Annotated in this window: 56 protein-coding genes and 1 tRNA gene; 37 read left to right on the forward strand and 20 right to left on the reverse strand. The window is 61.7% G+C overall.

Features of this window, described 5'->3' with window-relative positions:
* Nucleotides 1-317 precede the first annotated feature (317 nt).
* Nucleotides 318-1,058, reverse strand: a complete 741-nt coding sequence (locus MJ639_RS16055; RefSeq protein WP_243374946.1) for a cation efflux transmembrane domain-containing protein — start codon at nt 1,056-1,058, stop codon at nt 318-320.
* Between the two features lie 70 nt (nt 1,059-1,128).
* On the opposite strand from MJ639_RS16055, the gene MJ639_RS16060 reads away from it, so the two are divergent.
* From MJ639_RS16060 to MJ639_RS16125, 14 genes are all read left to right on the forward strand, one after another.
* Nucleotides 1,129-1,545 carry a MerR family transcriptional regulator gene (locus MJ639_RS16060; protein ID WP_243374948.1) on the forward strand — a complete coding sequence of 139 codons (417 nt, stop codon included), beginning with the start codon at nt 1,129-1,131 and terminating at the stop codon, nt 1,543-1,545.
* A gap of 88 nt (nt 1,546-1,633) precedes the next feature.
* The gene (locus tag MJ639_RS16065) at nt 1,634-1,987 is read left to right on the forward strand and encodes a hypothetical protein (protein WP_243374949.1); all 354 of its coding nucleotides are present in this window, start codon (nt 1,634-1,636) and stop codon (nt 1,985-1,987) included.
* Between the two features lie 71 nt (nt 1,988-2,058).
* Nucleotides 2,059-2,967 (forward strand): methylated-DNA--[protein]-cysteine S-methyltransferase, encoded by a 909-nt coding sequence (locus tag MJ639_RS16070; RefSeq protein ID WP_243374951.1) that lies wholly within the window; start codon nt 2,059-2,061, stop codon nt 2,965-2,967.
* A gap of 281 nt (nt 2,968-3,248) precedes the next feature.
* Nucleotides 3,249-5,165, forward strand: coding sequence for a molecular chaperone DnaK (gene dnaK, locus MJ639_RS16075; RefSeq protein WP_243374953.1), 1,917 nt, complete (start codon nt 3,249-3,251; stop codon nt 5,163-5,165).
* A 177-nt stretch (nt 5,166-5,342) separates the two neighbouring features.
* Entirely contained in the window at nt 5,343-6,488 is a 1,146-nt protein-coding gene (gene dnaJ, locus MJ639_RS16080; protein ID WP_243374955.1) for a molecular chaperone DnaJ, read from the forward strand.
* A 66-nt stretch (nt 6,489-6,554) separates the two neighbouring features.
* The gene (locus MJ639_RS16085) at nt 6,555-7,178 is read left to right on the forward strand and encodes a class I SAM-dependent methyltransferase (protein WP_243374957.1); all 624 of its coding nucleotides are present in this window, start codon (nt 6,555-6,557) and stop codon (nt 7,176-7,178) included.
* Nucleotides 7,175-7,909, forward strand: coding sequence for an orotidine-5'-phosphate decarboxylase (gene pyrF / locus MJ639_RS16090; RefSeq protein WP_243374959.1), 735 nt, complete (start codon nt 7,175-7,177; stop codon nt 7,907-7,909). The genes MJ639_RS16085 and pyrF overlap by 4 nt, the downstream gene beginning before the upstream one ends.
* 184 nt (nt 7,910-8,093) lie before the next feature.
* Nucleotides 8,094-8,891 carry a class D beta-lactamase gene (gene blaOXA, locus MJ639_RS16095; protein ID WP_243374961.1) on the forward strand — a complete coding sequence of 266 codons (798 nt, stop codon included), beginning with the start codon at nt 8,094-8,096 and terminating at the stop codon, nt 8,889-8,891.
* A 72-nt stretch (nt 8,892-8,963) separates the two neighbouring features.
* Nucleotides 8,964-9,254 carry a DUF1330 domain-containing protein gene (locus tag MJ639_RS16100; RefSeq protein ID WP_239351600.1) on the forward strand — a complete coding sequence of 97 codons (291 nt, stop codon included), beginning with the start codon at nt 8,964-8,966 and terminating at the stop codon, nt 9,252-9,254.
* On the forward strand, nt 9,254-9,559 hold the full coding sequence (locus tag MJ639_RS16105; RefSeq protein WP_243374963.1) for a DUF1330 domain-containing protein: 306 nt from the start codon (nt 9,254-9,256) through the stop codon (nt 9,557-9,559). Before MJ639_RS16100 ends, MJ639_RS16105 begins: the two co-directional genes overlap by 1 nt.
* 76 nt (nt 9,560-9,635) lie before the next feature.
* Nucleotides 9,636-10,442 (forward strand): 4-hydroxy-tetrahydrodipicolinate reductase, encoded by an 807-nt coding sequence (gene dapB / locus MJ639_RS16110; RefSeq protein ID WP_243375141.1) that lies wholly within the window; start codon nt 9,636-9,638, stop codon nt 10,440-10,442.
* Between the two features lie 33 nt (nt 10,443-10,475).
* Nucleotides 10,476-11,093 (forward strand): 2,3-bisphosphoglycerate-dependent phosphoglycerate mutase, encoded by a 618-nt coding sequence (locus MJ639_RS16115; RefSeq protein WP_243374965.1) that lies wholly within the window; start codon nt 10,476-10,478, stop codon nt 11,091-11,093.
* A gap of 1 nt (nt 11,094) precedes the next feature.
* Nucleotides 11,095-11,715 (forward strand): alpha-ketoglutarate-dependent dioxygenase AlkB family protein, encoded by a 621-nt coding sequence (locus MJ639_RS16120; protein ID WP_243374966.1) that lies wholly within the window; start codon nt 11,095-11,097, stop codon nt 11,713-11,715.
* Between the two features lie 35 nt (nt 11,716-11,750).
* Nucleotides 11,751-12,689 carry a hypothetical protein gene (locus MJ639_RS16125; RefSeq protein WP_243374968.1) on the forward strand — a complete coding sequence of 313 codons (939 nt, stop codon included), beginning with the start codon at nt 11,751-11,753 and terminating at the stop codon, nt 12,687-12,689.
* A gap of 3 nt (nt 12,690-12,692) precedes the next feature.
* Here the strand turns inward: MJ639_RS16125 and MJ639_RS16130 are convergent, their stop codons facing one another.
* The 3 genes from MJ639_RS16130 to MJ639_RS16140 all read right to left on the reverse strand — a co-directional run bounded on the left by MJ639_RS16130 (nt 12,693) and on the right by MJ639_RS16140 (nt 16,924).
* Nucleotides 12,693-13,322, reverse strand: coding sequence for a trimeric intracellular cation channel family protein (locus MJ639_RS16130; RefSeq protein WP_423790811.1), 630 nt, complete (start codon nt 13,320-13,322; stop codon nt 12,693-12,695).
* Nucleotides 13,323-13,497: 175 nt separating this feature from the next.
* Nucleotides 13,498-14,112 (reverse strand): nucleotide exchange factor GrpE, encoded by a 615-nt coding sequence (gene grpE / locus MJ639_RS16135; protein WP_243374970.1) that lies wholly within the window; start codon nt 14,110-14,112, stop codon nt 13,498-13,500.
* A 61-nt stretch (nt 14,113-14,173) separates the two neighbouring features.
* The gene (locus tag MJ639_RS16140) at nt 14,174-16,924 is read right to left on the reverse strand and encodes a [protein-PII] uridylyltransferase (protein ID WP_243374971.1); all 2,751 of its coding nucleotides are present in this window, start codon (nt 16,922-16,924) and stop codon (nt 14,174-14,176) included.
* A 263-nt stretch (nt 16,925-17,187) separates the two neighbouring features.
* On the opposite strand from MJ639_RS16140, the gene MJ639_RS16145 reads away from it, so the two are divergent.
* From MJ639_RS16145 to MJ639_RS16160, 4 genes are read left to right on the forward strand one after another with little or no spacing between them, the layout of a single operon-like run.
* Nucleotides 17,188-18,159 carry an aliphatic sulfonate ABC transporter substrate-binding protein gene (locus tag MJ639_RS16145; RefSeq protein WP_243374972.1) on the forward strand — a complete coding sequence of 324 codons (972 nt, stop codon included), beginning with the start codon at nt 17,188-17,190 and terminating at the stop codon, nt 18,157-18,159.
* Nucleotides 18,160-18,182: 23 nt separating this feature from the next.
* A complete protein-coding gene (locus MJ639_RS16150; protein WP_243374973.1) occupies nt 18,183-19,037 on the forward strand; it encodes an ABC transporter permease in 855 nt (284 codons plus the stop codon).
* Nucleotides 19,037-19,825, forward strand: coding sequence for an ABC transporter ATP-binding protein (locus tag MJ639_RS16155; protein ID WP_243374975.1), 789 nt, complete (start codon nt 19,037-19,039; stop codon nt 19,823-19,825). The genes MJ639_RS16150 and MJ639_RS16155 overlap by 1 nt, the downstream gene beginning before the upstream one ends.
* 17 nt (nt 19,826-19,842) lie before the next feature.
* Entirely contained in the window at nt 19,843-20,355 is a 513-nt protein-coding gene (locus tag MJ639_RS16160) for an OsmC family protein (protein WP_243374976.1), read from the forward strand.
* Nucleotides 20,356-20,494: 139 nt separating this feature from the next.
* Here the strand turns inward: MJ639_RS16160 and MJ639_RS16165 are convergent, their stop codons facing one another.
* Nucleotides 20,495-21,805, reverse strand: coding sequence for a penicillin-binding protein activator (locus MJ639_RS16165; RefSeq protein WP_243374977.1), 1,311 nt, complete (start codon nt 21,803-21,805; stop codon nt 20,495-20,497).
* Between the two features lie 161 nt (nt 21,806-21,966).
* Here MJ639_RS16165 and rsmI point away from each other — a divergent pair, with 161 nt between their 5' ends.
* Entirely contained in the window at nt 21,967-22,902 is a 936-nt protein-coding gene (gene rsmI, locus MJ639_RS16170) for a 16S rRNA (cytidine(1402)-2'-O)-methyltransferase (protein ID WP_243374979.1), read from the forward strand.
* Nucleotides 22,902-23,279, forward strand: coding sequence for a YraN family protein (locus MJ639_RS16175; protein WP_243374981.1), 378 nt, complete (start codon nt 22,902-22,904; stop codon nt 23,277-23,279). Before rsmI ends, MJ639_RS16175 begins: the two co-directional genes overlap by 1 nt.
* Here MJ639_RS16175 and MJ639_RS16180 read toward each other — a convergent pair.
* Nucleotides 23,276-24,148, reverse strand: a complete 873-nt coding sequence (locus tag MJ639_RS16180) for a LysR family transcriptional regulator (protein ID WP_243374983.1) — start codon at nt 24,146-24,148, stop codon at nt 23,276-23,278. The genes MJ639_RS16175 and MJ639_RS16180 overlap by 4 nt on opposite strands.
* 217 nt (nt 24,149-24,365) lie before the next feature.
* On the opposite strand from MJ639_RS16180, the gene MJ639_RS17910 reads away from it, so the two are divergent.
* Entirely contained in the window at nt 24,366-24,461 is a 96-nt protein-coding gene (locus MJ639_RS17910) for a YjiS-like domain-containing protein (protein WP_423790812.1), read from the forward strand.
* Between the two features lie 147 nt (nt 24,462-24,608).
* On the opposite strand, the gene MJ639_RS16185 is transcribed toward MJ639_RS17910, so the two are convergent.
* The gene (locus MJ639_RS16185; RefSeq protein WP_243374985.1) at nt 24,609-25,478 is read right to left on the reverse strand and encodes a lipid kinase; all 870 of its coding nucleotides are present in this window, start codon (nt 25,476-25,478) and stop codon (nt 24,609-24,611) included.
* Nucleotides 25,479-25,733: 255 nt separating this feature from the next.
* Here MJ639_RS16185 and gshB point away from each other — a divergent pair, with 255 nt between their 5' ends.
* Nucleotides 25,734-26,678, forward strand: coding sequence for a glutathione synthase (gshB, locus tag MJ639_RS16190; protein WP_243374987.1), 945 nt, complete (start codon nt 25,734-25,736; stop codon nt 26,676-26,678).
* Between the two features lie 275 nt (nt 26,679-26,953).
* Here the strand turns inward: gshB and hemW are convergent, their stop codons facing one another.
* Complete coding sequence (hemW, locus tag MJ639_RS16195; RefSeq protein WP_243374989.1) at nt 26,954-28,114, reverse strand: radical SAM family heme chaperone HemW; 1,161 nt, start codon at nt 28,112-28,114, stop codon at nt 26,954-26,956.
* A gap of 300 nt (nt 28,115-28,414) precedes the next feature.
* Between hemW and MJ639_RS16200 the strand changes: the two genes are divergently transcribed.
* Together MJ639_RS16200 and MJ639_RS16205 are read left to right on the forward strand one after the other, a co-directional pair.
* Complete coding sequence (locus MJ639_RS16200) at nt 28,415-29,098, forward strand: TetR/AcrR family transcriptional regulator (protein ID WP_243374991.1); 684 nt, start codon at nt 28,415-28,417, stop codon at nt 29,096-29,098.
* Nucleotides 29,099-29,236: 138 nt separating this feature from the next.
* Complete coding sequence (locus tag MJ639_RS16205) at nt 29,237-29,713, forward strand: DUF2852 domain-containing protein (RefSeq protein ID WP_243374993.1); 477 nt, start codon at nt 29,237-29,239, stop codon at nt 29,711-29,713.
* 82 nt (nt 29,714-29,795) lie between these two features.
* Here MJ639_RS16205 and rdgB read toward each other — a convergent pair whose 3' ends face one another.
* Together rdgB and rph are read right to left on the reverse strand one after the other, a co-directional pair.
* Complete coding sequence (gene rdgB / locus MJ639_RS16210; protein ID WP_243375143.1) at nt 29,796-30,437, reverse strand: RdgB/HAM1 family non-canonical purine NTP pyrophosphatase; 642 nt, start codon at nt 30,435-30,437, stop codon at nt 29,796-29,798.
* Nucleotides 30,434-31,147 (reverse strand): ribonuclease PH, encoded by a 714-nt coding sequence (rph, locus tag MJ639_RS16215; protein ID WP_243374995.1) that lies wholly within the window; start codon nt 31,145-31,147, stop codon nt 30,434-30,436. Before rph ends, rdgB begins: the two co-directional genes overlap by 4 nt.
* A gap of 143 nt (nt 31,148-31,290) precedes the next feature.
* Between rph and hrcA the strand changes: the two genes are divergently transcribed.
* From hrcA to MJ639_RS16235, 4 genes are all read left to right on the forward strand, one after another.
* Nucleotides 31,291-32,382 (forward strand): heat-inducible transcriptional repressor HrcA, encoded by a 1,092-nt coding sequence (gene hrcA / locus MJ639_RS16220; RefSeq protein WP_243374997.1) that lies wholly within the window; start codon nt 31,291-31,293, stop codon nt 32,380-32,382.
* A gap of 119 nt (nt 32,383-32,501) precedes the next feature.
* A complete protein-coding gene (locus MJ639_RS16225; RefSeq protein WP_243374999.1) occupies nt 32,502-32,930 on the forward strand; it encodes a hypothetical protein in 429 nt (142 codons plus the stop codon).
* Nucleotides 32,931-33,205: 275 nt separating this feature from the next.
* Nucleotides 33,206-35,011, forward strand: coding sequence for a translation elongation factor 4 (lepA, locus tag MJ639_RS16230; protein ID WP_243375001.1), 1,806 nt, complete (start codon nt 33,206-33,208; stop codon nt 35,009-35,011).
* A gap of 247 nt (nt 35,012-35,258) precedes the next feature.
* Complete coding sequence (locus tag MJ639_RS16235) at nt 35,259-36,494, forward strand: MFS transporter (RefSeq protein WP_243375003.1); 1,236 nt, start codon at nt 35,259-35,261, stop codon at nt 36,492-36,494.
* Here the strand turns inward: MJ639_RS16235 and arsC are convergent.
* From arsC to MJ639_RS16250, 3 genes are all read right to left on the reverse strand, one after another.
* Nucleotides 36,491-36,916, reverse strand: a complete 426-nt coding sequence (gene arsC, locus MJ639_RS16240; protein ID WP_243375005.1) for an arsenate reductase (glutaredoxin) — start codon at nt 36,914-36,916, stop codon at nt 36,491-36,493. The genes MJ639_RS16235 and arsC overlap by 4 nt on opposite strands.
* A gap of 14 nt (nt 36,917-36,930) precedes the next feature.
* Nucleotides 36,931-38,247 (reverse strand): HWE histidine kinase domain-containing protein, encoded by a 1,317-nt coding sequence (locus MJ639_RS16245; protein WP_243375007.1) that lies wholly within the window; start codon nt 38,245-38,247, stop codon nt 36,931-36,933.
* A gap of 110 nt (nt 38,248-38,357) precedes the next feature.
* A complete protein-coding gene (locus MJ639_RS16250; protein WP_243375009.1) occupies nt 38,358-38,993 on the reverse strand; it encodes a hypothetical protein in 636 nt (211 codons plus the stop codon).
* 138 nt (nt 38,994-39,131) lie between these two features.
* Between MJ639_RS16250 and MJ639_RS16255 the strand changes: the two genes are divergently transcribed.
* Nucleotides 39,132-39,965: a lytic murein transglycosylase gene (locus MJ639_RS16255; RefSeq protein WP_243375012.1), complete on the forward strand. Its 834-nt coding sequence runs from the start codon at nt 39,132-39,134 to the stop codon at nt 39,963-39,965.
* A 60-nt stretch (nt 39,966-40,025) separates the two neighbouring features.
* Here MJ639_RS16255 and MJ639_RS16260 read toward each other — a convergent pair whose 3' ends face one another.
* The 4 genes from MJ639_RS16260 to MJ639_RS16275 all read right to left on the reverse strand — a co-directional run bounded on the left by MJ639_RS16260 (nt 40,026) and on the right by MJ639_RS16275 (nt 43,527).
* Complete coding sequence (locus tag MJ639_RS16260; RefSeq protein WP_243375015.1) at nt 40,026-41,114, reverse strand: TRAP transporter substrate-binding protein; 1,089 nt, start codon at nt 41,112-41,114, stop codon at nt 40,026-40,028.
* Nucleotides 41,115-41,302: 188 nt separating this feature from the next.
* A complete protein-coding gene (locus MJ639_RS16265; protein WP_243375018.1) occupies nt 41,303-41,476 on the reverse strand; it encodes a DUF1328 domain-containing protein in 174 nt (57 codons plus the stop codon).
* A gap of 96 nt (nt 41,477-41,572) precedes the next feature.
* Complete coding sequence (locus MJ639_RS16270; RefSeq protein WP_243375020.1) at nt 41,573-42,664, reverse strand: ATP-dependent DNA helicase; 1,092 nt, start codon at nt 42,662-42,664, stop codon at nt 41,573-41,575.
* Complete coding sequence (locus MJ639_RS16275) at nt 42,661-43,527, reverse strand: DMT family transporter (RefSeq protein ID WP_243375022.1); 867 nt, start codon at nt 43,525-43,527, stop codon at nt 42,661-42,663. The genes MJ639_RS16270 and MJ639_RS16275 overlap by 4 nt, the downstream gene beginning before the upstream one ends.
* A 644-nt stretch (nt 43,528-44,171) precedes the next feature.
* On the opposite strand from MJ639_RS16275, the gene MJ639_RS16280 reads away from it, so the two are divergent.
* Nucleotides 44,172-44,756: a histone H1 protein gene (locus MJ639_RS16280; protein ID WP_243375025.1), complete on the forward strand. Its 585-nt coding sequence runs from the start codon at nt 44,172-44,174 to the stop codon at nt 44,754-44,756.
* 111 nt (nt 44,757-44,867) lie between these two features.
* On the opposite strand, the gene MJ639_RS16285 is transcribed toward MJ639_RS16280, so the two are convergent.
* Nucleotides 44,868-45,278 carry a PRC-barrel domain-containing protein gene (locus tag MJ639_RS16285; protein WP_243375027.1) on the reverse strand — a complete coding sequence of 137 codons (411 nt, stop codon included), beginning with the start codon at nt 45,276-45,278 and terminating at the stop codon, nt 44,868-44,870.
* Between the two features lie 199 nt (nt 45,279-45,477).
* On the opposite strand from MJ639_RS16285, the gene MJ639_RS16290 reads away from it, so the two are divergent.
* Together MJ639_RS16290 and mepA are read left to right on the forward strand one after the other, a co-directional pair.
* Nucleotides 45,478-46,641: an SDR family oxidoreductase gene (locus MJ639_RS16290; protein WP_243375031.1), complete on the forward strand. Its 1,164-nt coding sequence runs from the start codon at nt 45,478-45,480 to the stop codon at nt 46,639-46,641.
* Nucleotides 46,642-46,746: 105 nt separating this feature from the next.
* Nucleotides 46,747-47,658 (forward strand): penicillin-insensitive murein endopeptidase, encoded by a 912-nt coding sequence (gene mepA / locus MJ639_RS16295; RefSeq protein ID WP_243375034.1) that lies wholly within the window; start codon nt 46,747-46,749, stop codon nt 47,656-47,658.
* Between the two features lie 37 nt (nt 47,659-47,695).
* Here the strand turns inward: mepA and msrA are convergent, their stop codons facing one another.
* The gene (gene msrA / locus MJ639_RS16300) at nt 47,696-48,355 is read right to left on the reverse strand and encodes a peptide-methionine (S)-S-oxide reductase MsrA (protein ID WP_243375037.1); all 660 of its coding nucleotides are present in this window, start codon (nt 48,353-48,355) and stop codon (nt 47,696-47,698) included.
* An 87-nt stretch (nt 48,356-48,442) separates the two neighbouring features.
* Nucleotides 48,443-48,763 (reverse strand): PetM family of cytochrome b6f complex subunit 7, encoded by a 321-nt coding sequence (locus MJ639_RS16305; protein ID WP_243375040.1) that lies wholly within the window; start codon nt 48,761-48,763, stop codon nt 48,443-48,445.
* 205 nt (nt 48,764-48,968) lie between these two features.
* On the opposite strand from MJ639_RS16305, the gene MJ639_RS16310 reads away from it, so the two are divergent.
* From MJ639_RS16310 to MJ639_RS16330, 5 genes are all read left to right on the forward strand, one after another.
* Nucleotides 48,969-49,058 (forward strand) — tRNA-Ser (locus tag MJ639_RS16310).
* A 210-nt stretch (nt 49,059-49,268) separates the two neighbouring features.
* Complete coding sequence (locus tag MJ639_RS16315) at nt 49,269-50,294, forward strand: hypothetical protein (protein ID WP_243375042.1); 1,026 nt, start codon at nt 49,269-49,271, stop codon at nt 50,292-50,294.
* Between the two features lie 214 nt (nt 50,295-50,508).
* A complete protein-coding gene (locus MJ639_RS16320) occupies nt 50,509-50,961 on the forward strand; it encodes a very short patch repair endonuclease (protein WP_341482677.1) in 453 nt (150 codons plus the stop codon).
* 80 nt (nt 50,962-51,041) lie between these two features.
* On the forward strand, nt 51,042-52,115 hold the full coding sequence (locus MJ639_RS16325) for a DNA cytosine methyltransferase (protein ID WP_243375045.1): 1,074 nt from the start codon (nt 51,042-51,044) through the stop codon (nt 52,113-52,115).
* Nucleotides 52,112-55,129, forward strand: coding sequence for an ATP-dependent helicase (locus MJ639_RS16330; protein WP_243375048.1), 3,018 nt, complete (start codon nt 52,112-52,114; stop codon nt 55,127-55,129). Before MJ639_RS16325 ends, MJ639_RS16330 begins: the two co-directional genes overlap by 4 nt.
* Nucleotides 55,130-55,333: the final 204 nt, after the last annotated feature.

Here is a 55,333-nt window from a genome sequence, read left to right on the forward strand (position 1 = left end):
ACCGGGCAACCTTAGCCATGAGAGAGGACTTTTGTCAAGAACAAAAGAGGAACATGATCCACAGGCCGTCATCCCGGACGGCATAGCCGAGCCGGGATCGTGAGCCAGATGAGGCGCTGGAATACCTCTCCCGAGTGGGAGAGGTCGAGCGCAGCGAGGGTGAGGGGGTGAGACCTCTCCGGATGGACCTGTAACCCCTCACCCGGACCTAACGGTCCGACCTCTCCCTCAAGGAGAGGTGATGATCCCGCTCCATACACACCACGTCATCCCGGGTTCTGCTCCGCAGCCCCGGGATGACGTGGTGTGAAGCGCAGCTAATGAGCGTGCGAGGAATGAGCCAACGCTTCCGCTCCTCCAGCCCTGAACTCCTGCCAAGCCTGCCGTAGAATTTGCACCGAGGATGTCAGGAACAGCCCTGCCATCAGCGCCGCCACGATCAGGTCCGGCCAGGCTGTCGCCGTTCCCCAGACGCCGAGCGCTGCGACCATCACGACCACGTTGCCGATGGCATCGTTGCGCGAGCAGAGCCAGACGGAACGCACATTCGCATCGCCATCCTTGTAGCGCATGAGCAGCAGCACCGAAGCCAGGTTGGCGGCGAGCGCCATGAAGCCGATGCTGCCCATCAGCTCCGCCTGCGGCAGGCCGAGAATAAGCGTCTGATAGATCGTCGAGCCGAAGACCCAGAGTGCCATGAGGCTTAGAGAGATACCCTTGAACAAAGCCGCCGTGGCGCGCGCCCGCAGGCTCAAGCCGATCACCGCGAGGCTCAGGCCGTAAGTGACGGTATCGCCCAGGAAGTCGAGCGCATCCGCCTGAAGCGCCTGGGAGCCCGCGAGACGGCCCGCGATCATCTCCACCAGGAACATCGCTCCGTTGAGGGCGATGACGATCCAGAGGACGAGCTTGTAGCGCGGATCGACGCCGTCGAAGACCGGCACGCCGCCATGGCACCCGCAGGCCGCATGGTCCTCTTTTCTCTCATGAGCATCGGAGGCGTGCGAATGCGCGTGATCATGAGCATGGGAGTTGTTCGAGCAGCAGGCATCCGCCATCGCGATATCCTCTTTTCTTTGAGTCGCGATGGAGCCTACAATCTCCAGCGACTAGAGGTTCAAGCGAAAAATGTTGTCGATCGGAGAATTGTCCCGCCGCACAGGCGTGAAGGTGCCGACCATCCGCTATTACGAGCAGATCGGCCTGATGCCCTTGGCGCCGCGGACAGAGGGAAAGCAGAGGCGTTATGGAGTGGACGAGGCCTCCCGTCTCAACTTCATCCGCCATGCGCGCGAGCTCGGCTTCGAGGTCGAGGCCATTCGCGAATTGCTGCAGCTCAGCGAAAAGCCCGATCAATCCTGCGCGGAGGCCGACGCCATCGCCCGCCGCCACATGGCGGAGGTGGAGCGGCGCATCGACCAGCTGACGGCCCTGCGGGCTGAGCTGCAGCACATGGTCGAGGAATGCAGCCACGGCCGCGTGGGCGAATGCCGCGTGATCCAGGTGTTGGCCGATCACAGCCAATGCGAACATGAGCGTCACTGAGGTACACGGGCGCTCGATCCATTATTGCTCTTTGGAATACTGTTTCATAAGAGTGTCTGGGTGCCCAACTTCGACACAAGGACACCTCATGAGCCGCCTCGCAATATTAACGCTCTCGTTAGCGGCATTCAGCCTATCGAGCCCTGTTGCCGAGGCACAGGATCGGAGTGATCTGATCCCGATATTCCAACAGCAAGTCAGCGCCTGCTACGCTCTCCCGGCAGAAGTGCGGGGCGCCGAGCCTGTTGTTGTCGAACTGCGCCTGAAGCCGAATGGGGCGCTGATGCACAAGCCCGAAGTGATCCGTGGCCAGCCTTATTCCATCACCGCTGAAGCGGCGTTGCGCGCCATCGACGAGTGCACCCCGTTCAAGATCTCGAAAGAACTGGCTTCCCGCTACCGGGACTGGAAGTTGATGCGCATTCAGTTCAGCACGCAGTAAAAGAGCAATCACAGAAATCGGGTGTTGCCCCTCTGGCAAACCTCTTAGAGTGCTCACAAGAGGAATACGCCATGCTCAATACCTTGCGCGACATCATCATCGAACCCGCTGAACTCATCCAGCCGGAGGAGCCCCAGGCCGATTACGAGCGCGTGCGCCGGATCATCGCGTTCATTTCGGAGCGCTGGCGCGAGCAGCCCTCATTGGAGGCGATTGCGGACCATGTGGGGCTCTCCACCACTCATGTGCACCATCTCTTCCGGCGCTGGTCTGGCCTTTCGCCCAAGGCCTTCCTGCAGGCGATCACCCTGGACAACGCCAAGGCGCTTCTCGCCGATTCAGCCAGCGTGCTCGACGCCACCTACGAACTCGGACTCTCGGGGCCCGCGCGGCTGCACGATCTCTTCGTGACGCACGAGGCCATGACGCCGGGCGATTACAAGGCGGGTGGTTCGGGCCTAACCATGCGCTACGGCTTCCATCCCTCCCCCTTCGGCGAGGCGATCCTGATCGCGACCGAACGGGGCCTTGCGGGCCTCGGCTTCGTGGACGATGGCGACCGGCAGGCGGCACTGGCCGACATGACCCGCCGCTGGCCGAAGGCACAGTACGTAGAAGACGTGGCCGCCACCGCCCCGCTCGCGCGGCGCATCTTCAATCCGTCGCAATGGCAGGCGGAGCAGCCGCTACGGGTCGTGCTGATCGGCACCGATTTCGAGGTGCGCGTCTGGCAGACCCTGCTGCGCATCCCGCGCGACAAGGCCACCACCTATTCCGATATCGCCCGCCATATCGGCAAACCCGCCGCCTGCCGGGCCGTGGGCGCGGCGGTGGGCAAGAACCCAGTCTCCTTCGTCGTCCCCTGCCACCGGGTGCTCGGCCGCTCCGGCGCGCTCACCGGCTACCATTGGGGGCTGACCCGCAAGCAGGCGATCTTGGGCTGGGAAGCGGGGCGCGGCTTGGGCGCCGATGCGCCTTAGGGTTACTCGCCCCTCGTCATGGCCAGGCTTGTCCCGGCCATCCCTATAAGGCTAGGCCTGCGTTTTACGTCTCCGTTGCAACCCTGCAACGGAGACGGTTCCGATACTTTCCCGTCAAACAACCCCTCAAGATCGTCTTGCGGCGCTCGAAGCCCCTTCTTATATCAGCGCCAGCAGGGAAACCTCGACTGGGGGCGGACCTGTTTTAGTCATCAACGTATCAGCCATGGGCCGGGCCGCTTCGGGGCTCGGCGGTCTGCTTGAAAGTGAGGGATCCCGCCATGGGTAAGGTCATTGGTATCGACCTCGGCACCACCAATTCCTGCGTCGCTGTCATGGAAGGCACGACGCCCAAAGTTATCGAAAACTCGGAAGGCACCCGGACGACCCCGTCCATCGTGGCCTTCACGGACGAAGGCGAGCGCCTCGTCGGCCAGCCGGCCAAGCGCCAGGCGGTCACGAACCCGTCGCGCACGTTCTTCGCCATCAAGCGCCTGATCGGGCGCACCTTCAACGACCCCATGACCCAGAAGGACATGGGCCTCGTTCCGTATCACATCGTGAAGGGCGGCAACGGCGACGCCTGGGTGGAAGCCGACGGCAAGACCTATTCGCCTTCCCAGATCTCGGCCTTCACGCTCCAGAAGATGAAGGAAACCGCGGAGGCCCATCTCGGCCAGCCGGTGACGCAGGCCGTCATCACGGTTCCCGCTTACTTCAACGACGCCCAGCGTCAGGCCACGAAGGACGCGGGCAAGATCGCGGGCCTCGAGGTTCTGCGCATCATCAACGAGCCGACCGCTGCTGCTCTGGCCTATGGCCTCGACAAGAAGCAGTCCGGCATGATCGCAGTCTACGATCTCGGCGGCGGCACCTTCGACGTGTCCGTGCTCGAGATCGGCGACGGCGTGTTCGAGGTGAAGTCCACCAACGGTGACACCTTCCTCGGCGGTGAAGATTTCGACATGCGCCTCGTCGAGTACCTCGCGGCAGAGTTCAAGAAGGAGCAGGGCATCGACCTGACCAAGGACAAGCTCGCCCTTCAGCGTCTTAAGGAAGCCGCCGAGAAGGCGAAGATCGAGCTGTCCTCGGCTGCCCAGACCGAAATCAACCTGCCCTACATCACGGCTGATGCTTCCGGTCCGAAGCACCTCGCCCTCAAGCTCTCGCGCGCCAAGTTCGAGCAGCTCGTGGACGATCTCGTGCAGAAGACCATCGAGCCCTGCCGCAAGGCCCTCAAGGATGCCGGCATCAACCCCGGCGACATCGACGAGGTGGTTCTGGTCGGCGGCATGACCCGCATGCCGAAGATCCAGGAAGTGGTGAAGAACTTCTTCGGCAAGGAGCCCCACAAGGGCGTGAACCCGGATGAGGTCGTGGCCATCGGCGCCGCGATCCAGGCGGGCGTGCTCCAGGGCGACGTGAAGGACGTGCTGCTTCTCGACGTGACCCCGCTCTCGCTCGGCATCGAGACGCTCGGCGGCGTGTTCACGCGCCTCATCGAGCGCAACACCACGATCCCGACGAAGAAGAGCCAGGTCTTCTCGACCGCGGAAGACAACCAGAATGCGGTGACGATCCGCGTCTTTCAGGGCGAGCGCGAAATGGCGGCGGACAACAAGCTGCTCGGCCAGTTCGATCTTGTCGGCATTCCGCCCGCACCGCGCGGCGTGCCGCAGATCGAAGTGACCTTCGACATCGATGCGAACGGCATCGTGAACGTTACCGCGAAGGACAAGGCCACCGGCAAGGAGCACCAGATCCGCATCCAGGCTTCCGGCGGTCTGTCGGATGCCGACATAGAGAAGATGGTGAAGGACGCCGAGGCTCACGCCGAGGAAGACAAGAAGCGCCGCGAACTCGTGGAGGCGAAGAACCAGGGCGAGAGCCTCGTTCACGCCACGGAGAAGTCGCTCACCGAGTACGGCGACAAGGTCTCCGAGTCCGACAAGCAGGGCATCACCACCGCCATCGACGCGCTTCGCCAAGCGCTTGCCGGCGAGGACCCGGAAGTCATCAAGGCCCGCACCACGGACCTGATGCAGGCTTCCATGAAGCTCGGTGAGGCCATGTACGCAGCTCAAGCCAATGCTGGCGAAGGCGGCGAGCAGGCCGAGGGCGAAGAGCCTAAGAAGGATGACGTCATCGACGCCGACTTCCAGGAAGTCGACGAAGACGACAAGAAGAAGCGCGCTTAAAACGATGCGCATTCTCTGACGAGTTCGGCACCCGGTTTTCATGGCCGGGTGCCGTTTTCGTGAAACGGCTTTAAACAACAATGACCGATCATTCGACCAATCGTTACGATGCATTCAAGCGCCAGGGTCTGGTCGGCGGCATGACGGAGCCATGCTTTGCTCCGAGGGGCGCCTGATATGTCCAAGCGCGATTACTACGAGGTTCTTGGCGTTGCGAAGACCGCGTCTGAGGCGGAGATGAAATCCGCCTTCCGCAAGCTCGCGATGCAATATCACCCGGACCGCAATCCGGGCGACCACGAGGCGGAAGTCAAGTTCAAGGAACTCAACGAAGCCTATCAGACGCTCTCCGACGGCCAGAAGCGCGCGGCTTACGACCGCTACGGCCATGCGGCTTTCGCCAATGGCGGACCGGGTGCGGGCGGCGCGGGCTTCAACGGCGATTTCTCCGATTTCATGTCGGACATCTTCGAGAATTTCTTCGGCGATGCAGGCGGACGCGGAAGAGGCCGGGCCACGACCGGTCGCGAGCGCGGCGCGGACATGCGCTACAATCTCGAGATCACGCTGGACGAGGCCTTCCACGGCAAGAATGCCGAACTGAAGATCCCCACAGCCATCACCTGCGAAGCGTGCTCGGGCTCCGGCGCGAAGCCGGGCTCGAAGCCCAAGACCTGCCCCACCTGCGGCGGCGCGGGCCGCGTGCGCGCGACGCAAGGCTTCTTCTCCATCGAGCGCACCTGCCCGAACTGCCATGGACGCGGTGAGGTGATCGACGATCCCTGCGGCTCCTGCGGCGGTGCTGGCCGCGTCACGCGCGAGCGCACGCTCTCCGTCAACATTCCGGCGGGCGTCGAGGACGGCACGCGCATTCGTCTCGCGGGCGAAGGCGAGGCGGGCCTGCGCGGCGGACCCTCGGGCGACCTCTACATCTTCCTGTCGCTCAAACCCCATCCGTTCTTCCAGCGCGATGGGGCGGACCTGTTCTGCCGCGTGCCGATCTCCCTGGTCTCGGCAGCGCTGGGCGGCGAGTTCAGCGTGCCGACGCTCGGCGGCACCGAGGCCCTCGTGAAGGTTCCCGAAGGCACCCAGACCGGCAAGCAGTTCCGCCTGAAGGGCAAGGGCATGCCGGTGCTGCGCTCCCGCGATGTGGGCGACCTCTACATCCAGGTTGTTGTGGAAACGCCGCAGAAGCTCACCAAGCGCCAGCGCGAGCTTCTTGAGGAGTTCGACAGGGAATGCTCGAAGGAGAACCACCCGGAAAGCTCGGGCTTTTTCTCGCGTTTCCGGGAATTTCTCGATGGTCTCGGCGGCTCAAGCTAACTTGACCGCCGGTTCTATTAAGCCATAAACAACCCGTGTGATCCGCCCGTTTGAGGGGTCTTCCCAGTGCTTCAGTCGTTCCAACGGCCTACGACCCGGAAAAGCCCCTTCAAGAAAGATCGCTTTCAGGACGAGGCGCGATTCCTGCGCTCGTGGCTCGAACGCCCTCTCGCCATCGGCGCGATCACGCCCTCAGGCAAGATCCTGGCGCGGACCATGGCGTCCTATGTCGACCCCCGCATTCCGGGACCCGTCATCGAGCTGGGCCCCGGCACGGGACCGGTGACCGATGCCCTCATCCGGCGCGGCATCGAGCAGGAACGCCTGATCCTCGTCGAGTTCAATCCGGAATTCTGCCGCCTCCTGAAACGCCGTTTCCCGAAGGCGACGATCATCCAGGGCGATGCCTACGATCTCACAGAGACATTGTCCGGCATCCTGAAGGAGCCTGCGGCCGCCACCGTGTCGAGCCTGCCGCTCTTCACCAAGCCCATGGACCAGCGCCTCGATCTGCTCGAGGCTGCGCAGACGCTCATGAACCCAGGCGCGCCCTTCATCCAGTTCACCTATGCCGTCGTGCCGCCGATCCCGTCGCGGTCCGACGCCTACAAGACAAAAGCGTCCAACCGCATCTGGCGCAACCTCCCCCCTGCCCGCGTCTGGGTCTACAACAAGGTCGATCATCCATGAGCAACGGTTCGTCTCCCGCCCTTCAATCCAATTCCGGGGGAGACATCCGTGACAGGCTCATCATCGGTCTCGATGTTCCAAGCGTCGAGGAAGCACGCTCCATCGTGTCGCGCATCGGCGATGCGGCGACCTTCTACAAGATCGGCTATCAGCTGGGCTACGCGGGCGGCATCGAATTCGCGCGCGAATTGATCGGTCAGGGCAAGAAGGTTTTTCTCGACCTGAAACTGCATGACATCGGCAACACGGTGGAAGCCGGCGTGCGCTCCATCGCGCGCATGGGCGTGACGTTCCTCACCGTGCATGCCTATCCGCAAACCATGCGCGGTGCTGTTGCGGGCAAGGCGGGATCTGATCTCAAGATCCTCGCCGTTACCGTGCTCACTTCTTACGACGACAGCGATCTCGTGGACGCAGGCTATGCGCCCGTGCCTGCGGCGGAGCTCGTCGCCAAGCGTGCGGAGCAGGCGCGCGATATCGGTATCGACGGCATCGTCTGCGCAGCGACGGAAGCGCAACGCGTGCGCTCGATCATCGGCCGCAACCGCCTCATCGTGACGCCGGGCATTCGTCCCGCAGGTGCGGATGCGGGCGACCAGAAGCGCATCGTCACACCAGCGGAAGGCATTCGGCTCGGCGCCAATCATCTCGTCGTCGGGCGTCCCATCGTGAAAGCAGACGATCCTCGCGCGGCGGCAGAGGCCATCGTGCAGGAAATCGCGGCGGCGTAAGCCTCTCTCACCGAAATAGAATAAAACGCGGGTTTAACCTCTCCCGGGCGGGAGAGGTCGGAGGGCAGCTCCGGGTGAGGGAATGCCATTTCCGGAAAGGGCACAACCCTCACCCCTGCCCCTCTCCCACACGGGAGAGGGAACACGCGCAATAACCGATGCGTCAGTCTTTAAGGGGCCTTCGATGCGCTTCACCCAATTACTTCTCTCATGCGCCTTTCTACTCGTCGGCAGTCAGGCTTTCGCCGATACCTGCACGATCGTCATGGAATTCGGCACGAACCGCATCCTCAAGAAGGAAGGCGATTGCGAGCGCCGCAGTTCTCCGGCTTCCACCTTCAAGTTTCCCTTGAGCCTCATGGGCTTCGATGCGGGTATTCTCAAAAGCGAGAGCGATCCCGCCTGGCCCTACAAGCCCGAATACGCTGCGTGGAACACGGTCTGGAAAAGAACCACGACTCCGCACTCCTGGCTGCGGGATTCCGTTCTCTGGTATTCGCAGGTTCTGACGGGCCAATTGGGAGCGGAGCGTTTCGCGCACTATGTCGATGCCCTCAATTACGGCAATCGCGATGTCAGCGGCGACAAGGGCAAGGCCAACGGCCTCACACGCTCGTGGCTGAGCGCGTCCTCGCTGCAGATCTCGCCCGTCGAGCAGATCGCGTTTCTCGATCGCTTTCTCAAAGGCCAGCTCCCGGTCTCGCAAGAAGCCCATGAGAAGACGCGCGCGATCATGCCGATCTTCCTCCTCGCTGACGGCTGGACGGCCTATGGCAAGACCGGCACCGGTTTCCAGCCGCTGCGGGATGGCGCCTTCGACCGCTCCAGGCAATTCGGCTGGTTTGTGGGCTGGGCGACGAAAGGCAAGAGGACCATCCTTTTCGCGCGGCTGATCCGCGATGAGCGGAAGGAAAATTCCGTCGCCAGCTTCAGAGCCCGGGACAGCCTGCTGGCTGAGCTGCCTGCGCTCGCCAAGGAATAATTCGCATCTTGCGCCTTGACGCATCGCGCCTGTCGGGCTTCGCTGCACACCCGTTACAAAAAGGAAGTCCCCATGCCCAAAGGCTACGTCATCGCTCGCGTTACCGTCACCAATCCGGAGGCTTATGCCGAATATGCCAAGGGCGCGACGGCGGCGATCAAGCAATATGGCGGACGCCCGCTGGTGCGCGGCGGCGCCTATGAGGCGCTGGAGGGCGAGGCCCGGGCCCGCAACGTGGTGATCGAGTTCGATTCCGTCGAGCAGGCCCGCACCTATTACAATTCCCCCGAATACCAGGCTGCCAAGGCCAAGCGCGATGGTGCCTGCGTGGCGGAGTTCGTTCTCGTGGAAGGAGCGGAATAATGGCGAAGGCCTATTGGATCGGCCGGGTCGATGTGTCGAACCCGGATGCTTACCAGAACTACGTGAAGGCCAATGCGGTGCCTTTTGCCAAGTTCGGCGCGAAGTTCCTGGTGCGCGGCGGCAGCTATCGCGTGGCCGAAGGCGACGCCCGCGCCCGCAACGTGGTGATCGAATTCCCTTCATACGAGGCAGCTGTGGCCTGCTGGGATTCCCCCGAGTACCAGGCCGCCAAGGCCGAGCGCGACGGCCATGCTGTCGCCGACATCATCATCATTGAAGGTTACGAGGGTCCGCAGCCGGGCTAAGGCTCCTGCGCTTCTCAGAAGGGCGCAAGGCAGCTATATGCCTTGCGCAGGTAACAGGAGACCGGGCATGAGCGAGATGCGACTCGTCGTGGTAGGCGCCGCCGGGCGCATGGGGCGCATGCTCATCAAGGCCGTGGCCGAAGCGCAGGGCTGCCGTCTCGTGGGCGCCATCGAGCGTGAGGGCTCTCCTGCACTCGGCCAGGATGCGGGCATGCTCGCAGGGCTCTCGCCGCTCGGCGTGAGCGTGACAGCCGACCCCCTGCCCATCTTCGCCCAGGCCGACGGCGTACTCGATTTCACCTCTCCCGCCGGGACGGTTTCGTTTGCAGCGCTCGCGGCTCAGGCCCGCATCGTCCACGTGATCGGCACCACGGGCTTGGCCGAAGAGGATTTCACGAAGCTCGAAGCGGCCGCACGTCATGCGCGCATCGTCCAATCCGGCAACATGTCGCTCGGCGTGAACCTGCTCGCGGGCCTCGTGCGCAAGGTGGCTGCGACGCTTGGCGAGGATTTCGACATCGAGATTCTCGAAATGCATCACCGCATGAAGGTGGATGCGCCCTCCGGTACGGCGCTTCTTCTCGGTGAGGCTGCTGCGGAAGGCCGCGAGATTTCCCTGAAAGAGCGCTCGGTGAAGAGCCGCGACGGACATACCGGCGCGCGCGTTCCCGGCGATATCGGCTTTGCCACGTTGCGCGGCGGCTCTGTGGTGGGCGACCACTCAGTGATCTTCGCAGGTCAAGGCGAACGCCTGGAGCTGTCGCACAAGGCCGAGGACCGCAGCGTCTTCGCGCGCGGCGCGGTGAAGGCTGCGCTCTGGGGCTTCGACAAGAAGCCAGGTTATTACACCATGGCCGATGTGCTCGGCCTCAACGATCTCTAAGACATCCATCAATATTACGGAGACGCTAAAGACATGGATCGCCTTCTTGTGCTTGCCCGCCACGGCCAGAGCGAATGGAACCTGAAGAATCTGTTCACGGGCTGGAAGGACCCTGGGCTCACCGATCTCGGCATCGAGGAGGCGCGCAATGCGGGCCGCCGCCTGAAGGACATGGGCGTGCAGTTCGATGTGGCCTACACCTCCGCTCTCGGCCGCGCCCAGCGCACCTGCAAGCTGATCCTGGAAGAGATCGGCCAGCCTGATCTCAAGACCATCGCGGATGTGGCGCTCAACGAGCGCGATTACGGCGATCTCTCCGGCCTCAACAAGGACGATGCCCGCGCCCGCTGGGGCGAGGAGCAGGTGCATGTGTGGCGCCGCTCCTACGACGTGCCGCCTCCCGGCGGCGAGAGCCTGAAGGACACGGTGGCTCGCGTGCTGCCCTACTACATCCGCGAGATCCTCCCCCGCGTGATGAAGGGCGAGCGCGTGCTGGTGGCCGCCCACGGCAATTCGCTGCGCGCCCTCGTGATGGTGCTCGACGGCCTGACCTCCGAGACGATCCCGAGCCTCGAACTCGCGACCGGCGTTCCGCTCGTCTACAAGCTCAACGCCGACACCACGGTCGCCGACAAGAAGGTGCTGGGCTGATTTGACCGCGATCACGCTGGCTCCTGGGCTCGTCTATTACCCGGATTATCTGGACCGTCAGGCCCAGGAGCAGCTTTTGCAATCCTTGCGCGAGATCACGCGAGCCGCGCCTCTCTACACGCCGCGCATGCCGCGCACCGGAAAACCGTTTTCGGTGCGCATGACCAATTGCGGGCGGCTCGGCTGGGTGTCGGACATCGACGGCTATCGCTACCAGCCGATGCACCCCGAGACGGGCGAGCCCTGGCCCGTCATGCCGGATCAGGTGATGCAGGCCTGGACGGCGATGAGCGGCTATCCGCATCCGCCCGATGCCTGCCTGATCAATTTCTACGAACCCTCCGCACGCATGGGCCTGCATCAGGACAAGGACGAGGAGGAGTTCGATGCGCCCGTGGTCTCGCTCTCGCTCGGCGACACGGCCCTGTTCCGCTATGGCGGATTGGAGCGGAAGGATCCGACCCGCTCGATCCGTCTCAAGTCAGGCGATGCCATCGTATTCGGCGGCCCCGCGCGCCTGATCCATCATGGCATCGACCGGCTCATTCCAGGATCATCGGACCTGCTGCCGCAGGGTGGCCGCCTTAATCTTACCTTGCGCAAGGTAGAGAAGCCGCTTTAGCCTCACATTAGATAAAACGCTCAAGGGGAATCCGCATGAAAGCCCTGTCCGCAGCCGCATTCGGTTTCATTTTGTCCGCTCAGGCGGCCTTTGCCGTCGAGCCCCTGTTTCCGCCCGCCTCGCGGATCGGCATGATTCCGCCGCAGGAGATGATGATCTCCAAGCGCTTCAGCGGTTTCGAGAACGAGGAGCGCGCGGCGGCGATCACCCTGACGGAGATGCCGCCCCAGGCCTTCGGTCAGCTCTCCTCCAACCTCACCAAGGAGGCGCTGAAGAAGCAGGGGCTGGAGATGAAGGCCCGGGAGAGCGTGAAGCTCGGCTCCAAGAGCGGCATTCTCATCAGCGGCACCATGACGAAGCCCGAGGCCGGCCGCAAATGGCTCCTTCTGGTCCAGGACAAGGACATGACGGGCCTCGTGGTGGCGCAGGTTCTCGGTGGCAAGGACGGGTATAGCGACGCGCAGATGGTCGGCGCGCTGAAAAGCGTTGCCCTGCGCGATGACGTGTCCCTCGACGAGAAGGTTTCCGCCCTACCCTTCCGCGTTGGCGAGAAGGCGGGTTTCAGGCCCGTGCGCGTCATGGCTGGCAATTCCGTGCTGTTCACCGATGGGCCCAAGGACACGATCAAGGCCCTGGAACAACCGATGATGATTCTCGCGGCCTCGCTGCAGCCCGCACCGCCCCCTGGTGAATTGCGCACGCGGTTCGCGCGCGAGGCTCTCTTTTCCAATCAGGTTCTCAAGGATATCCGCATCGAGCGGTCCGAGGCCTTCCGCCTGAAGGGCCAGGACTGGCACGAAATCGTCGCCAAGGCGGTGGAGGCCGAATCCGGCCAGCCGATCGTGGTGATGCAATCGATCCGCTTCGACAACGACCGCTATGTGCGCATGGTGGGCCTGACCCGCGAGGAGCAGCGGGACCAGAACCTGCCGCGCTTCCGCACCATCGCGGACGGCGTCGAGACGAATTTCTGAAGGCTATTCCCGGGTCGGGAAGGCGGGCAGCGACCATCCGCGCAGGATGGCGAAGGCCCTCAAGGTGAAGGCGGCGGCAAAGCCCGCCGCCGCAGCCCAGGCCAAAGGAATGCCGATCACCTGCAGGGTCACCGCGACTGCGGCGCCGAGCGCTGCCGCCGTCACGTAGATTTCCTGCCGCAGCACGAGCGGCGTGGTGCCCGCGAAAATGTCCCGGATGATGCCGCCGAAGGTGGCGGTGATGGTGCCGAGCGCGATGGCCGAGAGAGCCGGAACGCCCGCGGCCAAGGCCTTCGCCGTGCCGGTGATGCAGAACAGGGCGAGCCCCAGAGCGTCGGCCCAGAGCAACACGCGGCCCCGCCGCCCGCCCTCGAGCGCGGCCACGCGCTTAGGCCCGAGCGCAAACACCACCTCGGCCACGACGAGACAGACCAGCACATCCCTGGGATCGCCGACCCAGAAGACCGGCCTGATGCCGATGAGCAGGTCACGCACGGTCCCACCGCCCACGCCTGTGAGCGTGGCAAGCAGCGCGAAGCCGAACGGGTCCATGCCCTTGCGAGCCGCCATCAATGCGCCTGTGAGCGCGAAGACGGCGACGCCGATGGCCTCGAAGGGAATGTGCTGAAGGATTTCCACGGCGGCGTCCAGGCTTTGTCTGCCCCCTTGCGAGGGCGCGAATGACTCTCCTCCCCGTCATGGCCGGGCTTGTCCCGGCCATCCCGCTTCGGAATGACGCCGCACTCTAACGATCGGAATCACCGGCACAAGGCCGGTGATGACGGGCGCTGAGGTCGCTTATTGAAATTTACGAGGCGGAGGAAGGATTGTCCGTCGTCTCGCCGTTCGCGGGCGCCTTGGGGCCGCCTTTGGCGACGCCTACGAGCGCCGGGCGCAGCACGCGATCGCCGATCACGTAACCGGACTGCACCACCTGCACCACGGTGCCGTTCGGCACGTCAGGATTCGGCACTTCGAACATGGCTTGGTGCACGTTCGGATCGAACTTCTGGCCTTCAGGGTCGAGCTTCTTCACGCCGTGACGCTCGAGGGTCTTGAGCAGGTCGCGCTCGGTGAGGTCGATGCCGTCGATGAGCCCCTTGAAGGCGCCCTCGGCTGAGGCCTTGGCCTCCTCCGGCACGCTCTCGATGGCGCGGCGCACGTTGTCCGCCACGTTCAGCATGTCGCGGGCGAAATTGGCCACCGCATAGGTGCGGGCGTCGGCCACTTCGCGCTCGGTGCGGCGGCGCAGGTTCTCCATGTCGGCCATGAGGCGCAAGAGCTTGTCCTTCAGATCGGCCTTCTCAGCCTCGAGAACGGCCACCGGATCGGCTTGAGCCTCAGCGGCAGCCTGGTTGTCGGCACCGTTGGCAGCCTCGGTCTGGGGATTCGTGGTCTGGTTGTCCGTATCGTTCGGGTTCATGTCGATCAATCAGAGATAGGGGAAAGGTTCAGGGCACATATCAGGTCGAAGCGATCACAAATCAAGCGCTTCGCCGCTGCAACGGCTCAGCTTCCTCAGTCTTGAACACGTCAAGCAGGGTGCGGCGGATCGTGGCCTGGCGGCCCGCATGGGTCACCTTGGTGCCGGTCAGGTCCGTTACATAGAACACGTCCACGGCCTTTTCGCCGAAGGTTACGATGTGCGCAGAGGCGATGTTGAGGTTGAGCTTTCCGAGCGCCGTGGTGAGATCGTAGAGCAGGCCCGGCCTGTCGAGGCCCGACACCTCGATCACCGTCTGGCGGCTCGACAGCGAGTTGTCGATGTTGACCTCCGGCGGCACATGGAACGCCTTGGAGGAGCTCTTCGACGGCTTTCTGCTCTCCACAAGATCGGCGATCTTCACCTCGCCCTTGAGCGCCCGCTCGATGGCTTTCGCCACGCGCTCCGCGCGGCGCAGCTCGTCCTCGTCCCGGTCGAAGGCGCGGGAGAGCACGATGGTGTCGAGCGCCATGCCGTCCGTCGTCGTGAAGATCTGCGCATCCACGATGTTGCCGCCCGCCGCCGCGCACGCGCCGGTGACGATGGCGAGGAGGCGCGGATGGTCGGGCGAGAGGACGGTGAATTCGGTCACGCCCCTGAAATGGTCCGTCTCGTAGGACGTGGTCACCGTGCGCCCCGCCTTGTCGGCGGATTGCACGAAATGCGCCTGCTTCACACGGCGCTCTTCGTCGGTCTTCAGCCAATAAGCCGGCGTATGACGGGCCGCATAATCCTCGAATTCCTTGTCCGACCAATTGGGGAGCGCCTTGCGCAATTCTTCCTGCGCGAAACGCACGCGATCCGAGCGCGCCACATCCGCCGCGCCGCCGCCGAGCAGCACCTCGGTCTCGTAATAGAGCGTGCGCAGAAGCTGGCCTTTCCAGCCCGTCCAGGTGCCGGGACCAACGGCCTTAATGTCGGCGATGGTGAGCACGAGCAGGAGCTTCAAGCGCTCCATAGTCTGCACCACCTCGGCGAAACTCTTGATGGTGGCGGGGTCCGACAGATCGCGGCTCTGCGCGGTGTTCGACATGAGCAGGTGATGTTCGACGAGCCAGGCGACCGTATCGGTTTCCGCGTCCGTCAACCCGAAACGCGGCCCGAGCTTGCGCGCGATGACGGCGCCCGCGATCGAATGATCTTCCGGGCGTCCCTTCGCGATGTCGTGCAGGAACACGGCGACATAGAGCGCGCGGCGGTTCTGGATCGTCCCGAAGATCTGATTGGCCAGCGGATGCTCGTTGCCGAGTTGGCCCGCCTCGATTTCCGTGAGCACGCCGGTGGAACGGAGCAGATGCTCGTCCACCGTATAATGGTGATACATGTTGAACTGCATCATCGCGACGATGCGCCCGAAATCGGGAATGAAGCGCCCGATGACGCCCGCCTCGTTCATGCGGCGCAGCACCACCTCCGGCGCATTCTTCGATGTGATGATGTCGAGAAAAAGCCGGTTCGCCTCCGCATCGTTGCGCAGACTCTGGCCGATGAGCTTGAGGGAGCGCGTGGCAAGACGCGTCGCATCGGGATGGATCGCGAGATTATGCCGGTCCGCCAGCCAGAACAGGCGGATGAGGTTGACCGGATCGTTCGCGAAAACCTCTTCGCTTTTCACGTTGATGCGGTTGTTGTCGATGATGAAGTCGTTGCCCGCGAGCGCACCGCCGCGACGGCGGCGGAAACGTCCGAGCACGCGGTCGAGCATGGGCCGTTTCTTCGTCTGGCGCGCTTCGAGTTCGGCGCAGACGATGGCAGTGAGATCGCCCACATCCTTCGCGATGAGGAAATAGGCCTTCATGAAGCGCTCCACCGCCGAGAGACCGCCGCGCGGCACGAAGCCGATGCGCTCGGCGATAACGCGCTGGAGATCAAAGGTCAGACGCTCCTCCGCGCGGCCCGTGGCGAAATGCATATGGCAGCGCACACGCCACAAGAACTCGTCGCAGCGCCGGAAGAGCTTGAACTCCTCGGGCGTGAAGAGGCCAGCCTTCACCAGATCCTTCGGGTTCTTCACCTGATAGACGTATTTGCCGATCCAGAAGAGCGTGTTGAGATCGCGAAGACCGCCCTTGCCGTCCTTCACATTGGGCTCGACGAGATAGCGCGATGCACCGGCCTTCACCACGCGCGCGTCGCGCTCCTTCAGTTTCGCATCCACGAATTCCGCGGGCGAGAGCGCGACGATCTCGGAATCGAACCGCTTGACCAGATCGTCAAAGAGCGCGCGGTCGCCGAAGAGGAAGCGCGCTTCGAGCAACGAGGTGCGGATCGTCATGTCCGCATTCGCCTCGCGGATGCAATCCTCCACCGAGCGCGTGGCGTGGCCGACCTTCAGCTTCAGGTCCCATAGCACGTAGAGCATCGCTTCCACGACGCTCTCGCTCCAGGCGGTCTGCTTGTAGGGAAGCAGGAACAGGAGATCGACATCCGAGCCGGGCGCCAGCGTGCCACGTCCGTAACCGCCTGTCGCCACCACGGCGATGCGCTCGCCAGAGGACGGGTTATCGGCGGGATAGAGGTGGCGCACGACCGCGTCGTGAACGAGGCGCACCAGATCGTCCATGTGGGTGGAGAGATACTTGGCGCAGACGAGGCCGTCCTGCGTGTCGAGCAGCTGCTGCTCCGCCTTGGCCCTGCCCTCCTCCAGATAGCGCTTGAGTTCGGGCACGAGCCTGGATCTCAGCTCCCCCGCATCGCGCAGAGGCTTATCGCCGAGAATCTTCAGGATTTCGTCAGGGTTCTGGAGCGGCATGAAACAACCATAGTGAGCGGTCCGTTCTGGCTTATCACCCTGGGAGCCTCCCCCCAAGGGCGGACTGGACTAATCCGCCAAGACGGATAGATTGTTCTTTATAAGAAATTCTGTTTGACGGAAGAAACTCTCCGTTCTATATAAAGAACACGCGCCGATTTGAGCAATCAGCTTGCGGGCGCGAAACAAGTGCAGCTAAAGCGTTGGGCGCCTCAAGGACTTTATCTGTCCAGCTCCCATGCGCCAAATATGGGAACTGAGACATGAGCCTGACCCATCGCCTCCTCCTCGCCGCTTCCGTCGTCTCCGCCGGCCTGACCGTGCTCGCCTCCGGCGCCGTTGCGCAGCCGAAGGAGATCAAGATCGACTTCGCCACCTACAACCCGGTGAGCCTCGTCCTCAAGGACAAGGGCTTCCTGGAGAAGGAACTGGAGAAGGACGGCATCTCCATTCGCTGGGTTCAGTCGCTGGGCTCCAACAAGGCGCTCGAATTCCTGAATGCGGGCTCGCTCGATTTCGGCTCCACCGCCGGTGCCGCCGCTCTCATCGCCAAGATCAACGGCAACCCGATCAAGTCGATCTATGTCTATTCTCGCCCCGAATGGACGGCGCTCGTGACCCGCAAGGATACGGGCATCGCCAAGGTCGAGGATTTGAAGGGCAAGCGCGTCGCCGTGACCCGCGGCACCGATCCGCACATCTTCCTTGTGCGCGCCCTTCAGGAAGCCAAGCTCACAGAGAAGGACGTGAAGCTCGTCCTGCTGCAGCATCCGGATGGACGCACCGCCCTCGAGCGCGGCGACGTGGATGCCTGGGCCGGTCTCGATCCGCTGATGGCGGCGGCCGAGGTGGAGAGCGGCGCGCAGCTCTTCTACCGCAAGGCGGAAGCGAATACCTGGGGCGTGCTGAACGTGTCGGAGACCTTCGCGAAGGATAACCCCGCTCTCGTGGGCCGCGTGCTGAAGGCTTATGAGGAAGCCCGCAAATACGCCCTCGCCAATCCCGCCGAGTTGAAGAAGGCTCTTGTGAGCTACACCAAGCTGCCGGAAGCGGTGATCGAGCGCCAGCTGCAGCGCACGGAACTCACGCACTCGACCATCGGACAGCCCCAGGCCGATACGATCCTCGCGGCAGGCATTGCTCTGCAGCAGGCCGGCGTGGTGCCCGCTGACGCCAATGTGAAAGCGACCGTCGATGCACTGATCGACCGTCAGTTTGCGACCGCATCACGCTGATGACTTCACCACGGGAGAGCGCCGTGTCAGGCGAAATCGCAAATTCCGCCTGGTCCTCCCAACAGGGTGCCGCCGCTCTCGCGGCCCCTTCCCTCACCGAGAAGCGACGCGCCTTCGATTGGCGCATCCTTCTCGGCTTTTTATTGCCCATCGCCGTGGCACTTCTCTGGGAAGCAGCCGTGCGGTTCGGCCTTGCACAAGGCCGCCTCGTTCCGCCGCCGAGCCGCATCTTCGCGACGCTTCTCGCGCTCGCCGAGACAGGCGAACTCTGGACGCATGTGTGGGCGACGCTCTGGCGCGTGCTCACCGGCTTCATCATCGGCGGTGTCGCAGGCATCGTGTTCGGCGCGTTGTCCGGTTCCAGCGAAACCATCCGCCGCCTTCTCGATCCGACCTTGCAGGCGCTTCGCGCCATTCCCTCCATCGCGTGGGTGCCGCTCTTCATTCTCTGGCTCGGCATTTTCGAGGCCTCGAAAGTGGCGCTCATCGCGGTGGGCGTCTTCTTCCCCGTCTATCTCGGCATCGCGGGCGCGATTCTCTCCGTTGACCGCAAGCTCGTGGAAGTGGGCCACGTGTTTCGCCTCTCGCGCGTTCAGCTCGCAAGACGCATCCTGCTGCCCGCCGTTCTGCCTGAAGCGGTGATTGCTTTGCGTTCGGGCCTCGGCCTCGGCTTCATGTTCGTGGTCGCCGCAGAATTCATGGGTGCATCCGAGGGCCTCGGCTATCTGCTCGTCGACGGCCAGCAAATGGGCAAGCCCGACCAGATTCTTGCCGCCATCATCGCCTTCGCGCTTCTCGGCAAGATCGCGGACAGCCTGCTCGTTCTTGGCACGAAACCACTCGTGCGCTGGCAGGATATTGTGCGGGAGAGATTGTGATGCTCGAACTCGAACACCTCTCCAAGACCTATGCCGACGGCACCCGCGCGCTGTCCGACATCAATCTCTCCGTGCGCCAAGGCGAAATCGTCTCGCTCATCGGCGGATCGGGCTGCGGCAAGACTACGCTGCTTCGCCTCATCGCCGGCCTCGACCAAGCGAGTACCGGCGCGATCAAGCTCGACGGCGAAGCGCTTTCCGGCCCGCATCCGTCCGTTGGCATCGTGTTCCAGGAACCGCGCCTCCTACCGTGGCTCTCGGTCTCCGACAACATCGCCTTCGGGCTCGATCATATCAGCGCCACGGAGCGGAAAGAGCGCGTCGCGCATGCGCTGGAGAAGATCGGCCTCATCGAACATGCCAAGCGCTGGCCGCGCGATTTGTCCGGCGGGCAGCAGCAGCGCGTGGCGATTGCCCGCGCGTTCGTCACGAATCCGAAGGTGCTGCTGCTCGACGAGCCTTTCTCGGCGCTCGACGCCTTCACCCGCGCGAGCCTGCACGAGCATTTGCTCGGATTGTGGGAGGAGACGCGCCCCACCGTCGTGCTCGTCACGCACGACGTACAGGAGGCGGTGACACTCGCTGACCGCGCGGTGGTGATGCAGCCGAAGCCCGGCCGCATCTTCGACGAATTGCCGCTCACGCTCTCGCGTCCGCGCGACAAGACCGACCTTCCCTTCGAGACATCCGTGCGCCGCGTCTTGACGGCGCTCGATCATTCCCTCAAGCCATCTCACCAGCAGCCGCAGCGCGAACGCGACCGTCAGGCTGCCGCTTTGTGGTGGTAGAACTAAGGACAAGCATCATGGACTCGACCGAACTGCGCGCCCTCCAAGCGCCGCTGAAGGATCAATACCGCAGCAATCCCGATTCCGCCGTCATCACGCTCAAGGCACAAGGCACGCTGGACGACCAGCACATCGCCTGCAAGGTCGAGACCGGCCGTGCGCTTGCTGTCGCGGGCCTGCACCCTGCCACCGGCGGCTCGGGTGCTGAACTCTGTTCCGGCGACATGCTGCTCGAAGCCCTCGTCGCCTGCGCGGGCGTGACGCTGAAGGCCGTCGCCACCGCGCTCGAAATCGAACTGCGTCACGGTGCCGTGAAGGCCGAGGGCGATCTCGATTTCCGCGGCACGCTCGGCGTCGACAAGACCGCGCCCGTGGGCTTCAGCGACATCCGCCTCTCCTTCGAGGTGGACACCGATGCGCCGCAGGAGAAGATCGATCAGCTTCTCAAGCTGACCGAACGCTATTGCGTGGTGTTCCAGACTCTCAACAACAAGCCTAACTTAAGCGCGACGCTCACGCTCAAGTCATAAACACTGTCCTCATCCTGAGGAGCCGCAAAGCGGCGTCTCGAAGGAGGATCCAGAGAGCACTGAAGACACCTCGCCCTTCGAGACGCGAGCAAGCTCGCTCCTCAGGGTGAGGCTATGTTGGCGATTAACACCGATGCAATCAGTTCTGCGCGACCAGCGTGCGCGGCGCGGCGTTGATCACCACGGCCGCTCCGCCCCGCACTTCTTGCACGGTCAGAGCGCGGTCGTTGGTGCCGTTCGGATTGAAGCGGAACACGCCGTCCGTGCCAGCAAAGCCCGCAGCACTGGTGAGAATGCTGTCGTTGAAGCCCTGCGGTCCCTGCATGCGGGCAAGCGCGGCGGCGAGCGTCACCGCATCGTAGGAGAGCGAAGCCAGACGCACCGGATCGCTGTTGAAGCGCGCACGGTAGCGTGTTGCGAACTCCATGAAGCCGCGCTTGTCGGGCGCGGCGAACCAGCCGCCCTGAAGCGTCGGCAATCCATACACGCGCGCTTCATCCCACACGCCGGTGCCGATGGGCTTCACCTGCCGGGGATTGAAGCGGACAGCCTGCAGAGCCTGCGCTACCGCAGGCAATCCATCGCCGTTATCGGGAATGAACAGGGCTTGCGCCTGCGGATTCGGCCCGCCGATCACCGGCGCGAGACGCTGCACGGCGTTCTGCGGCTGTCCTGCGGGATAGCGCTCGATGGAGACGACGCGAATGCCGTTCTCGGCCGCCGCTTCACGCAGCTGCGCCTCCGCCACGCGGCCATAGGCCGTTTCCGGAATAAGCGCCGCGATGGAGCGACGGTTCTGCGCGGCGGCGAAAGCGATGATGCGGTCGACCTCCGCCTGCACCATGAAGCTCAAGAGATAGATGCCCTGCGCGGCGGCGGCCTTGTCGGAGGAGAAACCGATCATCGGTTTGCCAGCCTGCTGCGCAACTTGCCCCGCCGCCTGGACGGAGCCTGCGAAGATCGGGCCGAGAATGAGCTGCGCGCCCTCGCTGAGCGCTTGATCGGCTGCGGCCTGCGCACCTTCCGGCGTGCCGCGATCGTCCTTCACGAGAAGGGTGAGGTGCCTGTCCTGAAAATCACCGAGCGCGAGTTCTGCGGCATTGCGCATGCTCTGCGCGACGAGCGCGCCCTGGCCGGATCCGGAGAGCGGCAGGATCAGCGCGACTTTCACGGGGCCGTTGCCGATGGCCGTGCCACCCATGGCAGGCCTTGCGGGAGCCATGGGTGCCTGCGCGGGAGGCATTTCAGCGCGCACCGGCGTGGCCGGTCCGCTGCCGACATCGGCGGAATAGCGAGGCGGGATGGACGCGGAGGCCTGCGCGGGCCGGCTGGCCTTACGCGGTTGTCGGGCAGAGCCCGAGCCCGCGCATCCGGACAGCGCGAGAGCGCCGGTCAGCAGAACGGCCAGAGCCCACGGGTTCACTTTTGGGCTCACCTTGCCTTTTTCCATCGTCCTGAAACAGAACGCCATCTCCACCCCCCTTTTGGAAACAGCTCGGCGGACATGGAGCAATCTTGGCATTAAAAGGTAAACATTGTTTCCAAGATCCGGCATTCACAGCCCGAAGGCTGCTTTCGCAAGCCGGGGCGTTCATGCAAAAGTGACGGGCAATGACTCAGAGAATCGACAACCGGACCCGCCGGCGCGAGCCGGGCGAGCGCGCCGCCACCTTCACCGCCTTCGGCCTCGCCGCCGAGGCGAAGCCCCTCACCCCCGGCCTTTACGTGGTCGCGACGCCTATCGGCAATCTGCAGGACGTGTCCTTCCGCGCGCTGAACGTGCTCGCCGCCGCCGATGCGATCCTCGCCGAGGATACGCGGGTGACGAAGACGCTGCTCGCCCATTACGGCATCACGACGCCGCTGGTGGCCTATCACGAGCATTCCAATGAGGCGGTTCGCGAGCGCATGGTGCATCGCATCCGCGAAGGCCAGGCGCTGGCGCTCGTGTCGGATGCAGGCACGCCGCTGGTCTCCGATCCCGGCTACAAGCTGGTGCAGGCCGCCATCGAGGAAGGCCTGCCCGTCACGCCGATCCCCGGCCCCTCTGCCGTGCTCACCGCCCTCGTCGCATCGGGCCTGCCCACCGACCGCTTCTTCTTTGAAGGTTTTCTTCCTGCGAAAAGCGGCGCGCGACGCGCACGCCTTCAGGAGATTGGCTCCATCCCCGGCACATTGATGCTGTTCGAAGGTCCGCACCGTTTGCCTGAAATGCTGGCCGACGCAGCCGATGTGCTGGGCGAGCGGCAGGCCGTGGTGGCGCGCGAACTGACGAAGATGTTCGAGACAATCCGGCGCGGCACCCTGCCGGAACTCGCCGCACAATTCGCGGAGGAAGGCCCGCCGAAAGGCGAGATCGTGGTGCTGATCGGCGAGGCCACGAAAGAGATGCACGCGGCAGAAGCGGATGCGGCCCTCGACGGCAAGCTGGAAGCGGCGCTCAAGAACCATTCGATCAAAGATGCAGCGGCGATCGTCGCCGCCGAACTCGGCATGCCGAAGCGCGAAGTCTATGCCCGCGCGCTCGAGCTTGCGAAGAAAGATTGATGAAGACCGCTCTCGAACGGCGGCGTGCCACGTTTCTGCGCGGCCATCGTGCCGAGTGGATCGCGCTCCTGTTTCTCATGGCGAAGGGCTACCGCCCACTCGCGCGCCGCTATGCGGCGTCAGGCGGCGAGATCGATCTCATCATGGCACGCGGCAACACCATCGCCTTTGTCGAGGTAAAGGCGCGCGTGCTGATGGACAACGCGCTCTCCGCCATCACCGCCACCAAGCGCCAGCGCTTCTCACGCGCAGCGCGATCATGGTTGTCGCGCAATCCGCGCGCGCAGGGAAAAACATGGCGGGCGGATGCGGTGTTCATCGCACCGAAACGATGGCCGCAGCACATCGTGTCGGCTTTCGAGCTTGAGATTTCTTAAGCCGCGATCTTCCTTGGATCGCGCACCGCATCGCGAATGAAGCGCGCCATTTCCTGAACGATGTGATTGCCGCCGCCTTTCGGCAGGTAGAGATTGACCATGAAGGGCGGAAGCAGCGGCAGGCCCGTATCGGGACCCAGCACTTCCAGCGCATGCGGCACGGTGGAGGCCATCCACGCCATCACGGCGGTATCGGCGGCAATGGTTGCGACTTGAGCCGAGGTGTTGGTGGAATCGAACACGGAGCGCCACTCGATGCCCGCCTTCTGCAGGGCCTCGCGGATCGGCGTGCGGAACGCGCAATCGGAGCAGCCGATGGAAACAGGCAGCGGGCGTTTCCACCCGGCTTCGCCCCCCTTCGCGCCGACCCAGACGAGACGATCCATCACGAGGTTCTCGCCATCCGCGTCGCAGGCGAGTTCGGTGGCCATCACGATATCGACCTTGCCGCTTGCGAGCTTCGCGCGCAATTCCGCGCTCGATCCGCTGTCGAGCGAAATCTGCACGCGCGGATAGGTGCGCGCGAAATCCTTCAGGAAGGTTGGCAGATAGGTGGTGATGATGTCGCTCGGAATGCCGAGGCGGATCTCGCCCTCGAATTCGGGCGTCGTCATCTCGGTCCAGATTTCGTCGTTCATGGCCAGCATGCGCTTGGCGCGCCCGAACAGGCGCTCGCCCGCACCGGTCAATGTCATGCCCCGCCGGTCACGGGTGATCAGTTCCTCGCCCAGCATCTCCTCCAGGCGCTTGACCTGCTGGCTCACCGCCGCCTGGGTGAGGTTGAGCACCCCGGCTGCCGCCGTCATGCCGCCGGTATCCACCACGGCCACGAAAGCTCTCAGAAGGCTGACATCGAGATTATGGGGCATGGGCGATCTCCATAACGATCCATTATTTTTGATATAATGAACATTCGTTTCACTTATGCAAGGGGGCGACCCATACTCTCTCCATCAACTCAAGGAGAGCGCCATGTCGGCCTATTCGAACACCTGCACCGAAACCTTTGAAACCCCGGCTGCTCGCCCAACGGTCCTGAAAAATCTTTTCTCAGCCGTCATGCGGGAAATCCGCCTCCGCCGCGCCATGCGGGAGGTCGCCTCCCTGGACGATGCCATGCTCCATGACATCGGCCTTGGACCCGGCAACATTGAGGATGCCGTTCGACATGGGCGTTGCTGAGCATGCCTCAAGAAGCCCTCATCCTGAGGAGGCGCTTAAGCGCCGTCTCGAAGGAGGTTCCAGTGCTTTCTGGAAACGCCTCGCCCTTCGAGACGCAGCCTGCGGCTGCTCCTCAGGGTGAGGCTCAGGCCAGTCTTGTTGCATGCGCTAAGGCGCGAACACCGTCACCGCGCAGGGCCTGATGGAGAAATGCGCGGGTGTTTGCGTCACGATCTCGCCATCCGCATTGATCGGCCTTGGTCGTCTCGTGCGGATGTCGAATTCCTTGGCGCGTATCGCGCGCACCTCACTCCACGCTCCGTGCTGGCCATGGCGGAAGGAGCGCGCCATGAAGGCGAGCTTCCAGGCGCGCTCGAATTCCAGGCTGTAGAGATCGAGATGCTGGTCGTCGATGGCCGCGTCCTTCTCCACCGCGTTGCCGCCACCATAGAAGCGCCCGTTGCCGACAGCGATCTGCAAGGTTCTCACGCGCACGTTTTCGGTTTCGCTCATGATCGTTGCGCGGAAAGGCTTGGCATGGGCCAGAACATTCATGGCCACCAGCGCATAGCCGAGCCGCCCGAAGCGGCGCTTGATGTCCCGCGTCAGCTTCTGCGCCAGCTCCGCCGACAGGCCGAGGCTCGCCACGTTGAAGAACGGCTCGCCGTTCACGACACCCAGATCGATCTTGCGCGTCTGGCCATCGGCAATCACCCGCGCAGCCCCGTCGAGATCGAAGGGGATGCCCAATGTCCGCGCCAGGTCGTTCGCCGTGCCCAGGGGCAGAATGCCGAGGGGCAATCCGGCCTCGATCACCCCGAAAGCCGCCGCGTTCAACGTTCCGTCGCCACCTCCGACGACGACGCAATCCACCTCGTTACGGTGCTTCACGATCAGGGGAGACAGGTCTTCCCGCCGGCCGCATTCCAGCTGAACGGGCTCGATCCCGTGCGACTCGAGGGCCTCAATGGCCGCCTGCGCCTGGGCTTCGCCGCTTCGGCTCTTGGCATTGATGATGAGAAGGGCACGGCGTGACATGACCTACCAGATGTGGAAGCTTGAGCTTATCTACAAGGGTGCGGGAATCTGAAGCGAGGCTATTCGATAACACCCGACCCTCTTTTTCGTTCGTTCCGGTCGAGCAAGAGTTGCCTTCTCGAAGAAACAGTCCAATAACCCGCTTCCCGGAACCGTTGCCATCGAGAGGGCATCGGCTCCGGTCCTAACAGTGCCGCATTTTCTCGATGGCGAACCGGGACCACTTCGCCGGAAAATGCTTAGGAGGCCGAGAGAATGACCCTCACCGTCGCGATCCAGATGGATCACATCAACAGCATCAAGATCGCAGGCGATACGGGCTTTGCGTTGCTGCTCGAAGCGCAACGGCGGGGCCATCGGGTTCTCCACTACACCCCCGACCGCCTGTCGCTGCGCGACGGCAAGGTGATCGCGATGGTCGACCCCATTGAGGTCCGCGACGAGGTGGGCAACCATTTCACATTGGGCGAGCCCGAGCGCGTCGATCTCTCGACCGTCGACGTGGTGCTCATGCGCCAGGACCCGCCCTTCGACCTTGCCTACATCACCGCCACGCATTTCCTGGAGCGCATCCACCCGAAGACGCTCGTGGTGAACAACCCGACACATGTGCGCAACGCGCCGGAAAAGATTTTCGTCACGCAGTTTCCCCATCTCATGCCGCCGACGCTGATCTCGCGCGACAAGGCGGAGATCGAGGATTTCCGCCGCGAGCACGGCGATGTGGTGATGAAGCCGCTCTACGGGCATGGCGGTGCCAGCGTGTTCAAGGTCGGACGCGAAGATCCGAATTTCGGCTCGCTCTACGATCTCTTCTCGAACCTCTTCCGCGAGCCCTGGGTGATCCAGCGCTTCCTGCCGAAGATCACGGAAGGCGACAAGCGCATCATCCTGATCGACGGCGAGGCGGCGGGCGCGATCAACCGCGTTCCGGCGGCCAACGACATCCGCTCCAACATGGTGCGCGGCGGTGCTGCAAAGCCCACCGACCTCACGCCGCGCGAGCGCGAGATCTGCGAGACCATCGGCCCCGATCTCAAGCGCATGGGCCTCATCCTGGTCGGCATCGACGTGATCGACGGCAATCTCACCGAGATCAACGTGACCGCGCCGACAGGCATCCGCGCCATCAAGCGCCTCGGCGGGCCGGATCTCGCCGTGACGGTGTGGGATGCGATCGAAAGCAAGGTGAAGCGCTAACGTTTAAGCGTCATCCCGGGGCTGCGGAGCAGAACCCGGGATCGTCGGACGAGAATGCGCTTGATCCTCACGCTGTCATTCCCGCGAAGGCGGGAATCCATATCCGCTGACAATGCAGAGTAAAGCGGATGAGAGCCGTAATGCTCTTCTTCGAACCATCGTGTTTATGGATCCCCGCCTTCGCGGGGATGACACCTAGAGATTCTCAGCTCTATTCTGACGACGATCCCGGATCTTCGCTGCGCTTCGTCCGGGACGACACTTACGAATGAGTGTTAAGCCGCCAATTCCGCAATCACCGCATTCAACACTGGGAAGCCCTTCTTCGTCACGGCGAGGCGTGAACTGTCAACACGAATGAGCCCTTCCTCTTGCATGATGCGCAAGCCGCGCTGATTGAGCGGCTTTCCGGTGAAGGCTTCGTAGCGGCGCGGATCGATGCCCTCTTTCAGGCGAAGGCCCATCAGCAGAAATTCGTCGCCCTCGGCCTCGGAGGTGAGCACTTCCTCCTCGATCACGCCATGGCCTTCACGCTCCACATGCTCGAGCCATGTCTCGGGATGTTTCTCGGTCGATGTCGCGAGCCGCGCATTGCCTGTCACCAAGCGTCCATGCGCGCCGGGGCCGATGCCCGCATACTCGCCGTAGCGCCAATAGAGCAGGTTGTGCCGCGATTCCGCGCCGGGCTTGGCGTGGTTCGAAATCTCGTAAGCGGGCAGCCCATGCTTCTCGCAGGTTTCCTGCGTGATGTCGTAGAGCGCGCGGCCCGTCTCCTCATCCGGCACGGTGAGCTTGCCCGCATCGAACAGACGCTGGAACCAGGTGCCGGGCTCGATGGTGAGCTGGTAGAGCGAGAGATGCTCGACCGCGTAGCCGATGGCCTGTTCGAGTTCCGCCGCCCAGACCTCGGGCGTGTGTCCCGGGCGGGCATAGATCAGATCGTAAGAGTAACGCTCGAAGATCGAGGCTGCGATCTTCACGGCCGCAAGCGCCTCCTCCACCGAATGCATGCGGCCCAGACGCTTCAGGTCGGCATCGTTCAGCGCCTGCACGCCGAGCGAAACGCGGTTGATGCCGGCCGAGCGGTAGTCACGAAAGCGCTCGGCCTCCACGCTCGTCGGGTTAGCTTCGAGCGTAACTTCCGCGTGCGGATCAATGCTCCATGCGCCGCCGATGGCATCGAGGATCGCACCCACCGTTTCCGGCTTCATGAGCGAGGGCGTGCCGCCGCCGAAGAAGATGCTGGTGACCGTGCGTCCCGGAATGCGCGCAGCCGTGTGCGCGATCTCGCGTCTGAACGCGGCCAGGAACCGCTCCTGATCCACCGGCTGGTGGCGGACATGGCTGTTGAAGTCGCAATAGGGGCACTTGGAAGCGCAGAAGGGCCAATGGACGTAAACGCCAAAGCCCACATCGCGCGTCGGATGATCGATCATGGGCGGTATATGGCAGGTCTTGCGCGTGGCGTCACGGGTGGCGTTGTCGCGATATGGCTCTTAGGCGTCATCCCGGGGCCGCACAGCGGAACCCGGGATCGCATGACAAGAATGGCGCCTGATCCTGCTGGCGATCCCGGATCTGCGCTACGCTCCGTCCGGGATGACGACAATTGAGGAGGAGAAAACTTTTCTGAACCTCTCCCTGCATGGGTTGTTCACCCCTCATGAGGTCTGCGCCCTAGCCTCTCCCGAGGCGGGGACTTAAGATCGCTGACAGCAGAGTTCAAAGGACCCATCATGCGGCATTGGCGCGGCCCGTTCGACCGGCAGGGCTACCACCACGGCAATCTGAAGGAGGCGCTGATCGAAGCGGCGCAGCGCTTCATTGCCGAGCGTGGCCTTGGCGGCTTCACTCTAGCCGATGCCGCCAAGCTCGTGGGCGTGACGCCCGCCGCCCTGTACCGCCATTTCCGCGGCCGGGAGGCCTTGGTGGCGGAGGTAGCCTTCCGGGGCTTCGACGAGCTTGCGAAGCGCCTCGGCAAGGCCCTCCAGAGCGACGGCACGCCCTTGGAGCGCTTCACCCGCATGGGTGAGGCCTATCTCGCCTTCGCGGAGCAGGAGCCCGGCTTCTACGCCGCCATGTTCTCGGCCAAGCCTCATGAGGCTGAGAATGAGGGCTGCGCCCCCTGGGGCAAGGGCGCTCCGGACAAGACTTCCACAAGTTCCCCGCGCTCCAATAGCGCCTTCGACTATCTGGTCGAGGCCCTCTCGAAGACCTTCCCCGAAGGCTTCCAGGGGGTCGATACCCGCTTCATCGCCATCGAGGTCTGGGCCCTCTCCCACGGCATCGCCACCCTCGATGCCGCCGGCCAGCTGCCGAAGGGTTCCGGCCTGCCGGACAAGTACGAGCTGCTCCGCGCCGGCGTCCTGGCCCTCGTTCATGGCGCCCTGAAGGGCAAGGCGGCTTCTGCTTCCCGCTGACCGCGCCCAGCTTCCCTGCCCGGCCTGCCGTCTAGCCCCAGCTTTAGCGATCTCAAAAAATCGAGCGCCCTTCCCTTGAAAGCGCCCAAATCCATTCGCATGTTAATGTTGTTAGCATTAACATAGTGAGATCCAACGATGTCCGACTCTGCTTCAACCGCCTGGAACCAGGGCCCTCATACGGGACCTTGGAACGCCGGCGCTCACCGTCGCTGCGGGCGCTCTCCCCGTCGCGGTTTGGAGATCGCCGTCATCATTCTGGGCTTCATCTTTGCCTGGCCGCTCGCGCTGGCCTACCTGGTGTGGAAAATGTGTGGATATCCGAAATACGACGAGGCCAAGGCCTTCTTCCGTGACACCGTCGGCCGTGCATCCGAGGACATCTTCGGAGCGCGCCGCTCCACCGGCGGCTTCGGCTATGCCGGCACGGGCAACGCGGCTTTCGACGATTATCGCCGCAGCGAACTCGAGCGCCTCGAGGAAGAGCGCCGCAAGCTCGACGAAGAGGCCCGCGAGTTCCGCAACTTCGTGGAAGAGCTGAAGCGCGCCAAGGACCGCGAGGAGTTCGACGCCTTCATGGCCAAGCGCCGCGGCAACGGCCCGACCAACGTCTGACGCTCAAAAATAAATGAAGCGCCCTTCGGGGCGCTTCTGCTTTTCAGCTCTCGCATCATTTCAAGGATGACGAGGAAAGAACTCAAGCCTTCTTCAAGCATCCCGCTGCGAGCTTCACGAAGGCGCGTGCGCGATGCGACAAACCTTCCGGCTGCGGCTTCGACCAGTCGATGCCGTGCTTTTCCTCCGATGACAGTTCGCCGAAGGTCTGCGCAAAACCGTCCGGCTGGAACATGGGATCGTAGCCGAAGCCCTTCTCGCCGCGCGGCGGCCAGACCGCCTCACCGAACACGCGCCCCTCGAACAATTCCTCATGCCCATCGGGCCATGCGATGACGAGGGCGGAGACGAAATGCGCGCGCTTGTCGGTCGCTTCGCGCTTTTGCATCTCGCGATGCACGCGCTCCATGGCGGCATAGAAATCTTTCTTCGGCCCAGCCCAATCAGCGGTGAACAATCCCGGCGCGCCATCGAGCGCATGCACGCACAAACCGGAATCGTCGGAGAGCGCGGGAAGGCCCGTGGCCTTCGCTGCGGCATGTGCCTTGATCGCGGCGTTCTCGGCAAACATGTGTCCCGTCTCGTCGGGCACCGGCAGACCGAGTTCGCCCGCCGAGACCGCTTCGATGCCGAAGGGAGCGAGCAGCTCCTGCATCTCGCGCAGCTTGCCCGCGTTGTGCGTGGCGATGACGACCTTGCCGGTGAGAGGACGGTGCTGCATCAGGCGACAGCCTTCTTTTGCAGATCCACGAGCTGCGCGACGCCTGCTTTGGCGAGACGAAGCATGCTCAGGAATTCCTCTTCCGAGAAGGGCTTTCCTTCCGCCGTGCCCTGCACCTCGACAATGCCGCCCGAACCCGTGATGACGAAGTTCGCATCCGTCTCGGCAGCGGAATCCTCGGCGTAATCGAGATCGAGCACCGGCGTGCCCTGATAGATGCCGCAGGAAATGGCGGCGACAGGCTCGCGCAGCGGGTTGATGGAAATGATCGAGCGGCTCTGCATCCAGGTGAAGCATTCATGCAGGGCAACCCATGCGCCGGTGATGGAGGCCGTGCGGGTGCCGCCATCGGCCTGGATCACGTCGCAATCGAGCACGATCTGGCGCTCGCCGATGGCCGGCAGGTTCACGACCGCGCGAAGCGAGCGGCCGATGAGGCGCTGGATCTCCTGCGTGCGGCCGGACGGCTTGCCGGAATTCACCTCGCGCTTGGTGCGCTCATGCGTGGCGCGGGGCAGCATGGAATATTCCGCCGTCACCCAGCCCTTGCCGGTGCCGCGCAGCCACGGCGGACCTTTTTCCTCGAGCGAGGCCGTGCAGAGCACCCGGGTATTGCCGAAGGAAACGAGGCAGGAGCCCTCCGCATAGCGCGCGACGCTCCGCTCCAGGGTGACGGGACGCAACTGGTCGGGGGCGCGGTTCGAAGGACGCATGTTCGTTTCTCCACAAGGCTGTTTGAAAGCCTCTTTGGGGCCATGAAGCCCTTTAAGCAAGTGAAAGCCTTGCCTAAAGCGGCATTCATCCGCACATAATGATGACTTGCAGGGTGGAATTGTGAAAGCGTAGAACCCATCGCATGCACGCCAACGGCCCCTTCTCGAACCTGTCGGACGCCCGCGCCATCGCGGAGCTGAACGACCGTTCCCGCGAGATCTTCCGCCAGATCGTCGAGAGCTATCTCATGACCGGCGAGCCCGTCGGCTCGCGCCATCTCTCGCGCCTCTTGCCGATGGCGCTCTCGCCCGCCTCGATCCGTAACGTGATGGCGGATCTGGAGGCGGCGGGCCTGATCTTCGCGCCCCATACCAGCGCCGGGCGCCTGCCCACGGAAATCGGCCTGCGCTTCTTCGTGGACGCCATGATGGAGATCGGCGACGTGACCGCCGACGAGCGGGCGCGGATCGAGGCGCAGATGCGCGCTGCTGCCTCCGGCCACACCCTGGAAACGGCCCTCGCCGAGGCCTCCACGCTTCTGTCGGGCGTCTCGCGCGGCGCGGGCGTAGTGCTGACGTCGAAATCCAACGCCAGCCTCAAGCATATCGAATTCGTCCGTCTCGACCCCACACGCGCCCTCGTCGTGCTCGTATCCGAGGACGGCTCCGTCGAGAACCGCCTTCTCGACTTGCCCGCAGGCCTTCCGGCAGGCGCGCTCGTTGAGGCCGGCAATTTTCTCAACTCGCGCATCCAAGGCAAGACGCTCGGCGACCTCAAGCAGGAAATCGAAGCCCGTCGCGGCGAGATGGAACGCGAGCTCGACACGCTGACCGCCAAGCTCGTGGAAGCGGGGCTTGCCACCACCGTGGGGCCTGTCGAATCCCGCCAGCTCATCGTGCGCGGCCAAGCCAATCTGCTGGGCGACCTGAAGGCGACGGAAGATCTTGAACGTATCCGCCTGCTCTTCTCCGATCTCGAAACACAGACGGATGTGATCGACCTGCTCAGCCGCGCCGAGGGCGGCGAAGGCGTGCGCATCTTCATCGGCTCGGAGAACAAGCTGTTCTCGCTCTCCGGCTCGTCGATGATCGCTGCTCCCTTCAGAGACGGCAGCCAGAAAATCGTCGGCGTTCTCGGCGTGATCGGCCCCACGCGGCTCAACTATGCGCGCATCGTGCCGATGGTCGATTATACCGCCAAGGTGATCTCGCGCATTCTGGAGCGGGGCCGTTAGCGCACTCGGCCAATCGCTCACGAACATGTTGCCTGAGCCAAGGAAACTAACCTTACTGCAGGCGTTAAACCTCCGGTCCCGAAAAGGGGACAATGCTCCCATGCTCAGAGGAGGTTTCATTGAAGAGCTTCACCATTCTCGCCGGTGCCGGCCTTGTCGTGCTCGGCTCCTTCGGTCTGGCACATGCCCAGCCCAGCGGCACACCAGTCTCGCCCTTCCCCGATGCAGCGCCGCATGAAATCCGCTACATCAACGGCGTGCCTTGCCGCACCGTGCTCGATCACGGCACCAATCAGCGCATTCCGGTTCAATGCGCCGGCCCGACCGGCTTCGTCGGCATGGCTCCAGGCATGATCCCTGCTGGTGAACCCATGGCGACCGGCAGTGTTGTCCCGGCTCCTGTTCCGGGAGGAGCCGTGTCCGGCACGCCGGGATCGATCTTCCCGAATGCCGCACCGCACGAAATCCGTTACATCAACGGCGTGCCCTGCCGCACCGTGCTCATGCCCGGCACGGATGCGCGCGTTCCGGTGGAATGCGCCCGCTGATCCTCGCCTAGCATCAAAGGCAAGCGCAGGCTTCGGGCCTGCGCTTGCCTTGCCTTCAGGTCAGTTTCCATTCCCATAAGACACACTGAATCCCGAATTTAAGGGCAGAGCGGCCCTTAGTCTGATCACCCGCAAAAACCTGCTACGACAGCCCCCTGGGCCCTCTCGCGCCGCGCTTGGATCAAGGCAGCTCTCAAGGGCGCGGCGACGGCCTCCCTTGGCATTAGGAGCCCGCCCTGCTATTGCGGCCTGAACATCCTTATATTTGCAGTATTATGACCGCTCGCACCTTCGACAACATCCGCAACTTCTCCATCGTGGCCCATATCGACCACGGGAAGTCGACCTTGGCCGACCGCCTGATCCAGACCACGGGGGCTCTGTCCGCCCGTGAGATGACGGAGCAGGTGCTCGACAACATGGATATCGAGCGCGAGCGCGGCATCACCATCAAGGCGCAGACCGTGCGCCTGGAATACAAGGCTCAGGACGGCAAGACCTATATCCTGAACCTGATGGACACCCCCGGCCACGTGGACTTCGCCTACGAGGTCTCGCGTTCTCTGGCCGCCTGCGAGGGTTCGCTCCTGGTGGTCGACGCCTCCCAGGGCGTCGAGGCGCAGACGCTCGCCAACGTCTACCAGGCCATCGACGCCAACCACGAGATTGTGCCCGTTCTCAACAAGATCGACCTGCCCGCCGCCGATCCGGACCGGATCAAGGAGCAGATCGAGGAAGTGATCGGCATCGATGCCTCCGAGGCCGTACCGGTTTCGGCCAAGAGCGGCATCAACATCGAGGGCGTGCTGGAAGCCATCGTCACCAAGCTGCCGCCGCCGAAGGGCGACCCGGATGCGCCGCTGAAGGCTCTCCTCGTCGATTCTTGGTATGACGCTTATCTCGGCGTGGTCGTGCTGGTGCGCATCATCGACGGCACCATGAAGAAGGGCCAGACCATCAAGATGATGGGCACGAACGCATCCTACTCGCTCGACCGCGTCGGCGTGTTCAATCCGAAGATGACGGAGCTGGCGCAGCTCGGCCCCGGCGAAGTGGGCTTCTTCACCGCCTCGATCAAGGAAGTGGCCGATACCCGCGTCGGCGACACCATCACCGATGACCGCAAGCCGACGGCGCAAGCGCTCCCGGGCTTCAAGCCCGTGCAGCCGGTGGTGTTCTGCGGTCTCTTCCCCGTGGACGCCGCCGAGTTTGAGAACCTGCGCGCCGCCATGGGCAAGCTGCGCCTGAACGACGCCAGCTTCTCCTACGAGATGGAAACGTCTGCTGCGCTCGGCTTCGGCTTCCGCTGCGGCTTCCTCGGTCTGCTGCATCTCGAAATCATTCAGGAGCGTCTGGAGCGCGAGTTCAATCTCGATCTCATCTCCACCGCGCCTTCCGTGGTCTATCACCTGAAACTCCGCGACGGTTCCACCATCGAGCTGCACAACCCGGCCGACATGCCGGATGTGATGAAGATCGAGACCATCGAGGAGCCGTGGATCCGCGCTACGATCCTCACGCCCGACGATTACCTCGGCTCCGTGCTCAAGCTCTGCCAGGAACGGCGCGGTATTCAGGTCGACCTGAACTATGTCGGCAAGCGCGCCATGGTGGTCTACGACCTGCCGCTCAACGAGGTGGTGTTCGATTTCTACGACCGCCTGAAGTCGATCTCGAAGGGCTATGCCTCCTTCGACTATCACATCTCCGATTATCGCGAGGGCGATCTCGTGAAGATGTCGGTGCTGGTCAATGCGGAACCTGTCGACGCGCTCTCCATGCTGGTCCACCGCGACCGCGCCGAGGGCCGTGGCCGCGCCATGTGCGAGAAGCTGAAAGAGCTGATCCCGCCGCATATGTTCCAGATTCCGGTTCAGGCCGCCATCGGCGGCAAGATCATCGCCCGCGAAACCATCCGCGCGCTGCGCAAGGACGTAACCGCCAAGTGCTACGGCGGCGACGCCTCGCGTAAGCGCAAGCTGCTCGACAAGCAGAAGGAAGGCAAGAAGCGCATGCGCCAGTTCGGCAAGGTCGACATCCCGCAAGAAGCCTTCATCGCCGCGCTGAAGATGGATACATAAAAGAAACGCGAAAAATCCGCTCTCGGAAAGCCTGGCTGGCAACGGCCAGGCTTTTTCGTTTCGCCCTGCAGGATCGGAACCCTGTCTCCTTACCGGAGTTCAACCCAGGCACAGGGTCTTTAAGCAACCCCATGACATTTTTCACGGCACGGCGTTTCCTGAAGGCCGGGCTTGGAATTGGCTTGGGCGCAATCGCTGAGAGTCCTGTTGCACGTTACGCAAGCCAACTGCCTCTTCGGGAGAGCCCATGCCTCATTCCATGCGCTCCGTGCTGCCGACCTTGCTCGCGCTTCTTCTCGGCTATGCCCTGATCCAGGTCGGTAACACGCTGCAAGGCACTCTTCTCAGCGTTCGTGGCAGTATCGAGCAGTTCACGCCCGCGCAGATCGGAGCAGTGGGTTCGGCCTTCTGGGCAGGCATCGTGGTGGGATCGCTATGGGCCGGACGCATCATTATGCAGGTCGGCCACACCCGCACCTTCGCTGCCCTGGCGGCCGTCGCCGCGAGCGTTGCGCTTCTCCACCTTCTCGCCATCAGCCCGCTTGTCTGGATTGCCGCGCGCGCCGTCACCGGCTTCTGCTTCGCCGGCCTCTTCATCGTGGTGGAGAGCTGGCTCAATGCTTCGGTCACGCCGAAGACACGCGGGCAGATTCTCAGCATTTATGGCATGACCGGTCTCATCGCCGGGATCGGTGGGCAGATGCTTCTGCCCACGGGGGATCCGCAAGGCTATCGATTGTTCTGCTTCGTCACCATTCTCATCTGCCTCTCCCTCGTCCCCACGGCTCTGTCACGCGCTTCCGCACCCGCAAATGCGGTGAGCAGCACGCGCATCAATTTGATGCAGCTCTATCGGCAATCGCCGTTCGGCGTCGTTGCCGCCATTCTCTGCGGCATCACCACGAGTTCCTTTTTCGCGCTCGGCCCCATCTGGGCGCAGGAACGGGGATTGAACACGCTGGAGATCGCGATCTTCATGGCCTGCGGCACATTGGGAGGCTTCGCCACCACATGGCCTCTCGGCTGGCTGTCCGACCGCATGGATCGGCGACACGTGATCATCGGAACGGCAGCGATGGCGGCAGCGATTCTGCTGATACTCATCAACTTCGTGCCGCTCACGGGGCCAACCTGGGTGATCTTCATCTATGTCGCCATCTTCGGCGGCAGCGTGATCCCCACCTACAGCATCGTCACCGCGCATGTGAACGACATGGTAAGGCCTGGAGAGTTCGTAGCCGCAGCCGGCGGTCTCCTGATCCTGAACGGCGCGGGCTCGGTGATCGGCCCGACGGTCTCAGGCTTCGCGATGACGGAATTCGGACGTCTGGGGCTTCTCTATGTGGTCATTGTCGCTCAGGCACTGATGGCGATCTGGGGCGCATACCGAAGCCTCCAGCGCGCAGCGCCGCCGACCGCGGAAAAGGAAAACTTCGTGGTCGAGCCGACCGTCCCTGTCGGCACGCAGCTCGAAGCGTCTTAAGCCGTCGCTGCGCGTCGTCCGGCGGCATCGACGACCAGTTCGCCATCCTCCTTGCGGAACTCGCCCAGTTGCGGCGGCAGGATGTCGAGCACCATCTCCGAGGGGCGGCACAGGCGCACGCCCATGGGCGAAACAACGATAGGCCGATTGATGAGGATGGGATGGGCCATCATCGCATCGAGCAGCTGCTCGTCGCTCAAGGAAGTGTCGTCAAGACCGAGTTCGTGAAAGGGCGTGCCTTTCTCGCGCAGGACGTCGCGGATGCTTACTCCCATACGCTCGATCAGCTGGCGCAGCAGCAGCCGCGTGGGCGGCGCTTTCAGATACTCGATGACATGCGGCTCGATTCCGGCATTGCGGATCAGGCCCAGCGTGTTCCGAGACGTGCCGCATTGCGGGTTGTGATAGATGATCACGTCCATGATCTCTCTCCTCATCATGCCATCGGAATCCTGATCCGGCATTCCACGCCTGACGGAGCATAGTTCATGTCGACCGAGCCACCGAGTTCATGCGCGATGCTGCGATCAATGAGCCGCGTCCCAAAACCCTGGCGTTCGGGTTTGCCGACGGATGGTCCGCCCTGCTCCTGCCACTGGATGACGAGATCCGTATTGTCTGCTTGACGCCATGCAATCAGAATCCGCCCCTGAGAGGTGGAGAGCGCTCCGTATTTCACGGCGTTGGTTGCCAGCTCATGGAACGCAAGTCCGAGGCTCAGCGCCTGCTGCGGTTTGAGCTTCACAGGCTCGCCTTGAGTTGTGATCCGCTTCTGGTCGACGCCGCCATGCGGACGCAGCTCCGCCTCCAGCACATCGCTCAGGAATGTGCTTTCCCAATAGCTCTGCGTGAGCAGGTCATGCGTGGCCGAGAGCGCCATCAGACGCGCCATGAAATTGTCTTGGAACGCCTCCGGGCTGCGGCTGCTGCGCATAGTCTGGAACGCAAGTGATTGAACCGTCGCCAGGGTGTTCTTGACCCTGTGATTGAGCTCGTTGATCAGAAGAGTCTGGCGCTCCTCGGCCTTCTTGCGGGCTGTGATATCGAGGCAGGCCCCGATCATGTAGAGAGGCTTTCGCTCGGCATCGTAGACAGGCCGGCTGCGGTCATAGATCCACCGCTCCTCACCGTCCGGCAACAAGGCTCTGAATTCGTATTCGATCGTGCTGCCGCTCTTGATCGAGTCTTCGATCACGCGCTGCGCACGCTCGCGGTCGTCGGGGTGGATGAACGCGACAAATTCTCCCACATTGCGGGGCATGTTCCGAAAGCCCTGGCCAAACACATTGACCATCGCCGGATCCCATTCGACGATATCCTTCTGAATATCCCATCGCCATGTACCGGTGCCGGAGGCATCCAGGGCCGCCAGGAGCTTCTCCTGCGCCTCCTTGAGGTTGTCGAGCGCGCGCCGCATGGAGGTTGCGGCGAGAACCATCAAAAGGGCTCCAACCGTGAAGAAAAGAATCCCGGTCGCATCCGCAGCCGAGATCGGCGAAAAACCAAGGCTCCCGCTGAGAAAGAAGTACCAGGCGGCCACGATGCTCAGGCCGACGGCAAGAAGGCCGGGCCAGAAGCCGCCGATGACGGCCGCGAGCAGAACGGCCGGGAACATGGTGATGAACGGAACCGAGTGACCGATGGCGGGCGTCAGAGCAATCCTCGTGGCCGTTGCGACCGCAACGCAGCCGACCGCCATCCCCATCGCAAGGGCGGAATTAGCTGGGACGAGCTTTGTGTAACGGGTGAGCACGAAGGCGGCTTCGGGGCAGGAGGAATTGAAATCGTTCTATAGAACAAGGGCGCGGCTCAAGGAAATGAACCCTTAGGTGCAGAAATCTTGTTCAGTGCCCTTCAATTCGATCAGAATGCCACGCGGTCCCAGCATCCGCCGCCGTGACGGAGCTCCAGACCGGCAAGAAGGCCGCGCACCAGATCCTCGTATTCCTCTTTCGCGGCCACATTCGTGAAGGAGAGTTCCAGAACCCCATAGTCCGACAGGGGCACGATGAAGGTCTCAATCGTCATGGGTCCGGAGGGCAGGTTGGCATCGATCCAGGTTGCCGACCACCGCGTCGCCTGCGACGTCAGGGAGGCCAAAGACACCGATTGCGCGGGACGTCCCAAAAGATTCTCATAATCCTGCTGCAGCAGGGCGGCATCGCGGCTGGCGAGATCCGCCTGGGGCATTCCCCGCAATTCGCGTGACGAACGCAGATTCACTGTCAGCTCAGTCTCGGAGGATGCTGACTTCAGCCGCGTCTCCATCCCTGCCATCGCGGCCCGCCATTCCTGCGGCAGGGTGAGGAAGAAGCATTGATCGGAGGAAGTGCGGCCGGTGACGTGCGTCTGTCCCGATCGAGAATCGAAGCGTGCATGCACACCCTCGTCGAAGCCTGCGGCCGTGCGGGCAAGGACATTCGTGGCATGGCTCGGCACAGAGGCGCAGAGCATGGCCGCGAGACCCGCGACGCCGGACAAAGCTGCAAGAATTTTCATAGCCCCAACGATCCTCAGGCCTAGTCTCTCGTAAGAGAAACGCTCCAGAGCCGTGGCGGTTGCGTGGCAGGCGTGGCCTTGAGTTGCCGCCGTTCAACCCTACCTCGCACAGGAGCGGAACGATTGAGGAGAAAACTCATGCGGGCTTTGATGCGAGCCTCGGTCATTGCAACCTTTCTTCTGGGGGCAGGACAAGCCTCAGCAGCGACCTGCCGGGATCCTGCCGGCTTCGACAAATGGCTCGGGGACATTGAGCAGGAAGCGATCGCGCAAGGCATCTCGCCCGCGGCGGTCAAGCAGGCCCTGTCGGGAGTGACATTCGATCAGAGCATCATCAGGAAAGATCGTGGCCAGGGTGTGTTCAAGCAAAGCTTCGAGCAATTCGCCGGGCGCATGGTCTCCCCGTCCCGCCTGAAAGGCGGAGCCAACATGCTGAAGAAGCATGCGGGCACGCTCGCACGCATCGAGCAGCGCTACGGCGTGCCGGCTCCCGTGCTCGTCGCGATCTGGGGATTGGAGACCGATTTCGGTGCGGTGAAGGGCAACCTCCCCGTCATCCGCTCTGTTGCGACGCTCGCCTACGATTGCCGCCGCACGGAGTTTTTCCAGGCCCATCTCTTCGATGCCCTGCGCATCGTCGACAGGGGTGATCTCACACCCGCCGAAATGCGCGGCGCCTGGGCGGGAGAAATGGGGCAGACGCAGTTCATGCCCTCGAACTACGTGAAATACGCCGTGGATTTCGACGGCGATGGACGCGCCGATTTGCTTCACAGCTCTGCCGACGTTCTGGCTTCGACGGCCAATTATCTCAAAGGTCACGGCTGGGTGAAAGGCGGCGGATGGGAGCCGGGCTCGCAGAATTTTGAGGCGATCCGCGCCTGGAACAAGTCGCAGGTCTATTCGCGGACCATCGCCTATTACGCCACCAAGCTTGCAGGCGGCGACACATCCGCCTTCCCCACTCAGTAAACGTCCTCATGAAAAGCAAGGGCGGGCATGAAGCCCGCCCTTTTTCTTTATCGCCTTCGATCAGCCCCGTGCGCGGGCGCGGATCATGAAGGTGTCGTAGGCGTATTCGGCCACTTGGAACCAGAGATATTCCTCGCCGCGGAACGCCTTGTAGCTGTCGTAGATCTTCTTGAAGTCGGGGTTCTTGGCCGAGATCTCATCGTAGATCTCGTTGGCGGCCTTGTAGGCGGCGTCCATGATCTCCTGCGAGAACGGGCGCAGCTGCGCGCCGTCGCCGAGAAGCTCGCGAAGCCCTGCCGGATTGCGCGCGTCGTACTTGGCCTGCGTGTCCGCGTTCACATATCCCGCCGCAGCCTGCATGGCCGCCTGATAGGATTTCGGCAGCTCATTCCATTTCTGCAGGTTGATGAACATGTGGATCGCCGGTCCGCCCTCCCAGAAGCCCGGATAGTAGTAGTACGGCGCGACCTTGTTCAGACCGAGCTTCTCGTCGTCATAGGGCGCTACCCATTCGGCGGCGTCGATGGTGCCGCGCTCGAGCGACGGATAGAGATCGCCGCCGGCAATCTGCTGCGGCACGACGCCGAGCTTGCCCATGATCTGGCCCGCAAGACCTGCGATGCGCATCTTCAGGCCCTTCAGATCGTCGACGGTCTTGATCTCTTTGCGGAACCAGCCGCCCATCTGCGCGCCCGTGTTGCCGGCCACCAGCGCATAGAGATTATGCTTGGCATAGAACTCGTTGAGCAGCGCATTACCGCCGCCATGATAGAGCCAGGCATTCGTCTGGCGCGAGTTGAGGCCGAACGGCAAATTGGTGCCGATGGCGAAGGTGGGATCCTTGCCGACATAATAATAAGAACAGGTGTGTCCCATCTCGACCGTGCCGCCCGCGATCGCATCGACAGCCTGCGGCGCACCGACGATCTCGCCCGGCGCGAAGGCCTGAATCTGGAACTTGCCGTCGGTGGCTTCCGCCACGAGCTTCGCGAAAGTCTCGCCGCCGCCGAAAAGCGTATCCAGCGACTTCGGGAAGGCCGAGGTCATGCGCCAGCGGATCTCGGGATTGGTCTGTGCAATGGCCGGTTTCGCGATCGCTCCAGCGGTTGCTCCGAGCGTGGCGGCCTTGAGAAATGCACGGCGTTTCATGACGTCTCTTTCCGAAAAAGAAGGTTTCAATGCGCCGGAGAGACAGAAAGTTTCAACCGCACGCCCTGAAACGTAAAAAGGAGACGTCTCTCATAAGGATATCGACATGCGGAGGCAGGTCCCTGTGAGCAGGGACCGCATGCGCTCAGTGCATGGTTAAAGCGAAAGGGGAGCCCCTCCCCTGCGGCTTAGAAGATGAGCTGTCCCGCGCTCCAGGCCAAGAGAACGAGGATGATGAAGCCGAGGAGGAACAGGCCGAAGAGAATCTTGGCGATCGTCTTGGCGCCGGAAGCAACGCCTGTGAATCCCAGCGCGCCCGCGACCAGGGAAACCACCAGAAAGATCAGAGCCCATTTCAGCATCGTGCAAGCCTTGTCGAGAATTGTTCAGCTTGACCTATAAGCGTGAGAGCTTGGCCTTGGTTCCGCTCCACCGGATTGCCAATCGCCCCCACGAGCTCACATGACGACGGTCACTTTATCGGCGGCGCGTGTCAGGGCCGTATAGAGCCAGCGGCTGCGATGCTCGCGGAAGGCATAGGATTCATCGAAGAGCACGAGATCGTCCCATTGCGAGCCCTGGGCTTTGTGCACGGTCAGCGCATAGCCGTAAGTGAACTCGTCGGACTCGCGGCGCAGCGCGAAGGGCACCTCCTCTTCCGTACCGAGGAAGAAGGCCTTGTGAACCGCCACCTCCACCGACCGGCGGCGCGCATCGTCATCGGGGATCACGTCCATGCGTACGAAATCGTTGCGAATGCCGCGCAGCGCGTGGATGCTCCAGGTGCCGCCGTTGAGCAGCCCCTTGGTCTTGTCGTTGCGCAGGCACACGAGCTTCTCTCCAGCCGCCGGCATCGGATCGCGATAGCCGTTCAATTCGCGCAGGCGCGTGTTGTAGAGGCGGCGCGTCTTGTTCAATCCCACGAGCACCTGATCGGCTGCCATGACGGTGGCCGCATCGATCTCGCGGCGGCGGATGATGCGGCTCTCGCCATAGGTGCCGACATCCAGCCTGCCGCCCTCGCGCACCAGCATGGAGAGATGGATGATGGGGTTGTCCTGCGCCTGCCGATGAACCTCGGTGAGCATCACATCGGGCTCGGCCTCGGTGAAGAAGCCGCCTCCCTTGACCGGCGGCAACTGGGCCGGGTCACCCAGCACGAGGACCGGCTTGCCGAAAGAGAGAAGATCCCGCCCCAGCTCCTCGTCCACCATGGAGCATTCGTCGATGACGATGAGGTCTGATTTCGCCGCCTGGCTCTGCCGGTTGATGACGAATTGCGGCCCGTTCTCGTCCCCCTCCCGCGAGCGGTAGATCATGGAGTGGATGGTCGACGCATCGACGCAGCCTTTCGTGCGCAGCACGAGCGCCGCCTTGCCCGTATAGGCCCCGAACGTGACCTCGCCGTCGACACCTTCGGCGATGTGCTTGGCGAGTGTCGTCTTACCGGTGCCTGCATATCCGAACAGGCGGAAGACCGGACGATCGCCACGCCGAAGCCAATCGGCGACGGCCTTCAAAGCGGCATCCTGCTGCGGCGACCAGGTCATGATGTTTTCGCCTCGCGGTTCAGGCTGTAGATGAGGCCCGCGACGATGCAGCCGCTGCCGAGAAACACATAAGGATCGAGCGCCTCACCATAAAGCTGCCAGCCGACGAAGGCGATCAGCGGGATGCGCAGGAAGTCGAGCGGCACGACCATGGTGGCATCCCCCCGGCGATAGGCATTGGTCAGGCAGTAATGCGAGAGCAGGCCGCCGAGGCAGATGCCGACGAGCGGCAAAAGATGCGCCGGCTCGATCGCGGACCAGAAGACCCGGCTCACGCCGGCGAGATTCATGGGCAGCTGAAGAAGGTTCATGAAAAACAGGATCGAGAAGGTGCTCTCGGTTTGTGTCAGGCGCTTCGTCATGATGGCGACGAGAGCGAAGGCAAACGCCACTCCCAGCACCAGAAGGCTTGCGGGCTGCAGCGTTTCCGCGCCAGGGCGCAAAATGATCAGAACGCCTGCAAATCCTAGCAAAACAGCGACGAGACGCCCTCTCGTCAGGCGCTCCTTGAGCAGCGGGATCGCCAGTAATGCGACCCATGCAGGCGACGTGAATTCGAGCGCGAAAACGGTTGCGAGCGGCAGCAACGTGAGGCTGAACGCCCAGCCATCGGTGCCTGCGAAATGCAGGACGTTGCGCGCGAGGTGAAGTGGGAAGCGGCGCGGCTTGAGGCCCGGCCTCAGCTCGGGCTTGAGCCCCGCGAGGACGAGCAGGATCACGATGCCCGCCGCGTTGCGGATGGCCAGCATCTCGAACACGGAGAATGTGTGCGCAAGCGCACGCACCGCGATGGCGGTGGCCGAGAAGGAGAGGAGCGCGCCACCCATCCAGGCGACGACGGCGAGGAGATTGCGATGAGGCAAGACGGACCATGAGGAGCTGATGAACGATCCTCGATACCGCGCCTCACGCACGAGGTGAAGGGTCGAGCGAGAGGCAGGTTGCCGCGTCCCCGTCGAGATGCCTCTAAGCATCGATCCAGACTCCACTCTTCTCCCTACGTCACGAGTCGCGCGAGGTGATTCTTGAGTCATCGGGGGCATGAAGGTGCGTTTCGATCACCTTCGAGGCGGATTTTTCGTGCGGATCACGAAAAAATTTTCGAGCGCCGGAAATCGCTCTCATAGCACCTCCAAAACTTGTCTCATCTCACTCACGCCAAAGAGGTTTTCGAGATGCGTTCAGCAGCGTCATCAGCAAATGCTCGCCGTCGTCGAAAGAGCCGTAAGTCATTGAAATTGAATATGTTTCAAGTAGCACATAAAACTACTCTGAAGCATTCGAAGTGATACTTGAAGAGTCCGAAGAAGAGTCATTCCGAGTCGTTTCCAGCGCCTTCTTGGAAGCTCTGAAAGTGCAAGTTCAGGGACCTATCCAACCAAAAGTATCCACAGAAAAAGTGCGCGTTCTACTTTCTACACTTTCCGTTAATCGGAACCCGCTTGGTATAACGACGTTGCCTTGCAAGCGTGACGGTTGCACGCGAAGGCCCTTGAAGGAGGCGGCTATGCCGACAGACAACAAGAACCCGCTGACAGCACTGTTCACGGGTGACACGGGTGCATCCCGCACCAAGAAGAAGACCGGAGCGAAGAAGAGCTCCAAGACCAGCGCGAAGAAGGCCAGCACTTCCTCGGCTCGCAAGAGCACGAAGAAGGCCGGCACGAAGACCGCTGCCAAGAAGACCACGGCCAAGAAGGCTGTGAAGTCTGCTGCTAAGAAGACCACTGCCAAGAAGGCCGTGAAGTCGACCGCGCGCAAGACCGCTGCCAAGAAGGCTGTGAAGTCGACCGCACGCAAGACCGCCGCCAAGAAGGCTGTGAAGTCTGCTGCTAAGAAGACCACCGCCAAGAAGGCCGTGAAGTCGACCGCGCGCAAGACGACGGCTCGCAAGCCTGCTGCCCGCAAGACCGCGGCCCGCAGCTCCAGCCGTACCGCCGTGAAGTCTTCGGCCCGCAAGACGGCTGCCCGTAAGACCACGACGAAGCGCGCTGCCGCCGCTTCGAGCCGCACCTCGGCTACGAAGAAGTCCGGCAAGGTCGCGAAGCGTTCGACGGCTCGCAAGAGCCCCTCGAAGGCTCGCAAGCGCTAAAGCCTAGCATGCCCCATGCGCCGGTCCGGACCTGTCCTGATCGGCGCATGGGCATAAAAAATCGCCCGGTGAAAACCGGGCGATTTTCTTTTTGGAATGGCCTGATGCCGTTTATCGGCCGGAGCTCATGGGATCGCTTTCGCCCCAATACGGAGTGGCGTTGTAGTAGCGGTGAACATGCTCTTCCCATTCCCGGTCGTAGGAGGCGTCATGGCCCTCGGCCGTGCGGCGGGGGGCTCCGCGCAGCTGATCCTCCGACAGGTTGAGCTCGTAGGCATCGAGCTCGGTATTGTACTTCAGGACGCTCCAGGGGAGCGTGTAGTATTCCTCGCCAAGACCCATGAAGCCGCCGAAGCTCATCACGGCATAGGCAACCTTGCCGGAGCGCTTCTCGATCATCACGCGTTCGATCGTACCGATTTTCTCGCCGTCAGAACGGCGGACCGGGGTGCCTTCCACCTTGTCGCTGGCGATCAGGTTGTGGGTCTCGCGAACGTCGCTGCTCTGTACATTCGTCTCCATTCTCTCACTCCCTTCGATCCTTGAGATGTAAGGCAACGCTGGGGTCTGGAAGCCGTTCCGGCCGAGCACCGTATGCGCGACCTAAGCAGCTTAAGGCTTTCAAGGGTCCTGCGGCATCAAGCGCAGCCATAGGAACCGGCCTATCACGGTCACGTTGAACCCTCGTTTTCGCCTTTCAAGGACAACGAAGGAGAGTGCCATGCCCGTTCGCCAGAAGCCGGTCGAGGAGCAAGTGGTCGTCATCACGGGGGCTTCGAGCGGCATCGGCCTCGCGACAGCGCACATGTTCGCCTCGCGTGGAGCCAAAGGTCTCGTGCTCGTCGCCCGCAACGAAGAGGCCCTGCGTAAGATCGCCGGCGAACTCAGCCGAGGCGGCACCCGCGCCATCGCCGTGCCTGCTGATGTGAGCAAGCATGAGGATATCGAACGGATCGCCCGCACCGCCATCGACACCTTCGGCGGCTTCGATACCTGGGTGAACGATGCGGCGGTGGCTCTCTACGGCTCCCTCGACAAGATCCCGATGGAGGATCAGCGCCAGCTCTTCGAGGTCAATTACTGGGGCGTGGTCGATGCCTCGCTCGTGGCCGCCGAGCACCTGCGCCAACGCGGCGGCACCATCATCAATGTGGGCAGCGTCCTATCCGAGCGCGCCATGATCCTGCAGACGCAGTACTCGGCCTCGAAGCACGCGGTGAAGGCCTTCACGGACGGCCTGCGCATGGAGCTCGAAGAACAGGGTGCACCGGTCGCCGTCACCCTCATCAAGCCCTCGTCCATCGACACGCCCTATGTCGAGCATGCCCGCAACTACCTCGACAAGGAGACAGCCGTTCCGCCTCCGGCCTATGATCCGCACCTCGTGGCGAAGGCCATCGTCTTCGCGGCCGAGCATCATCGTCGCGAGCTCACCATCGGTTTCGGCGGATGGGTGATCGGCGCCATGGGCAAGGTCGCGCCGCGCATGCTGGACAAGGCGATGGAATGGACGGGCTACGGCTCGCAGACCACCAACCAGCCCGAGCGGCGCGAGATGCGCGACAATCTCTACCGCGCCCGGGAAGATGGCGACGTGTACTCGTCGCTGCCGGGAGAACCGCGCAAGACGAGCCTGCTGCTCGAAGCACAGCTCCATCCCTTCGCAACGGCCGCTGTTCTCGCCGGGATCGGCGCCGTGGTGGCAAGCATGCTGTTCGGCTCCTTCGCTGCAGGCGGACGCCGGACGAGCCACGCGAAGCGCCCGACGCCGCGCTACCAGCCCACTATGCGCCGAACCGGCAATGGGCACGACAAGCGCACCATGGGCCCTGGCCATGTCAGCCAGCGCAATGCGGGCGAAGGCCGGCCGCAGCCGCGCCACTGAATGCCATCGATGAGGCAGGATCATGGATCCTGCCTCATCCTTCAGCGACACCATGACAGCCGGGGAGCCATTCCGCACTAGGCCTGCGCAGGTTAGCCTCTCCGCATGAATCCGATTCGCTCGCTTGCTCTCATCGCTGCGCTCGCCATCGGCGGCCCGGCCCTCGCCCAGGACAGAGGCTCGGTCGATCCGAAGCCGCTGCCGCCTCTCGCCAACCCGAACGACCCGAAGCTCGCTGCCAAGGAATTGTTCGGCCGCAAGACTGCGCCGGCCTCTCTTCAGGCGCGCTCCATCGGCAGCTATGCGCGCGGCTGCGTGGCCGGCGCGACGGCGATCCCGGTGGATGGAGAGACGTGGCAGGTGATGCGCCTGTCGCGCAACCGCAACTGGGGACATCCGCATCTCATCGCTCTGCTGCAGCGCCTCTCAGCGCGGATGCCCAGCATCAATGGATGGCCAGGACTTCTCATCGGCGACATCGCCCAGCCGCGCGGCGGCCCCATGATCACAGGCCATGCCTCACACCAGATCGGGCTCGATGCGGATGTGTGGCTCACTCCCATGCCGAACCGCCGTCTGTCTCGTCTGGAGCGGGAGGAAATGTCCGCCACCAACATGGTGCGTAGCGACTGGCTCGATATCGATCCCGCGATCTGGACACCGCAGCACACGGCGCTCATCCGCGCCGCCGCGTCCGAGCGCGGCGTGGCGCGCATCTTCGTGAATCCGGCGATCAAGAAAGCACTCTGCCGCGAGGCGGGATCGGATCGGGGATGGTTGTCGAAGGTGCGGCCGACCTGGGGCCACAACTATCATTTCCATATCCGCATGGCCTGCCCTGCGGGCGATGCAAGCTGCTCGGATCAGGATCCGCCGCCCGGCGGCGACGGGTGCGGCGCGGAACTCGCGAACTGGTTCACGCCGGAGATGCTGCATCCCAAACCCGGCAAGCCGCGTCCGCCTTTGACGCTGGCGCAATTGCCGGAGGAATGCCGGAGCGTTCTCGTTTCACCATGAAAGAACGCAGGCGGAGCATTCCGCCTGCGTGTCGCATTCACTCAGCAGCGATGCCGGTACCGATCTGGCATGACACGCCCGTGCCGCCGAGGCCGCAATAGCCGTTCGGATTCTTCGCCAGATATTGCTGGTGGTAATCCTCAGCGAAATAGAACGGGCCTGCGTCCAGGATCTCGGTGGTGACGGCATCAAAGCCGCGCTCCGCCAGCGCTTTCGCATAAGCGGCTTTCGAGGCCTCCGCCGCCTGACGCTGAGCATCATTGAACACGTAGATGCCGGAGCGATATTGCGTGCCGACATCATTGCCCTGACGCATGCCCTGCGTGGGGTCGTGGTTCTCCCAAAAGGTCTTGAGCAGCGCCTCGTAGGACGTCTTCTTCGGATCGAAGACAACGAGCACGACCTCGTTGTGCCCGGTCATGCCTGAGCATACCTCTTCATAAGTGGGGTTGGGCGTAAGGCCGGCCGCATAACCTACGGCGGTCACCCAGATGCCGTCGCCCATCTGCCAGAACTTGCGCTCGGCACCCCAGAAGCAGCCGAGCCCGAACACCGCCTTTTCCATGCCGTCCGGATAAGGCGGCTGGAGCGGACGGCCATTGATGAAATGACGCTCGGCGGTGGGAAGCGGAGCCGTGCGTCCGGGCAATGCCTGGTCGGGGGTGGGGATCGTGACGGGTTTGCGGAAGCTGAACATGGAGGCCTCTCTTGTGACCTGCCTTATGTAGTTATCCAGCCCCGCTCGCGGGAGGGCAGCCGCCCTCACCTTGCCGTGAAAGCCGTATCAACGCCCGGCGAGATAGCCGACGGGCTCGAGCGGCTTCTGTCCGATCCAGATCAGCAGCGCACCGACCAGGAATGCGGTCAGCGACGCCGGAAGCTGGAGAAGATTGCTGACGATGGGATCCCACAGCCAAGGATAGGTGCGCGCAGCCACCTGCCCCTCGAACCCTGTCGGGCCGCCCGGGAACAGGGTGCCAGCGGCGCCCGAGATCGAGGCGAACGAAACCGTGTGATTGACGATGGAACGGGTTCCGTCGATCACCAGACCAACGAAGCCGATTGCGACGAGCAGAAGCCCCAAACTACGCGCCAGGAATTTCAAGGAAGGATACCTCTCCAAACAGAGGGGGAAATCTAGTGCGCTTCCTACATGACGCAAAGTCATCCTGTCTAAACTTTCTTGAGTTCGGTCTTGCCTTTTGCACCGTTTTGGCGCTACAGGAGCGCTCCGCGTTGGTGCGGGGAATCTCATCTAGTTCGCAACCACATGCGAACAAGGTTTCATAACCTGAAAAAGATTCCATGCTGGAGGGGTGGCCGAGTGGTTGAAGGCGCACGCCTGGAAAGTGTGTATACGGGAAACCGTATCGCGGGTTCGAATCCCGCTCCCTCCGCCATTAATCTCTAAAATTCCGTTTGTTTCTAGGGGCTTTTTGGATCTTCACGAGACCTCACCCCTCATAATACCCCACATTTTCGACTGCACTGTACCGGATCAATCTGGACCCTGCAGGCCGATTCCATGGCATAGCTGAATGCCCGACAGCCTCCTACTTGGCCGCCACAAGATAACCTTTTAGCATCCAGGCTAAATATCAGGGGCGCTCATGAGACAAATTGTTCAAAGGATTTGCTGGAATACAAACGGCTGGCAGCATCCAAGCGGGGACGGTCGATACGAAAGCGAAGGATCGTACCCCCACGAGAATGGATTTGGATTTGAGGAATGGAACTTCCGCACCGAGGATGCCTTCGAAGATTACGTGTACGGTTACATGTACAATCCACCAGCGATCCAAAAGCTGCAAGCCCAGAACATCTTCGACATATACTTCTGGACTATGGAGCCCCAGACGAAGCAGAGGCTCGTCGTCGGAATGTACAAACGGGCAAGCCGCGCAGGTGAGGATGAATACAAGAAGCTGACGGCCTATTTTGAGAAGAAGGGGATTTTCAAGCGCCGGGCGCGGGAATTGGAAGCCAACCTCCCCGACGGCCATGGCACCGGTGCAAATATTCAGACCCTTAAGAAGACAAACCTTCTGAGCATTAAGTGCCGGAGGGAGAACGTGGTGCGTTTCAGTGAGCCATTCCCGCTTGAAGACTTAGTCACGAAGAGCGTTGGGCATCGCTTCACCAATTATTCTGACATCACCAAGCTCAAACGGAAGACCGCTCCCACGCCAACGAGATCGAGCCAAAAGTCACTCAATGAGGACGAATATTACCGTGAGACGCTCGCAAGGCGCAGGAAGGTGATCCCCCAACACAATAGGCTGTCCAACAGCTTTTGTACTTGGCTGAGAAAGAACGGAATTGCTTCTGTTCAAGAGAAGGACTGGATCGACGTAGGGTTCAAGCTAGGGCAGAGAACGTGCCTAGCTGAAATCAAGATTTGCCAGGAATATGGGACACGGAAGGCCATCCGTGAAGCGATGGGGCAGGTGTTGGAGTACAATTATTACCCAGGCCGCTCGCCCGCAGATCTCTGGTTGATCGTGCTGGATCAAACTCCGACTCCCAGTGACAAACAGTACATCCGCCAAGTGAGAGAAGCCCTGAACCTGCCTATCACTGTTGCTTGGGTTGATGGATCAAGCTTTACATTTGAAAGAAAGCTACAAAGGCTGTGATCAGATACTCCATCCGTCACCTACCTCAGTCAAACTGATTTATGAGGTTTGCCCCCTATGATGAGCAAGGGAGCCTCCTTTAGGAAGACGCCATTTCGGGCCTATGAATCTACCACCATTTTCTCGTCAGAGGCGCCTATGAGCCTGTTCCGCCTCCACATCCTATATGAGGAGCCAATCCTAAGATTAAGCTACCTCACTTGGGGCGAACCCCGTGGCTGACCGCATCGACAAACAGCGTCGAAGTCGAAACATGAGCTTGATCCGGTCTAAGGATACCAAGCCCGAGATCATGGTTCGGAAGTTGCTGCATAGAAAGGGGGCCCGCTTTCGCCTAAGCAACCATAGCTTGCCTGGGTCGCCGGATATTGTGCTACCTGGGCGACAACTGGCGATTTTTGTTCATGGATGCTTCTGGCATCGGCATGAAGGTTGCCGTCGCACCACGACCCCTGCAAGTAACAAGGAGTTCTGGCTTCAGAAATTCTCGGACAACCTTAGGCGGGATGCGGAGGCTATCGCAAAACTACAGGGAATGGGCTGGAACGTAGTGGTGATCTGGGAGTGCGAAACAATGAAACCTAGAGTACTAGAAAGCACTGTGGATGAGCTTCTAGATCGTTATCCCCTGACCCAGGCAGCAGGTAATATCCCGGCAGGGAGATAACAGCTTAAATTTCCCTTGGCGCTGCTTAGCTTCAAGGTCATAATCACTTGAAATAAAATGCTTTACGGGTACTTTGAAGCGTGAAGAAACGGGGCATAAAGAACAAGAAATCTACGGCATGGCCGACAGTTGTTGATCTTTTCTGTGGATCTGGAGCAGTTTCAGAGGCTCTGAAGAAAAGGCACTTCAAGGTTGTAGCAGCGATAGATAACGACCCAGTTGCCTGCGCTACTTACGCAGCGAATCATCCGCGGGTTCACCTTTATAAGCAGGACATTCGTTCAGTTGATCCTAAGACTATCCGCCGAGTTGATTTGGGCGGTAAAGATGTGGATTTGCTGGTTGTATGCGCACCATGTCAGCCATTCAGCAATCAGAATCGAAAGCGTGAAGGTGACGCAAGGGCTGATTTAATCTTGGAGGCAGGCCGGTTCGCGAGAGTTTTGAAGCCTCGCCTGATCTTTTTTGAGAATGTTCCTGGACTTGCCTCTCCCAAGAACTCGGAACTCCTGTGTTCACTTGCCGAGGAGCTTGGAGCCGAATACCAGCTTGGCGAGCCATACACCATAGATGCAGCCGACTTTGGAGTTCCGCAACGGCGAGTTCGTACAATTATGTTCGCCGCCCCACATCGGTTACCTTCTTTACCCAAACCCCTTACCCCACCAGGGGCCCGTATAACGGTTAGGCAAGCTCTCAAAGGATTGAGCAAGCTTAAAGCCGGAGAGCGGGATCCTAAGGATCCTTTACATGCGGCCAGAAACCATCAACCGATAGCCCTGAAGCGGCTGGGGGCCATTCCGCGCGACGGTGGTAGCAGGGCGGCTTTACCTCGTGAGTTAGAGCTTGCATGTCATGCAAAACTCTCGTCCAAAAAATATCCTGATGTATACGGGCGCATGAGATGGAACGATGTGGCTCCAACGCTTACGACGGGATGTACTGATGTGACCCGTGGGCGTTTCGCACACCCCGAAGAAGACAGGGCGATCACTCTGCGTGAGGCTGCACTGCTTCAGACGTTTCCTTCGCAATATCACTTCAAAGGCAATCTGTCGGAGATCGCGACCCAAATCGGAAATGCCGTGCCGGTAGCATTGCTCGAAGCTCTAATTCCAACGTTTCGCGCCGCTATAGCGGGTAATGCAATATGACCTCTCCGACTCCGGCTCAACAAGCTGCAATTGAGCACAAGGATGGAAATCTCCTAATTGTCGCCTGCGCTGGCAGTGGCAAGACAGAAACCATATCAAAGCGAATTGCGCGGCTAGTTCGAGCAGGCACGCCGAAAGGCTCTATTGTCGCATTCACCTTTACCGAACATGCTGCCAATGAGCTCAAAGCACGGATCCGGCGCCACCTCGACGACTTGGTTCCTGAGGAGCCTTCCTTAGGTGACATGTACGTCGGTACTATCCATTCGTTCTGTCTTCGCATTTTGAAAGAACTTGAGCCGAAGTACCGAAATTGGGAAGTAATGGACGAGGTCCGCCAAGCCGCATTAATCTCGGCGAACTTCATTAGATTCGAAGAATCCGGCAAAGGGCTTGGGCTTGATCGTCTCCGTACCTTAACACGTACAGGAACATATTGGGAGACTGTCAGAAAGTTCACTACCACCTTAAACATTATGCATCAAAAGGGTATTCGCCCCGAGCAGATTGATGACTTGCGTTTGCGAGAGGCAGTAATTCGGTATGAACATCTCGCATATGAGGCTCCGAATTATTTTTTCGACTTCAACCGCATTGTTGATGAGCTGATCAATCATCTTAAGAGCAACCCCAAGCATCTTGATGAACTGCGTGCCCGGTTCTCGCACATGATCGTGGATGAGTACCAAGATGTCGATGATCGGCAAGAAGAGCTAATTCGCCTGATTACCGAGGAAGGCAGAGCTGTTCGGATCACTGCTGTAGGTGATGATGACCAAGCTCTATATGGATTTCGCGGAGCAAGTGTAAAAAACATTTTGACGTTTGAAGAGCGTTATCCCGACGTGACTCGCATAGATATGGGTGACAACTTCCGCTGCACGCACGCAATAGTGGAGATCGCCGACCGCGCCATACGGAGAGTCCAGCAGCGTTTAGGCAAGGAAATGGCAGCACGCCGTTGGGATTCGGAGCTCGGCAGGCCCACAGAACGCCTTGCTGAGCCCGGCGACATACAAATGCACACCTTCAGCAGCGAAGACGAAGAAGCAAACTGGGTTGCTGACAACATCGAGCGTTTGCGAGGAGTCGTCTTTGAACAGAAGGATGGCTCACGCCGTGCACTCGATTATGCGGACATGGCCGTTCTGCTGCGCAGCGTTAAATCGTCCGGGACTGCTTTCGCTCGTGCATTACGCGCACGAGGCATCCCTGTTGTTGTAAGCGGGACAAAAGGTCTTTTTGGCAATGATGAAATTCGCTTGATTCAGGCCACTTTCTGCCTTCTGGCACGGGCCGACTTCGGTATGCCTGATGAAGAAGGTCAGTTCCGCATATTAACGACCATCGAAACACGCGAATTTATCCGTGAGACGATCCAAAGACTCAGTGTTCGTCAGATGCCAAGAGCTTCTGAAGGCAGGTTTTTAGCCTGGATCGGGGCCAAACTTGAGGAGTTGGATAAGCGGGGTCTTCAACGGGAACTTCGAGGCCCTCGTCTCGCAAAACGAATTTATCCGCAAGACATCTTTCAGGAAATGTTGCAGCAGCTAGGCAGCCAAGAGGCGGAGTGGACTACCGATGTTCTCTTCAACCTGGGTGCCTTTAGTTCCTTGCTTGCTCAGTTTGAGGCAGTTCACCAGTGGGTGACCCCGGCGAACTTAAAAGGATTGTGCCTATTCTTAGGAAATTGGGCTGCGAGCAATGCTGATGAAGGACGCCTTGACGAGGTTGTTCGCTTAAACTCTGTGCAGATCATGACGGTGCATGCTGCCAAAGGGCTTGAATGGCCTGTAGTGTTTCTACCCAGGGTCTCGAGCGCAAATTTTCCAAGCAATCGCCGCTCTCAAGGACCTGAGACTTTCCTGACACCTGACATTTTTAACCCGCGTGAATACGCTGGTGGAGACGATGGTGAACGGCGCTTGTGGTATGTAGCCCTGACCCGCTCAGCTAAGTTCTTGTATATCTCGTCTCTCGACAGGCCCCGAAAGAAGCCAACTGAATACTTCAAAGAGATACACCACGAGATGGTGCGCCGTGATGGGAGCGATCCTACATATCGCGAACGAGATATACCTCGCCCACCTGACGATGCGAATATGCTGCCGACTACCTTCTCAGACCTCACATACTTTTGGAGGTGCCCGTTCGAGTATCAGCTACGGTCTCTGATGGGGTTTAGTCCAGGCGTAGGCGAGCAGTATGGATACGGACAACAGCTTCATAATATATTGGCAGAAGTGCACGACAGAGCCAGAGCTGGCACGACAGTATCAGTTGAGGATATTGAGCAGCTAGTGCAGGAACGCTTTCACCTCCGGTACACCCAGGGCCCTCCCTTGGAGGCCCTCCGAGATGCAGCAAAGAGAGCTTTGAAACGCTATGTAAGCGACAATGGGCCCGCATTAACAAGAGCTCAGGCAGTAGAAAAGCCTTTCGAGCTTATTGATCGTGATAGTGGAGCACTCATTACTGGAGTGGTTGATCTCTTAGAGCGAGCTAATGTTCCGACAGGAGAACATCGTGAAGCTGTAGGGATCGTTGACTTTAAGGCGCATCGGTTTCGTACTCTAGAAGAGTTTTCTGAATTGCGGCGCAGCGTTGAGCGACAGCTCCGACTTTATGCTACTGCCGTGCGTTATGCTTTTCCATATGAACCTATAGAGGCAGCTGCGCAGATCATCACACCAGATCCGCCAGAGCATCGTTTGATGGAACAGGGAGTCAGCGACAGGATTCCTGTCGAAGTCTCGCAGGCATTGAGAGATGAGGCTTTGGAAGAGGTAAGAGAAGCAGTTTCCGGGATTAAGGCTGGGATTGAGGCACAGAACTTCACTCGATGTGGGCCTCAAAATGGTACATGTCCTAAGTGTGACTTCCGCAGCTTCTGCCGTGGATATTCTGAGTGGAAAGCACTTAATCAATCCACTCCAACACCTCGCACTCCTGGAGAAGAGAGGGAAGCTGAACTCGATAATATCATTGAGGAGCAAAACCGTGCCCGGGCGTAGACTCAATGATGTCGAGCGGCACCTGCTCACATTCTGGGAGAACCCACCGGCGAACTTCCATCGGCCTCTTCTGCGCCAGATAAGGATTGAAGCCGGGCCTGGGTTACGTGGAATCCAGCACCTAATAATTCCAATTCCATATCCGCTCACAGCTATATGCGGAAGGAACGGTGTCGGAAAGTCTACGGCCCTCGGACTTGCAGC

This window comes from Microvirga solisilvae (assembly GCF_022808595.1).
GTDB lineage: Bacteria > Pseudomonadota > Alphaproteobacteria > Rhizobiales > Beijerinckiaceae > Microvirga > Microvirga solisilvae.

Excerpts from the sequence above, each read along its gene's own strand:
- MJ639_RS16055 (WP_243374946.1), bottom strand. The coding sequence starts at position 1,058 with ATGGCGGATGCCTGCTGCTCGAACAACTCCCATGCTCATGATCACGCG.
- MJ639_RS16060 (WP_243374948.1), top strand. The coding sequence starts at position 1,129 with ATGTTGTCGATCGGAGAATTGTCCCGCCGCACAGGCGTGAAGGTGCCG.
- MJ639_RS16065 (WP_243374949.1), top strand. The coding sequence starts at position 1,634 with ATGAGCCGCCTCGCAATATTAACGCTCTCGTTAGCGGCATTCAGCCTA.
- MJ639_RS16070 (WP_243374951.1), top strand. The coding sequence starts at position 2,059 with ATGCTCAATACCTTGCGCGACATCATCATCGAACCCGCTGAACTCATC.
- dnaK (WP_243374953.1), top strand. The coding sequence starts at position 3,249 with ATGGGTAAGGTCATTGGTATCGACCTCGGCACCACCAATTCCTGCGTC.
- dnaJ (WP_243374955.1), top strand. The coding sequence starts at position 5,343 with ATGTCCAAGCGCGATTACTACGAGGTTCTTGGCGTTGCGAAGACCGCG.
- pyrF (WP_243374959.1), top strand. The coding sequence starts at position 7,175 with ATGAGCAACGGTTCGTCTCCCGCCCTTCAATCCAATTCCGGGGGAGAC.
- blaOXA (WP_243374961.1), top strand. The coding sequence starts at position 8,094 with ATGCGCTTCACCCAATTACTTCTCTCATGCGCCTTTCTACTCGTCGGC.
- MJ639_RS16100 (WP_239351600.1), top strand. The coding sequence starts at position 8,964 with ATGCCCAAAGGCTACGTCATCGCTCGCGTTACCGTCACCAATCCGGAG.
- MJ639_RS16105 (WP_243374963.1), top strand. The coding sequence starts at position 9,254 with ATGGCGAAGGCCTATTGGATCGGCCGGGTCGATGTGTCGAACCCGGAT.
- dapB (WP_243375141.1), top strand. The coding sequence starts at position 9,636 with ATGCGACTCGTCGTGGTAGGCGCCGCCGGGCGCATGGGGCGCATGCTC.
- MJ639_RS16115 (WP_243374965.1), top strand. The coding sequence starts at position 10,476 with ATGGATCGCCTTCTTGTGCTTGCCCGCCACGGCCAGAGCGAATGGAAC.
- MJ639_RS16125 (WP_243374968.1), top strand. The coding sequence starts at position 11,751 with ATGAAAGCCCTGTCCGCAGCCGCATTCGGTTTCATTTTGTCCGCTCAG.
- grpE (WP_243374970.1), bottom strand. The coding sequence starts at position 14,112 with ATGAACCCGAACGATACGGACAACCAGACCACGAATCCCCAGACCGAG.
- MJ639_RS16140 (WP_243374971.1), bottom strand. The coding sequence starts at position 16,924 with ATGCCGCTCCAGAACCCTGACGAAATCCTGAAGATTCTCGGCGATAAG.
- MJ639_RS16145 (WP_243374972.1), top strand. The coding sequence starts at position 17,188 with ATGAGCCTGACCCATCGCCTCCTCCTCGCCGCTTCCGTCGTCTCCGCC.
- MJ639_RS16155 (WP_243374975.1), top strand. The coding sequence starts at position 19,037 with ATGCTCGAACTCGAACACCTCTCCAAGACCTATGCCGACGGCACCCGC.
- MJ639_RS16160 (WP_243374976.1), top strand. The coding sequence starts at position 19,843 with ATGGACTCGACCGAACTGCGCGCCCTCCAAGCGCCGCTGAAGGATCAA.
- MJ639_RS16165 (WP_243374977.1), bottom strand. The coding sequence starts at position 21,805 with ATGGAAAAAGGCAAGGTGAGCCCAAAAGTGAACCCGTGGGCTCTGGCC.
- rsmI (WP_243374979.1), top strand. The coding sequence starts at position 21,967 with ATGACTCAGAGAATCGACAACCGGACCCGCCGGCGCGAGCCGGGCGAG.
- MJ639_RS16175 (WP_243374981.1), top strand. The coding sequence starts at position 22,902 with ATGAAGACCGCTCTCGAACGGCGGCGTGCCACGTTTCTGCGCGGCCAT.
- MJ639_RS16180 (WP_243374983.1), bottom strand. The coding sequence starts at position 24,148 with ATGCCCCATAATCTCGATGTCAGCCTTCTGAGAGCTTTCGTGGCCGTG.
- MJ639_RS17910 (WP_423790812.1), top strand. The coding sequence starts at position 24,366 with ATGCGGGAGGTCGCCTCCCTGGACGATGCCATGCTCCATGACATCGGC.
- MJ639_RS16185 (WP_243374985.1), bottom strand. The coding sequence starts at position 25,478 with ATGTCACGCCGTGCCCTTCTCATCATCAATGCCAAGAGCCGAAGCGGC.
- gshB (WP_243374987.1), top strand. The coding sequence starts at position 25,734 with ATGACCCTCACCGTCGCGATCCAGATGGATCACATCAACAGCATCAAG.
- hemW (WP_243374989.1), bottom strand. The coding sequence starts at position 28,114 with ATGATCGATCATCCGACGCGCGATGTGGGCTTTGGCGTTTACGTCCAT.
- MJ639_RS16200 (WP_243374991.1), top strand. The coding sequence starts at position 28,415 with ATGCGGCATTGGCGCGGCCCGTTCGACCGGCAGGGCTACCACCACGGC.
- MJ639_RS16205 (WP_243374993.1), top strand. The coding sequence starts at position 29,237 with ATGTCCGACTCTGCTTCAACCGCCTGGAACCAGGGCCCTCATACGGGA.
- rph (WP_243374995.1), bottom strand. The coding sequence starts at position 31,147 with ATGCGTCCTTCGAACCGCGCCCCCGACCAGTTGCGTCCCGTCACCCTG.
- hrcA (WP_243374997.1), top strand. The coding sequence starts at position 31,291 with ATGCACGCCAACGGCCCCTTCTCGAACCTGTCGGACGCCCGCGCCATC.
- lepA (WP_243375001.1), top strand. The coding sequence starts at position 33,206 with ATGACCGCTCGCACCTTCGACAACATCCGCAACTTCTCCATCGTGGCC.
- MJ639_RS16235 (WP_243375003.1), top strand. The coding sequence starts at position 35,259 with ATGCCTCATTCCATGCGCTCCGTGCTGCCGACCTTGCTCGCGCTTCTT.
- arsC (WP_243375005.1), bottom strand. The coding sequence starts at position 36,916 with ATGGACGTGATCATCTATCACAACCCGCAATGCGGCACGTCTCGGAAC.
- MJ639_RS16250 (WP_243375009.1), bottom strand. The coding sequence starts at position 38,993 with ATGAAAATTCTTGCAGCTTTGTCCGGCGTCGCGGGTCTCGCGGCCATG.
- MJ639_RS16255 (WP_243375012.1), top strand. The coding sequence starts at position 39,132 with ATGCGGGCTTTGATGCGAGCCTCGGTCATTGCAACCTTTCTTCTGGGG.
- MJ639_RS16260 (WP_243375015.1), bottom strand. The coding sequence starts at position 41,114 with ATGAAACGCCGTGCATTTCTCAAGGCCGCCACGCTCGGAGCAACCGCT.
- MJ639_RS16265 (WP_243375018.1), bottom strand. The coding sequence starts at position 41,476 with ATGCTGAAATGGGCTCTGATCTTTCTGGTGGTTTCCCTGGTCGCGGGC.
- MJ639_RS16270 (WP_243375020.1), bottom strand. The coding sequence starts at position 42,664 with ATGACCTGGTCGCCGCAGCAGGATGCCGCTTTGAAGGCCGTCGCCGAT.
- MJ639_RS16280 (WP_243375025.1), top strand. The coding sequence starts at position 44,172 with ATGCCGACAGACAACAAGAACCCGCTGACAGCACTGTTCACGGGTGAC.
- MJ639_RS16285 (WP_243375027.1), bottom strand. The coding sequence starts at position 45,278 with ATGGAGACGAATGTACAGAGCAGCGACGTTCGCGAGACCCACAACCTG.
- MJ639_RS16290 (WP_243375031.1), top strand. The coding sequence starts at position 45,478 with ATGCCCGTTCGCCAGAAGCCGGTCGAGGAGCAAGTGGTCGTCATCACG.
- mepA (WP_243375034.1), top strand. The coding sequence starts at position 46,747 with ATGAATCCGATTCGCTCGCTTGCTCTCATCGCTGCGCTCGCCATCGGC.
- msrA (WP_243375037.1), bottom strand. The coding sequence starts at position 48,355 with ATGTTCAGCTTCCGCAAACCCGTCACGATCCCCACCCCCGACCAGGCA.
- MJ639_RS16315 (WP_243375042.1), top strand. The coding sequence starts at position 49,269 with ATGAGACAAATTGTTCAAAGGATTTGCTGGAATACAAACGGCTGGCAG.
- MJ639_RS16330 (WP_243375048.1), top strand. The coding sequence starts at position 52,112 with ATGACCTCTCCGACTCCGGCTCAACAAGCTGCAATTGAGCACAAGGAT.